The organism is Microcoleus sp. B13-B6, assembly GCF_036705405.1.
GTDB lineage: Bacteria > Cyanobacteriota > Cyanobacteriia > Cyanobacteriales > Microcoleaceae > Microcoleus.
Genome location: NZ_JAUBUJ010000005.1, coordinates 1 through 57,671, shown reverse-complemented (window position 1 = coordinate 57,671; position 57,671 = coordinate 1). Strand labels below are relative to the sequence as shown.

At 46.2% G+C, this 57,671-nt stretch carries 55 protein-coding genes, 1 tRNA gene and 2 pseudogenes; 24 read left to right on the top strand and 34 right to left on the bottom strand.

Annotated features, from left to right (window positions below; genetic code table 11):
- Positions 1-41: 41 nt before the first annotated feature.
- Together QUB35_RS03655 and QUB35_RS03650 are read right to left on the bottom strand one after the other, a co-directional pair.
- Positions 42-704, bottom strand: coding sequence for a DUF2834 domain-containing protein (locus QUB35_RS03655; RefSeq protein WP_333139469.1), 663 nt, complete (start codon positions 702-704; stop codon positions 42-44).
- Between the two features lie 126 nt (positions 705-830).
- The gene (locus tag QUB35_RS03650) at positions 831-2,099 is read right to left on the bottom strand and encodes an FAD-dependent oxidoreductase (RefSeq protein WP_445252108.1); all 1,269 of its coding nucleotides are present in this window, start codon (positions 2,097-2,099) and stop codon (positions 831-833) included.
- Between the two features lie 283 nt (positions 2,100-2,382).
- Here QUB35_RS03650 and QUB35_RS03645 point away from each other — a divergent pair, with 283 nt between their 5' ends.
- Together QUB35_RS03645 and QUB35_RS03640 are read left to right on the top strand one after the other, a co-directional pair.
- Positions 2,383-3,774 (top strand): glycoside hydrolase family 10 protein, encoded by a 1,392-nt coding sequence (locus tag QUB35_RS03645; RefSeq protein WP_333139466.1) that lies wholly within the window; start codon positions 2,383-2,385, stop codon positions 3,772-3,774.
- A 347-nt stretch (positions 3,775-4,121) separates the two neighbouring features.
- Positions 4,122-5,102, top strand: coding sequence for an aldo/keto reductase (locus QUB35_RS03640; protein WP_333139464.1), 981 nt, complete (start codon positions 4,122-4,124; stop codon positions 5,100-5,102).
- Positions 5,103-5,310: 208 nt separating this feature from the next.
- Here the strand turns inward: QUB35_RS03640 and QUB35_RS03635 are convergent, their stop codons facing one another.
- From QUB35_RS03635 to QUB35_RS03615, 5 genes are all read right to left on the bottom strand, one after another.
- A complete protein-coding gene (locus QUB35_RS03635; protein ID WP_333139462.1) occupies positions 5,311-6,528 on the bottom strand; it encodes a M20 family metallopeptidase in 1,218 nt (405 codons plus the stop codon).
- 169 nt (positions 6,529-6,697) lie between these two features.
- A complete protein-coding gene (bioD, locus tag QUB35_RS03630; RefSeq protein ID WP_333139460.1) occupies positions 6,698-7,405 on the bottom strand; it encodes a dethiobiotin synthase in 708 nt (235 codons plus the stop codon).
- 60 nt (positions 7,406-7,465) lie between these two features.
- Positions 7,466-9,151: a serine/threonine-protein kinase gene (locus tag QUB35_RS03625; RefSeq protein WP_333139458.1), complete on the bottom strand. Its 1,686-nt coding sequence runs from the start codon at positions 9,149-9,151 to the stop codon at positions 7,466-7,468.
- A gap of 423 nt (positions 9,152-9,574) precedes the next feature.
- Positions 9,575-10,033 carry a GatB/YqeY domain-containing protein gene (locus tag QUB35_RS03620; RefSeq protein WP_333139456.1) on the bottom strand — a complete coding sequence of 153 codons (459 nt, stop codon included), beginning with the start codon at positions 10,031-10,033 and terminating at the stop codon, positions 9,575-9,577.
- Positions 10,034-10,114: 81 nt separating this feature from the next.
- A complete protein-coding gene (locus QUB35_RS03615) occupies positions 10,115-10,336 on the bottom strand; it encodes a hypothetical protein (RefSeq protein ID WP_333139454.1) in 222 nt (73 codons plus the stop codon).
- A gap of 434 nt (positions 10,337-10,770) precedes the next feature.
- On the opposite strand from QUB35_RS03615, the gene QUB35_RS03610 reads away from it, so the two are divergent.
- The 3 genes from QUB35_RS03610 to QUB35_RS03600 all read left to right on the top strand — a co-directional run bounded on the left by QUB35_RS03610 (position 10,771) and on the right by QUB35_RS03600 (position 13,513).
- Complete coding sequence (locus tag QUB35_RS03610) at positions 10,771-11,763, top strand: ribose-phosphate pyrophosphokinase (protein WP_333139452.1); 993 nt, start codon at positions 10,771-10,773, stop codon at positions 11,761-11,763.
- Positions 11,764-12,196: 433 nt separating this feature from the next.
- Positions 12,197-12,946, top strand: a complete 750-nt coding sequence (locus QUB35_RS03605; RefSeq protein WP_333139450.1) for a DUF3747 domain-containing protein — start codon at positions 12,197-12,199, stop codon at positions 12,944-12,946.
- A gap of 219 nt (positions 12,947-13,165) precedes the next feature.
- Positions 13,166-13,513, top strand: coding sequence for an S-layer homology domain-containing protein (locus QUB35_RS03600; RefSeq protein WP_333139448.1), 348 nt, complete (start codon positions 13,166-13,168; stop codon positions 13,511-13,513).
- A gap of 176 nt (positions 13,514-13,689) precedes the next feature.
- Here QUB35_RS03600 and QUB35_RS03595 read toward each other — a convergent pair whose 3' ends face one another.
- The 5 genes from QUB35_RS03595 to QUB35_RS03575 form a co-directional block, all read right to left on the bottom strand.
- The gene (locus QUB35_RS03595) at positions 13,690-14,025 is read right to left on the bottom strand and encodes a XisI protein (RefSeq protein WP_333139447.1); all 336 of its coding nucleotides are present in this window, start codon (positions 14,023-14,025) and stop codon (positions 13,690-13,692) included.
- Positions 14,013-14,429 (bottom strand): XisH family protein, encoded by a 417-nt coding sequence (locus QUB35_RS03590; protein WP_333139445.1) that lies wholly within the window; start codon positions 14,427-14,429, stop codon positions 14,013-14,015. The genes QUB35_RS03595 and QUB35_RS03590 overlap by 13 nt, the downstream gene beginning before the upstream one ends.
- Before the next feature lie 129 nt (positions 14,430-14,558).
- Positions 14,559-15,461, bottom strand: coding sequence for a hypothetical protein (locus tag QUB35_RS03585; protein WP_333139443.1), 903 nt, complete (start codon positions 15,459-15,461; stop codon positions 14,559-14,561).
- Positions 15,439-19,743 carry an AAA domain-containing protein gene (locus tag QUB35_RS03580; protein WP_333139441.1) on the bottom strand — a complete coding sequence of 1,435 codons (4,305 nt, stop codon included), beginning with the start codon at positions 19,741-19,743 and terminating at the stop codon, positions 15,439-15,441. Before QUB35_RS03580 ends, QUB35_RS03585 begins: the two co-directional genes overlap by 23 nt.
- Before the next feature lie 368 nt (positions 19,744-20,111).
- A tRNA-His gene (locus QUB35_RS03575) sits at positions 20,112-20,184 on the bottom strand.
- 617 nt (positions 20,185-20,801) lie between these two features.
- Here QUB35_RS03575 and QUB35_RS03570 point away from each other — a divergent pair.
- The 4 genes from QUB35_RS03570 to cobA all read left to right on the top strand — a co-directional run bounded on the left by QUB35_RS03570 (position 20,802) and on the right by cobA (position 25,050).
- The gene (locus QUB35_RS03570) at positions 20,802-22,328 is read left to right on the top strand and encodes a serine/threonine-protein kinase (protein WP_333139439.1); all 1,527 of its coding nucleotides are present in this window, start codon (positions 20,802-20,804) and stop codon (positions 22,326-22,328) included.
- 193 nt (positions 22,329-22,521) lie between these two features.
- A complete protein-coding gene (locus QUB35_RS03565) occupies positions 22,522-23,205 on the top strand; it encodes a manganese catalase family protein (RefSeq protein WP_333107647.1) in 684 nt (227 codons plus the stop codon).
- Between the two features lie 304 nt (positions 23,206-23,509).
- The gene (locus QUB35_RS03560) at positions 23,510-24,244 is read left to right on the top strand and encodes a sirohydrochlorin chelatase (RefSeq protein ID WP_333139437.1); all 735 of its coding nucleotides are present in this window, start codon (positions 23,510-23,512) and stop codon (positions 24,242-24,244) included.
- Positions 24,241-25,050: a uroporphyrinogen-III C-methyltransferase gene (gene cobA / locus QUB35_RS03555; protein ID WP_333139435.1), complete on the top strand. Its 810-nt coding sequence runs from the start codon at positions 24,241-24,243 to the stop codon at positions 25,048-25,050. Before QUB35_RS03560 ends, cobA begins: the two co-directional genes overlap by 4 nt.
- 161 nt (positions 25,051-25,211) lie before the next feature.
- Here cobA and QUB35_RS03550 read toward each other — a convergent pair whose 3' ends face one another.
- The 7 genes from QUB35_RS03550 to QUB35_RS03520 all read right to left on the bottom strand — a co-directional run bounded on the left by QUB35_RS03550 (position 25,212) and on the right by QUB35_RS03520 (position 30,355).
- Positions 25,212-27,464, bottom strand: a complete 2,253-nt coding sequence (locus QUB35_RS03550; RefSeq protein WP_333139619.1) for a PBP1A family penicillin-binding protein — start codon at positions 27,462-27,464, stop codon at positions 25,212-25,214.
- Positions 27,465-28,229: 765 nt separating this feature from the next.
- A complete protein-coding gene (locus tag QUB35_RS03545; protein WP_006635506.1) occupies positions 28,230-28,352 on the bottom strand; it encodes a photosystem II reaction center protein J in 123 nt (40 codons plus the stop codon).
- Between the two features lie 69 nt (positions 28,353-28,421).
- Positions 28,422-28,544: a photosystem II reaction center protein L gene (locus QUB35_RS03540; protein WP_015176850.1), complete on the bottom strand. Its 123-nt coding sequence runs from the start codon at positions 28,542-28,544 to the stop codon at positions 28,422-28,424.
- A gap of 9 nt (positions 28,545-28,553) precedes the next feature.
- Positions 28,554-28,691 (bottom strand): cytochrome b559 subunit beta, encoded by a 138-nt coding sequence (gene psbF / locus QUB35_RS03535; protein ID WP_006635504.1) that lies wholly within the window; start codon positions 28,689-28,691, stop codon positions 28,554-28,556.
- A 20-nt stretch (positions 28,692-28,711) separates the two neighbouring features.
- Positions 28,712-28,963 carry a cytochrome b559 subunit alpha gene (psbE, locus tag QUB35_RS03530; protein ID WP_333139432.1) on the bottom strand — a complete coding sequence of 84 codons (252 nt, stop codon included), beginning with the start codon at positions 28,961-28,963 and terminating at the stop codon, positions 28,712-28,714.
- 56 nt (positions 28,964-29,019) lie between these two features.
- Positions 29,020-30,033, bottom strand: coding sequence for a photosynthesis system II assembly factor Ycf48 (locus tag QUB35_RS03525; RefSeq protein ID WP_333139430.1), 1,014 nt, complete (start codon positions 30,031-30,033; stop codon positions 29,020-29,022).
- Positions 30,020-30,355, bottom strand: a complete 336-nt coding sequence (locus QUB35_RS03520; RefSeq protein ID WP_333052113.1) for a rubredoxin — start codon at positions 30,353-30,355, stop codon at positions 30,020-30,022. Before QUB35_RS03520 ends, QUB35_RS03525 begins: the two co-directional genes overlap by 14 nt.
- 543 nt (positions 30,356-30,898) lie before the next feature.
- Between QUB35_RS03520 and ndhC the strand changes: the two genes are divergently transcribed.
- The 7 genes from ndhC to QUB35_RS03485 all read left to right on the top strand — a co-directional run bounded on the left by ndhC (position 30,899) and on the right by QUB35_RS03485 (position 36,236).
- Entirely contained in the window at positions 30,899-31,261 is a 363-nt protein-coding gene (ndhC, locus tag QUB35_RS03515) for a photosynthetic/respiratory NAD(P)H-quinone oxidoreductase subunit C (RefSeq protein WP_006635500.1), read from the top strand.
- The gene (gene ndhK / locus QUB35_RS03510; RefSeq protein ID WP_333139428.1) at positions 31,252-31,977 is read left to right on the top strand and encodes a photosynthetic/respiratory NAD(P)H-quinone oxidoreductase subunit K; all 726 of its coding nucleotides are present in this window, start codon (positions 31,252-31,254) and stop codon (positions 31,975-31,977) included. The genes ndhC and ndhK overlap by 10 nt, the downstream gene beginning before the upstream one ends.
- A complete protein-coding gene (locus QUB35_RS03505) occupies positions 31,970-32,473 on the top strand; it encodes an NAD(P)H-quinone oxidoreductase subunit J (protein WP_333084555.1) in 504 nt (167 codons plus the stop codon). The genes ndhK and QUB35_RS03505 overlap by 8 nt, the downstream gene beginning before the upstream one ends.
- Before the next feature lie 206 nt (positions 32,474-32,679).
- Complete coding sequence (locus QUB35_RS03500) at positions 32,680-33,330, top strand: DUF4760 domain-containing protein (RefSeq protein WP_333139426.1); 651 nt, start codon at positions 32,680-32,682, stop codon at positions 33,328-33,330.
- A gap of 1,570 nt (positions 33,331-34,900) precedes the next feature.
- Positions 34,901-35,233 carry a DUF6883 domain-containing protein gene (locus QUB35_RS03495; RefSeq protein ID WP_333139424.1) on the top strand — a complete coding sequence of 111 codons (333 nt, stop codon included), beginning with the start codon at positions 34,901-34,903 and terminating at the stop codon, positions 35,231-35,233.
- 18 nt (positions 35,234-35,251) lie between these two features.
- Entirely contained in the window at positions 35,252-35,500 is a 249-nt protein-coding gene (locus QUB35_RS03490; protein ID WP_333052104.1) for a DUF4926 domain-containing protein, read from the top strand.
- Between the two features lie 115 nt (positions 35,501-35,615).
- Positions 35,616-36,236, top strand: coding sequence for a Uma2 family endonuclease (locus tag QUB35_RS03485; protein WP_333139422.1), 621 nt, complete (start codon positions 35,616-35,618; stop codon positions 36,234-36,236).
- Between the two features lie 273 nt (positions 36,237-36,509).
- On the opposite strand, the gene QUB35_RS03480 is transcribed toward QUB35_RS03485, so the two are convergent.
- The 12 genes and pseudogenes from QUB35_RS03480 to QUB35_RS03425 form a co-directional block, all read right to left on the bottom strand.
- Positions 36,510-37,175, bottom strand: a complete 666-nt coding sequence (locus QUB35_RS03480) for a Na(+)/H(+) antiporter subunit B (protein WP_333139420.1) — start codon at positions 37,173-37,175, stop codon at positions 36,510-36,512.
- Positions 37,175-37,762 carry a DUF4040 domain-containing protein gene (locus QUB35_RS03475; protein WP_333139418.1) on the bottom strand — a complete coding sequence of 196 codons (588 nt, stop codon included), beginning with the start codon at positions 37,760-37,762 and terminating at the stop codon, positions 37,175-37,177. Before QUB35_RS03475 ends, QUB35_RS03480 begins: the two co-directional genes overlap by 1 nt.
- Positions 37,752-38,039 carry a monovalent cation/H(+) antiporter subunit G gene (locus QUB35_RS03470; protein ID WP_333139416.1) on the bottom strand — a complete coding sequence of 96 codons (288 nt, stop codon included), beginning with the start codon at positions 38,037-38,039 and terminating at the stop codon, positions 37,752-37,754. Before QUB35_RS03470 ends, QUB35_RS03475 begins: the two co-directional genes overlap by 11 nt.
- Positions 38,036-38,266: a hypothetical protein gene (locus QUB35_RS03465; RefSeq protein WP_333052300.1), complete on the bottom strand. Its 231-nt coding sequence runs from the start codon at positions 38,264-38,266 to the stop codon at positions 38,036-38,038. Before QUB35_RS03465 ends, QUB35_RS03470 begins: the two co-directional genes overlap by 4 nt.
- 459 nt (positions 38,267-38,725) lie before the next feature.
- Positions 38,726-39,109: a Na+/H+ antiporter subunit E gene (locus tag QUB35_RS03460; protein ID WP_333139414.1), complete on the bottom strand. Its 384-nt coding sequence runs from the start codon at positions 39,107-39,109 to the stop codon at positions 38,726-38,728.
- Complete coding sequence (locus QUB35_RS03455; protein ID WP_333139412.1) at positions 39,106-40,536, bottom strand: cation:proton antiporter; 1,431 nt, start codon at positions 40,534-40,536, stop codon at positions 39,106-39,108. Before QUB35_RS03455 ends, QUB35_RS03460 begins: the two co-directional genes overlap by 4 nt.
- Positions 40,533-40,871, bottom strand: a complete 339-nt coding sequence (locus QUB35_RS03450) for an NADH-quinone oxidoreductase subunit K (protein WP_333052085.1) — start codon at positions 40,869-40,871, stop codon at positions 40,533-40,535. The genes QUB35_RS03455 and QUB35_RS03450 overlap by 4 nt, the downstream gene beginning before the upstream one ends.
- Positions 40,872-41,225: 354 nt before the next feature.
- Positions 41,226-42,491, bottom strand: coding sequence for an ABC transporter permease (locus tag QUB35_RS03445; protein WP_333139410.1), 1,266 nt, complete (start codon positions 42,489-42,491; stop codon positions 41,226-41,228).
- A gap of 34 nt (positions 42,492-42,525) precedes the next feature.
- Positions 42,526-42,651 (bottom strand): annotated as a pseudogene (locus QUB35_RS03440) (IS5/IS1182 family transposase); the annotation flags it as partial.
- A gap of 147 nt (positions 42,652-42,798) precedes the next feature.
- A complete protein-coding gene (locus QUB35_RS03435) occupies positions 42,799-43,131 on the bottom strand; it encodes a P-II family nitrogen regulator (RefSeq protein ID WP_333139408.1) in 333 nt (110 codons plus the stop codon).
- A 98-nt stretch (positions 43,132-43,229) separates the two neighbouring features.
- Entirely contained in the window at positions 43,230-44,360 is a 1,131-nt protein-coding gene (locus QUB35_RS03430; protein WP_333139406.1) for a sodium-dependent bicarbonate transport family permease, read from the bottom strand.
- 407 nt (positions 44,361-44,767) lie between these two features.
- Positions 44,768-46,585 (bottom strand): efflux RND transporter periplasmic adaptor subunit, encoded by a 1,818-nt coding sequence (locus tag QUB35_RS03425; protein ID WP_333139403.1) that lies wholly within the window; start codon positions 46,583-46,585, stop codon positions 44,768-44,770.
- Positions 46,586-47,139: 554 nt separating this feature from the next.
- Between QUB35_RS03425 and QUB35_RS03420 the strand changes: the two genes are divergently transcribed.
- The 7 genes and pseudogenes from QUB35_RS03420 (at position 47,140) to QUB35_RS03395 (ending at position 53,008) form a co-directional block, all read left to right on the top strand.
- Positions 47,140-47,709 (top strand): IS607 family transposase, encoded by a 570-nt coding sequence (locus tag QUB35_RS03420; protein ID WP_333139401.1) that lies wholly within the window; start codon positions 47,140-47,142, stop codon positions 47,707-47,709.
- Positions 47,687-47,734, top strand: a pseudogene (locus QUB35_RS39065) (hypothetical protein); the annotation flags it as partial. The gene QUB35_RS03420 and the pseudogene QUB35_RS39065, both read left to right, overlap by 23 nt.
- A gap of 6 nt (positions 47,735-47,740) precedes the next feature.
- Entirely contained in the window at positions 47,741-48,790 is a 1,050-nt protein-coding gene (locus tag QUB35_RS03415; protein ID WP_333139399.1) for a transposase, read from the top strand.
- Positions 48,791-49,252: 462 nt separating this feature from the next.
- Positions 49,253-49,651 (top strand): IS200/IS605 family transposase, encoded by a 399-nt coding sequence (gene tnpA, locus QUB35_RS03410; RefSeq protein ID WP_333104972.1) that lies wholly within the window; start codon positions 49,253-49,255, stop codon positions 49,649-49,651.
- On the top strand, positions 49,644-50,693 hold the full coding sequence (locus QUB35_RS03405; RefSeq protein ID WP_333139397.1) for a transposase: 1,050 nt from the start codon (positions 49,644-49,646) through the stop codon (positions 50,691-50,693). Before tnpA ends, QUB35_RS03405 begins: the two co-directional genes overlap by 8 nt.
- 352 nt (positions 50,694-51,045) lie before the next feature.
- The gene (locus QUB35_RS03400; RefSeq protein ID WP_333139395.1) at positions 51,046-51,912 is read left to right on the top strand and encodes an alpha-1,2-fucosyltransferase; all 867 of its coding nucleotides are present in this window, start codon (positions 51,046-51,048) and stop codon (positions 51,910-51,912) included.
- 769 nt (positions 51,913-52,681) lie between these two features.
- A complete protein-coding gene (locus QUB35_RS03395; RefSeq protein WP_333139393.1) occupies positions 52,682-53,008 on the top strand; it encodes a DUF1330 domain-containing protein in 327 nt (108 codons plus the stop codon).
- A 169-nt stretch (positions 53,009-53,177) separates the two neighbouring features.
- Here the strand turns inward: QUB35_RS03395 and QUB35_RS03390 are convergent, their stop codons facing one another.
- Positions 53,178-54,446, bottom strand: a complete 1,269-nt coding sequence (locus QUB35_RS03390) for a pitrilysin family protein (protein WP_333139391.1) — start codon at positions 54,444-54,446, stop codon at positions 53,178-53,180.
- Positions 54,447-54,655: 209 nt separating this feature from the next.
- On the bottom strand, positions 54,656-55,918 hold the full coding sequence (locus QUB35_RS03385; RefSeq protein WP_333139389.1) for an RNA-guided endonuclease TnpB family protein: 1,263 nt from the start codon (positions 55,916-55,918) through the stop codon (positions 54,656-54,658).
- 61 nt (positions 55,919-55,979) lie between these two features.
- Here QUB35_RS03385 and QUB35_RS03380 point away from each other — a divergent pair, with 61 nt between their 5' ends.
- The gene (locus QUB35_RS03380) at positions 55,980-56,150 is read left to right on the top strand and encodes a hypothetical protein (protein WP_333139387.1); all 171 of its coding nucleotides are present in this window, start codon (positions 55,980-55,982) and stop codon (positions 56,148-56,150) included.
- Positions 56,151-56,242: 92 nt separating this feature from the next.
- On the opposite strand, the gene QUB35_RS03375 is transcribed toward QUB35_RS03380, so the two are convergent.
- On the bottom strand, positions 56,243-57,508 hold the full coding sequence (locus tag QUB35_RS03375) for a pitrilysin family protein (protein WP_333139385.1): 1,266 nt from the start codon (positions 57,506-57,508) through the stop codon (positions 56,243-56,245).
- Between the last annotated feature and the right edge of the window lie 163 nt (positions 57,509-57,671).

The window sequence follows — 57,671 nt, the reverse complement described above, 5'->3', positions numbered from 1 at the left end:
ATGGATTTCTAGATTAAACTGAAAATTCCCTGCACTGCTGTCTAATTTGTAACAGTTTCAGTATTAATTTCCGGTAGGGGTTTGCGCGTACACAGATAAGCCAGCGGCCCGAACAGCGGTACTAATGTTACTGCCCAAAATGCTGTAGAGTTCTGCATTCCTCGGCGCGCCATATCGTCTCCTAATAAGGCAGGAAATAGTAGGCAAAGCATACAAAAATCTAAACTCATTACATGGATAAAGCGGCTAGTCTGCCACTGCTGAATAAAATCAGACCAATCGCCGTTTGTCAAGCCAAAGGCAACTAAACCAACCGCAGCTAATGTTAAGAAAATTCCAGTAAAACGGGAGTCTAATATCTTTAAAAAGATATTTTTATGACCGGGAAATTCTGGATTCGGTTCGCGCAGGGCTAAATAAGGCAGCAAGGAAAAAGCGCCGACGCCAAAGGATAAAGTGGCAAATAACCATGCAGGTATTTTCTGGCCCCTGCCGTCAGCAAATAAGACGCAACTGTAGATGAGCGGCCAGACTCCCATGAGGTTGAATAACGCTACAATTAAAGGGTTGATGTCTGCTATTTTGCCTGTGGAAATATTGGTAATTAGTGTGATGGTTTTTTCTGGGCTGTCGGGTGGTGCAAATACAAAGGCGTAGGTGATAAATGCAATCCAAAGCAGCCCAAATCCAATTTTTCTGAACATAGTTAGTTTTTCTTACTTCTGATATTACTATAGCAAGCTTAAAGGGTTTTTCAATAAGACTTTTTTTATTTACCGCAGAGGACGCTCTTGACACAGAGGAAGAGAGGAGAATATCTGAATGTCTTGCTATTTGGTATTGCGGGTTTTGGGCAGATTGCTAAATTTTTGCATAAATTGGCGATCGATCCAATCTTTCCAGTACCACAGCAGCGCCGATTCCCACATCAAAGATCCGCGAGATGCGATCGCCCTTTTATTCCCAGTACCAATTAAGCCTAAGTATTGTTCTTGCGGTACAAAGGGTTTCAGCGGTTTTCCCAATAAAAACTGCTGCAAATTTTCAAACAGCGGTTTGCCCTGACGCACGGCAAACACGCCTGCTTTGGGACGAGGATAATTAACCATCGCAGCTATATCGCCCGCCGCAAATACGTTGGGGTGAGAGACTGATTGCAAGCAATCGTTGACTTGCATAAAGCCGTTTGAGTCTGCTGCTAAACCGGATTCTCTTATCCAATTGGCTGCCGATGCTTGTGTCACCCAAAAAATGATATTGCACTCTAATTCTAAACCTGATTGACAGGAAATTTTGGCATTGGGCATTGGGCATTGGGCATTGGGCATCGGGCATTCTTGATTATCTTCTATGTCAATCGTTTCTGGCTTTTCTATAGCACTAACTTTTTCCATTAAATGCAGTTTAATCCCACGACTAATCAGAATTTCTTTCAGGCGGCGACGCACCCGTTTGTTATGTCCCGGCATTAATTCAGCACCGCTGTGAAATAAATGAATTTCTGATGATAAATTTTCTAAAGTTTCTTCCCTCTTCCTTCTTCCCTCTTCCTTCTTTCCTCTTCCTTCTTCCCTCTTCCTTCTTTCCTCTTCCTTCTTCCCTCTTCCTTCTTCCCTCTTCCTTTTTCCCTCTTCCTTCCCCAATCGAGATTGCATATTTAATGCTAATTCTACCCCGCCTGCACCGCCGCCTACAATCGCTATCCGCAGCGGTTTTGGGGGATAGTTTGGCCTTTCGGAAATTAACTGATTCCAGCTAGCTAAAAACTCCGGTACGGGTTTAGCTGCAATTGCATATTCTGCGGCACCCGGTACAGATAAAGTCGCAGGAGTGCTGCCGATATCCACAGAAAGCACATCAAAATTAACCGGAGGGCGAGTTTGACAAATAACTAAATTTTTGTTAAGGTCGATCGCGATCGCCCGATCGATTAATATTTGACACCTGGCAAATTCAGCGAGCGATCGCAAATCGATGTGACATTCATCATAATCGTAAAACCCGGCAACGTGTCCCGGCAGCATCCCCGAATAAGGCGCGTGCAGCACATCGCTAATCAGAGTCAAACGCACTCCCGGCAGCGGGTTGATACCGAACATTTTTAATACTATAGCATGACTGTGACCGCCGCCAATTAACACTAAATGTTTCACAATTACAGATGTTCGATCGAGATATTCCAGCACCGATATTGTACAGCACTTGCACTCCTTGGGCCGCAGAGTCCGGTAAGGATAGCTGGCAGTGCGTAATTAATGATTTCCCAGCAGTTAGACAGAATGCTGTCACTTACCCTCTGTCTCAGAGATTATACTGAGCTCAGTTGCGATCGCATAACATCACTTCACCCATTTCAGTTAACCGATTCCACATTCAGCGCAAATGGCTGTAGACTGTAGAGCGAGCAAATTTTATCACCAAATTATGCCAGGGTGTGTTTCAATAGCTAACTCACCATTCAAAACTATGACATTACGCATCATTCCGCGCAGTTGGCAGCGATCGATTAAAACTCTTTTCCCGCTTCTGTTTGCCCTCTCATTCATTATAGTATTGCTGGCGAACAACTTCATTCCGGCGATCGCCCAGCAACCCCGCCAGGAAATTCGCGGCGTTTGGATGACGACAAACGACAAAGACATCCTCAGAGATCGTCGCAAACTAGGAGATGCTGTCAGCAAACTAAAACGGTTAAATTTCAACACAATCTATCCCGTTGTCTGGAATTCTGGCTATGCAATGTATCCCAGCGATGTAGCGCAGCAAAAAGACATTCAACCCTTTGTTTACAGAGGGTTAGAGGGACAAGATATGATCGGAGATTTGATAGCTCAATCTCACCGCCAAGGCCTGCTAGTAATTCCTTGGTTTGAGTTTGGTTTCATGGCTCCTCCCACATCAGAATTAGCCTTAAATCATCCCGATTGGCTGACACAAAAACAGGACGGCAGCCAAACATCAATCGGTGCAGGTGGCGAAGTAGTTTGGCTCAATCCATTTCATCCAGAAGTGCAGCAATTCATTACCCAACTCGTACTAGAAATCACCACTAAATATAACGCCGACGGTATTCAATTTGACGATCACATGAGTTTGCCGTCGGAATTTGGATACGATGAGTACACAGTTGCTTTGTATACCAAAGAAACCAAAAAAGCTCCGCCCAAAGATTTTCAAAACCCAGCATGGGTGCAATGGCGAGCCAATAAAATCACCGCTTTTATGTCGCAGCTAAATCAAGCCGTCAAAGCAGTCAAACCCAATGCAATTTTCTCAATTTCTCCCAATTACTACGAGTTTGCTTACAAACATCACCTACAAGATTGGCTGACTTGGGTGCGTTTGGATATTGCCGACGAGCTAATCGTGCAAGTGTACCGTCCCAATTTAGAATCATTTGTGGGCAAGATTAACCGTCCAGAAATGCAAGAAGCACAGCAAAAAATTCCCACCGGAGTTGGGATTATGACAGGTTTGAGAAATAACCCCGTACCGATTGAGCAAATTAAATTTCAGGTGCAAGCAGTCCAAGGATACGGCTTAGGTGTCGCTTTCTTCTACTACGAAAGCTTGTGGGAATATGCGCCAGAACCCACCGCCGATCGACTTTCTCAATTTAGTGCTTTCTTCCCGTCTTCTGCATTCCGAACAGCGCTACAAATACCCAGACGCGCGGCGACTTTCCCTCCGCCTGCACCACCAAAACCAGACCCGAAAGCTAAGCCAGAGCAACCTACCAAAAACAGCCCACCTTCGCCCTCGCCAACCACGTAAAAGAATTAAAGAGTCATCAGTCATTAGTAATTTTGTAGGGTGTGCCATTAGTCCGACATTCCGACAGGGGTTTAAACCCCTGTCTCATAGCTGAAGTCGTCTAAAGACGACTGTAGCAATTCTATCAAAGCTGTTTTTGTATAGAGTTAGCGCAGAATATATGTGTAACTCTAATTTTCAAAATTGAAATTACTATTTGAGTCGGTTTTAACCGACTTATGCTATTAGACAGGGACTTGAGTCCCTGGCGGCCCGTGGCAGAATGAAACAGCTATACTGGGGGCTAGGCGATACCGAGTTATGTTCCTATAAAATATCCGTATTACCAACAACTACCATCAATAAAAATGCCAACTAACCAAAAACTTTTACTTCCAAAAATGGGCTGCGGCACTTGGGCTTGGGGCAACAGATTGCTCTGGGGCTACAATGAAAGTATGGACGAGGAATTGCAAGCCGTTTTCAATCTTTGTGTTAGTAACGCCGTCACTTTATTCGATACCGGGGACTCTTACGGAACAGGGAAATTAAATGGCCGCAGCGAGCAGCTTTTGGGGCAGTTTTCTCAACAATATCAAGGTGCAAATAAAGACAGTATTTGTATTGCGACAAAACTAGCTGCTTATCCTTGGAGACTGACGCGACAATCAATGATATCGGCTTGCAAAGCCTCGGCTGCGCGCCTCGGAAAAAATGTAGATTTGGTGCAAATGCACTGGTCTACAGCTAATTACGCTCCTTGGCAAGAGGGGGCTCTTTTAGATGGTTTGGCTGACCTTTACGAGCAAGGATTAGTTAAGGGAGTGGGCTTGTCTAATTACGGGCCGAAACGGCTGAAATGGGTGCATCAAAGATTTAGCGATCGCCAAATTCCTATTGTTACTTTACAAGTGCAATATTCGCTACTTTCCACCTATCCGGTGACAGAACTCGGGTTGAAAGATGTTTGCGATGAATTGGGGATAAAATTGATTGCTTACAGTCCTCTAGCCTTGGGGTTGCTGACGGGTAAATATTCCGAAAACGGCTCTCTTCCTAAAGGTATCCGAGGTTTGGCGTGCAAGCAGCTACTTCCGGGAATGCGATCGCTTTTGGAGTGTTTGCGAGAAATAGCGGCATTCAGAAACAAAACTGTTTCGCAGGTAGCAATCAACTGGTGCATCTGCAAAGAAACTATTCCGATTCCGGGGGCCAAATCTGCGACACAGGCGAGGGATAATATTGGTGCTTTGGGCTGGGAGTTAGACTCCGGGGAGATTGCAGAATTGGATAAGGCGGCGGCGAGTGTAGATAAAAAAATGGTGCAGAATATTTTTCAAACTCGGTAAAAAGACTCTCGCGTGGGGTGGGGGCGGGTTTATTTAAGCTGTCTGCATTCTTTAAATCTTTTGGTGAACCCGCCCCTACAGTTTTTTGACTGCGGGTGCAAGAGATCGGGTTAAATAGATATGATTGCTGTAGGGGCGGGTTTTACAAACTATCATTGCCTAAAATCAATAATCTCATAAACCCGCCCCCACCGGATGACACAATCTTTCATTGATTCACACAAAAATTTTCCACGCAGCGCACAAACATTTCTACACCCATCCCCAGCGCAGTTTCATCAAAATCAAAACGCGGGTGATGGTGCGGGTAAGCCAAGTTTTTATCGGGATTTGCTGAACCCAAAAAGAAATAGCAACCGGGAACTTCTTGCAAAAAGAACGACATATCCTCGCCGCCCATTGTTTGACATTCTGGAACGATTCCTGCAGGAGTTTCGACAACCGATTCTGCCACGCCGCGCACCAATTCAGCTATTCTCGAATCATTAATAACTGGCGGATAAAGCGCACAATAATCTAATTGGTAATTGGCCCCGTGACTCTGACAAATTCCGGCAATTACTTGCTCGATTCGCTGTGCAAAATAACCTTGATATGCAGGATTGAAATAGCGCACCGTGCCACCGATTTGAGCGGTATCGGCAATGACGTTGTGGGTGTGGCCTGCGTGGAATTTGCCGACAGTTACTACCGCTGAGTCGATCGGGTCAATGTTCCGCGCGACAATTGCCTGCAAAGCGCTGACAATTTGGGCTGTAACTACGATCGAGTCCACAGTCTGATGTGGCATTGCGCCGTGTCCACCTTTGCCAAAAATCGTGCAGTCAAAAACTTCGACAGCCGCCATCAGCGCACCGCTACGGACGCCTACAGTACCTAAAGGTAGATTGTTCCACAAATGCAAGCCGACGATCGCATCAACATCAGGATTCTTCAAAACTCCCGCTTCAATCATCGGTTTTGCGCCTCCTGGCCCTTCTTCGGCGGGCTGAAAGATAAATTTTACCTTACCCGAAAAGCTGTGTTTGTGCTTTGCGAGATAACAAACAGTACCGAGGGCGATCGCAGTGTGGCCGTCGTGACCGCAAGCGTGCATAATTCCATCATGCTGCGATCGATAATCCACCTCATTTTCTTCTTGAATAGGCAAAGCATCCATATCCGCCCGAATTGCCAAAACCCGCCCCGGTTTGCCGCTGTCTATAGTGGCGACAATACCAGTTTTAGCAATATTAGTTTCATGCTCAATTCCCCATTCCTGCAACTTTTGCGAGACAAACTGCGCCGTTAAATTTTCATCAAAACTCAACTCCGGCCTTTGATGCAAAAGGCGACGCCATTCGACTAGCTGAGGCTGCAAATTTCTAATCTCCAGTCGCAATTGAGATAAATCTACAGAGGTTAAATTCGGTAAAGTAGAAACCATGTTTTATTCTCCTTATAGCAATTCTGAATAATTTGTGAAACTCTCTCTTCTCTTTCTCTGTGCTCTCTGCGCTCTCTGCGGTTTAAATAAAATCTTAGTTTTTAACCGCAGAGGACGCAGAGTACGCAGAGGAAGAGAAGAATGAGAAAGAGAGGTGTTGAGAATAGGGTTATTTAGAAGTCTGAGGAACTAAATTAACCCCTGGCAGTAACTGTTCTAAATCTAAATCTGAAGCAATTTTAGCTAATTTAGCAAGGTCAGTCGGGTCATCTAAATGCGGCAAAATACCCAACACAGGTATTTGAGTCAGCGACTGGATCAAATCAACGGGCGCTAGATCGGCAATTTCTTGTTCAGAATAAGCTTTAACGCAATTGAGCACAATTCCTCTGAGCTTAAAACCAGTGTGTCTGGCGAGAGCAACATTTGCCACAGCTTGCCCGATCGCCCCCAACCTCACAGGTACTACCAAAACCCCCCTCAGCCGCCAATCCCTGGCAATATCTGCCACAGTCAGTTCCCGCGTTACAGGCGATCCCAGCCCTCCCAAAGCTTCCACCAACACAAAATCCTTGCGCTCAGAGAGGCTTTGCCACGCCGTCCAGACCTTTTCGAGCTCGATACGTCTCCCCTCCCGTTCCGCAGCAATCGGCGGTGCTAAAGGCGCATCAAAGTGCAGCGGATTGAGTTCTTCGGGGGATTGGTCGAGGGAAAACAAACGGGTGTAGAGTTCGCGATCGCCCGTTCCTGTTTGCATGAGTTTCATAATTCCCAAACTGCGATCGGGAAAATACATTTGCCAATAAGCAGCCAGAGCGCTGGTCAAAACAGTTTTGCCCGCGTCGGTATCAGTTCCAGCAATTAGCAGGGAGTTCATTGGCAAATAGCTAACAATTAATTGGCATCAACCTCAGTCTAGGGGAATTTTGCCAGAAGTTTAGAGTTCTGGCGATGGTGCGGGTGTTGGTGCTGGTTCCGGTGACGGCGCGGGTTCCGGTTCCGGTTGCGGCGACGGTGCCGGAGTTGGGGCCGGTTCCGGCGATGGTGCCGGAGTTGGCGCCGGTTCCGGCGACGGTGCGGGAGTCGGTGACGGTGCCGGAGTTGGTGCGGGAGTCGGTGACGGTGCCGAAGTTGGCGCGGGCGTCGGTTTGGGTGCCGGAGTTGGTGCAGGAGTTGGTGCCGGCGTCGGTTTGGGCGCGGGCGTCGGCGCGGGCGTCGGTTTGGGTGCGGGAGTTGGCGCTGGGCTGGGTTCTGGGCTTGGTTCCGGCAAAGGTTCTGGGCTTGGTTCCGGCAAAGGTTCTGGGCTCGGTTCCGGCAAAGGTTCTGGGCTCGGTTCCGGCACAGGTTCTGGGCTGGGTTCTGGCACAGGTTCTGGGCTTGGTTCTGGCAAAGGTTCCGGGGTTGGGGTTGGCAAAGGTTGGGGGGTTGGGGTTGGCAAAGGTAGCGGGTTTGGTATCGGAGTTAGTGTCGGCGTGGGATTTATGAGTGCTGGCGCAGTCGGAGTGGGTTTGGGGCGCGAATTGTTGAGAAATGAGCCGACTAAAGCCCAGGAACCGAAGCCCGTCAAGATTACTAAGCCCGCCAGCAGACCGATCGCAGCAATGGGATTGTCCCAAAAAGTGTCGCCAGCAGGCTCAATTAACGGGTCTGGCTGGTTTTTTTGCGGGTGGGAACTCTGGGCGACGGGCTCTGGCGGCCTGCCCACGGCCACCGTTGCTATTAGCGAAGGGTTTGTCGGTACCACTGCTGGCGCGGGCGGTACAGTTGGCTGGCTAGGTTTAGGATTAGTTTGGGCGTCGAGTGCTTGGGCGACTTCGCTGACAGATTGATATCGATCGCCCGGAGACCGGCTCAACATCCGATTGAGCACCAAAGCCAAACCCGTGCTCACCTGCGCTTGCTGCTGCCAATTCCACTGCAGCGTTGTTTGATCGAGCAATTCCTGCGGTTCTTTGCCTGTCAGCAGGACGATCGCCGTTACAGCTAAAGCGTAGAGGTCGCTGCTGGCTGTTGCCCGCCCGCTTTGCAACTGTTCCATCGGCGCGTAGCCGATTTTACCGACAGTTGTTGCGTGGGCTGTTCCTTCGGGAGACTGGACTTTGGTGGCGAGTTCCTTCACCACTCCAAAGTCAATCAGCACCGGCATTTGGTCGTTTTCGCGCCGAATTATATTTTCTGGGGAGATGTCGCGGTGGATGATGCCGCGGGCGTGGATGTGAGCGAGTACCGGCAGCATTTGCCGGATAAATACCAAGACTTCGGCTTCGGTGAAGGTGCGACCATTTGAAGTTCGATCGAGCATTAGTTCGCGGTAAGTCATCCCTTCCACGTAATCCTGCACTAAAAACAAACGCTGGTTCTCTTCAAATATTGCCCGAAACTGGGGAATTTGTGGGTGCCCAATTTGGTAAAGTATTGCCGCCTCTCTTTGAAACAATTCCTTCGATTTTTCCAAAACGTATGGCCCGCTTTGCACCGGAATCAATTCCTTCAGGGCGCAGCGTTCTTGAAACCGTCCCAAATCTTCTACTAAATAAGTCCTGCCAAATCCTCCTTGACCTAAAATATTCACCAAACGGTAGCGGTTTTGTAGGAGAGTTCCAATAGCAATAGGTGGCTGCATAAGTTTAAGTAGAAACTGTTAAAAAATAGACGATCGCTCACAGACTTAGTAATGCTAGGTCTTTAATGCTCTTGAGCAGACTTCACTCTCTGTAGTCCCCAGTCCCGACCAAAGTTAGTATTTTACATTTTTTTGACATTCTTGGACGCCATGATGGTCAGAAACCGGGTTTTTTCACGAAAATACAGAGGTTGCCACCTGCATATCCGATCGAAAACCCGGTTTCTGCGTCAATATCTCAAGGGAGAAATGCACGATTTTTCGTAGAAACCGGGTTTTTTGGCCTTAGCCCTAATAAATTGTCGCCCCCCGGCCTAAGCCATACATCTCTATAAAACTTGAGATTATTTATGGGAGATGTCTACTGACTACTGTCAACTGCCAACTGCCAACTGCCAACTGTCAACTGTCAACTGTCAACTGTCAACTGTTAAGCTTTGCTTTCACCATGTCTTGAATTCTGTTACCGTCTGCTTTGCCCTTAAGCTGCTGCATTGCCTTACCCATCACCTTGCCCATATCTTTTGCAGAAGTAGCGCCAACCGAGGCAATCACTTCGTCAACGACTTGACTCACCTCTTCGTCTGACATTTGCGCCGGCAAATACTCTTCAACAATTGCCAACTCCGCCTCCTCTTGTGCCACTAAATCTTCGCGGCCACCTTTGCGGTATTGTTCGATCGAATCCCGGCGCTGTTTGGCTATTTGCATCAAAATTTCCATTTCTTGAGCTTCTGTCAGCGTTTCTTGCCCGGAGGGACGAAGGCTGACTTCTTTTTCGAGAATAAATTTCTTGATGCCGCGAACTGTTTCCAAGCGAACTTTGTCCTTGGACTTCATGGCTGCTTTGATTTCTGCGTCAATGCGTTCTCTTAAGCTCATCGATTTCTACCTTGCTTTGCCCGATATCAAAAATCTGGAGTATGCTCCGATTCTTAACTTTTTTTACAGTATTTTTCCAGTTTATTGCCTGTTGGTGGCATTTTTATCGCCTTGAACCCGGATGCCTTCGGCTTTCGCCTGAATTTGGGGTGGCTGCACTTGCAGCCTCAGCCCCAAATTGACTCTCGCTAGAATTTTTAGACGCAGGGGCACAAGTGCGATCGTACTTCTGCCAGTACAGAGTTCGCTAGAACTCACATCTTGCACCATTCTCAAGAACAGGCTTTTCGGCCTGTTCCACAAAGAGTAGATTTTCTTGTGGAACAGGCATCTTGCCTGTTCCTAAAAAGCTTATTGACAATGGTGCAACATTTCAGCTAGAACCCACATTCCACACCCTGGGGGTGTCACACAGCATAATTACGCAGAATGCTCTATCTTTACAGTAATAAATTATGCGCTTAAAAAGTAATTTATCCGTTAATGTACGGTATTCTAGTATAACTTATAGTTTTATTGCTGGATAAAAATAAGTAAAAACCGATTGTGACCGTTGAGGGTGCCGAAAGTGGGCTAGAAACCCGGTTTCTCGGAGATATTTCTGCAAGTCCTATTCAATTCGGCTAAGTTAACACTTGTGGTCGCCCCGAAAGTTAAATCTATTAAAAAATTGGCTAATATTTCTAGTTTCAGATGGTAAGATAGCGATGGAATAAACGTCCTGCAAGAGGCCTGCTGTGATCCGTTCTGCTACTTTACCGCTTCCGCTTCCCGAGCCGCCGGTTTCCGCTCATGACCGTCTGCGGCTGTTCTCCGGTTCTGCTAATATTCCCCTCGCCCAAGAGGTGGCTCGCTATCTGGGGATTGATTTGGGGCCGATGGTTCGCAAGCGGTTTGCTGATGGGGAACTCTACGTTCAAATTCAAGAATCGATTCGGGGTTGCGATGTTTACTTGATTCAGCCAACTTGCTGTCCGGTAAACGATCGCCTCATGGAATTGTTAATTATGATCGATGCTTGTCGCCGCGCTTCGGCTAGACAAATTACTGCTGTCATTCCCTATTACGGATATGCTAGGGCTGACCGCAAAACGGCCGGAAGAGAGTCGATTACGGCAAAATTAGTGGCTAATTTGATTACGGAAGCTGGGGCAGGTCGCATTTTGGCGATGGATTTGCACTCGGCTCAGATTCAAGGTTATTTTGACATTCCTTTCGATCACGTTTACGGTTCGCCGGTGCTTTTGGATTATCTGGCGAGCAAGAAATTGACGGATATTGTTGTGGTTTCGCCGGATGTTGGCGGAGTCGCTAGGGCGAGAGCTTTTGCCAAAAAGCTTGGTGATGCTCCCCTGGCAATTATTGACAAGCGCCGCCAAGCTCACAACGTGGCAGAAGTGATGAACCTCATCGGTGATGTCAGGGGCAAAACTGCTGTGTTGGTGGACGACATGATCGATACTGCCGGCACGATTTCTGAAGGTGCGAGATTGTTGCGCCGCGAGGGTGCGAGGCAGGTTTATGCTTGTGCTACTCATGCGGTGTTTTCGCCTCCGGCGATCGAGCGTTTGTCTAGCGGGATTTTGGAAGAGGTAATTGTTACAAATACAATTCCTGTGCCGGAAGAGAACCGTTTTGAGCAGTTGACGGTGCTTTCGGTAGCGAATTTGCTCGGAGAAACTATTTGGCGGATTCACGAAGATAGTTCTGTAAGTAGTATGTTCCGCTAGACAGGAAAGGCGCTTTTTGAATGTTTGTTTTAGGGTGCGTTAACAAGAGTATAACGCACCGTTTTTTTGCCCAATAGTGCGATCGTTTCCCGCAAGTAATCAGCCCCGGCGCATCTAAATTTTACTGTCAACTCCCATCAAATTCTTGTGGCGTGGGCGTCCCGCCCGCCCGGAAAATACAATTTAGATGCCCAACAGCTTATCCAGTTCCTCGGTAAAATAACGGTTATAACTTTGTTGTAAGGACTCAAGTCCTCATAAAATTCGCTCGGACTTTAGTTCTCACTACGAACCAATGTGACGAGCGCCGATCGATCGCACTTGGTACCACCGGAACAAGAGATGGTAAAATTCTATCTTGTTGTTGGAAGAGGGCGACTTTTTTATATTCTAGATAAGTCTCATCACCATAAGGAGCCAATAGGGAAAAATCATGAAACATTCACTTCTACGAACAGTGGCAGCACTGGCAGGTTCAGCAATTTTAACACTTGGCGCGATCGGTTCGGCTAAAGCATTTACTTTTGACGAAACCGAAATTAACCAAGAGCGAGTAATTGTCATCGCCCAACCCCGCCCTTACGGCGGCCACCAATTGCTAATTGTAGAACAAGTATCTGACAAGCGAAAATGCTGGAGCGAAAGCGGATCTAATCCCGTGAAAGTCGATCCGTTATTAGTTACTTTTGATTTTACCGGTATTTGTGGTCGCGCAACAGACAGCAACGGCTTTTCAATTCGCATGGCCGGCACCGATTTAGCATTAAAATACACCCTAAGTTTGGAAAGTGTTGATGGTAATGTTCTTCTAATGGGAACTCCGGTAGATTACCAAGGTAAATCGGTGATTATCGGTCGCACAAACGGCGATGTTAACGACTTCATGAAAATCACTCTCGATCCTGCTTGGCGCTTGAGTAAAAGAGCTTACCAAGGCCGCACATTAGGTCACTTTTATTTCACTACCAATCAATCCGCACCGGGAGAAATTGGCAATGCCGGAGGCAATACCGAAGCAATACCGGAGCCAATACCAATACCAATACCAATACCAATACCGCAGCCAATACCGCAGCCAATACCGCAGCCAATACCGCAGCCAATACCGCAGCCAATACCGCAGCCATTACCGCAGGAAATACCAATACCGCAGCCAATACCGCAGGAAATACCAATACCGTAGGCAATACTGGCTTTTCTACCATTCGGAGATAGCTACCGATGATATCTACTATTCAATAGCTTTCGACCGCAACTTGCTGTTACCACAGAGCAATTGGTATCTTTAGTTTGGGAATCTTTGAAATGAATACAAGGCGCTAATATCACATTTCCTAGCCATATTTCTATCCGTCCATTTAGCGAAGTTGATATTTCCCGCTGGAGTGCGGGAAAAGTTCTATTGGCGCGGGACAACAAGATAGTTAGTGGCTATCAAGATGCAACTTTTAAACCTACGCAGCCCGTCACTCGCGCTGAATTGAGTGCGGTGCGCCGTCGAGCGGCGGAATTTGGTTTGTCGGCGGGAATGCAGCCGAATTTAGTTGCTAAAGAGCCGTCTAAAACTTTTTCAGACATTCAGAATTATTGGGCTGCTTCTATTATTACTCAAATGTCTTCTTATTGTTCTGTTGCTGCTGCTATTAACGAAATGGGCTCGGTTTGTTTTCGAGAATTCTGCAAAGCGCAATTACGCGGCGGCTACTTTACGGATGCTGAAATGCGTCAAGGCTTAGTAGGATTATTGTAGGGTGCGTCACGGAAGCGAATGCAAAATAATTGGGATTTTCCCAAGTGACTCACCCTACATGATAATAGTACGTCACAGGAGGAAGTACAAAATAATTGGTGTTTTCTAAAGAGACTGACCCTATATTAAGTGGACATTTGTCAACTGTCAACTGTCAACTGTCAACTGTCAACTGTTTACGCTACACCGTAATCAGTATACGGTCGTTTATATGGGGGTTGCAATCCCAAAACAATATCCTCTCTCGGTACTCCCATTGCAACTAATTCCTCCGCAGGATTTTGCTCTGTCAAATTTTGCTGAAGCCAGATTTTTCCATCTTTGATGTCAATGTGAATGAAGGTTTGATAAATCCGGGTTAAGTGTTCCCAGCCGACATTCATCCACTGATAATGATCTCGTTCTGTGTCGCAGATAAGTTGCACTTCGACTTCATCATCAGAAACATCTTCTTCGGCATAACGGCTCATTAATGTCTGAACATATTGACGATATTGAGCTAGCTTGTCCATTGCACAATCACCTCATTTTTTTGATCGTATACGATTAGCAACACCTGATACTCTTGTACCGCAGTTTGAGTAAACTGAGACTGAAAAAATGTTTGATACACGTCAATGGGTACTGCCAAATACAATTTCCGATTAGGTTCAACCGATGCCAGGCCCAGCCGATAACTGAGAAATTGTCCCAATGCAGCATAAAAGTCTGTAATTGCAGAGGGATTTAGGAAGCTTTTGATTTCGACTGCAATTTTCTCCCCACCTCGCTCCGCTGCGACTAACCTTTCAGCTCCCAAATCGACCTGAAATTTAATATTGCCAAACTTAAACTTTAGTGGATCGGCAGTAATCACCCACTGTTCTTTTTCAAGTGCCCGTTTTACGGATTCGTGGAAAGTATCTTTGGCAGACACAAACAAATTCTCAGCGCGATTGCAAATAACTATTAATTATACCGAAATCGCGGTATATTGTCAATCGGTACAATACTAATTGTATAAATAGTTTCAATTTTTAAGTTAATTAGGACTAAAGTCCTCATATTACTTGTTTCCTGACTCTGTTTCCTTGCGTTTCTTCTTAGAGGCTGGTTTCCGATTTTTCGGAACGGGGATTGTCTCTGATTCTTGCTGTGCGCTGTCTGGGGTTACTTTACACAAGTCATTTAAGGAAAGTTTTTGCTGGGATTCAAGTTCGTTTAGCAAGTTTGATGCGGTTTCTAATATTTGCTTTCCCTGTCGAACTTGAATAGTAGTTTTATTTTCGATCGCATCTAACAACACAAAAATCGAGACTGTTTGCCAAATATCTAAATCGTCGCCGACGACATCGCAAGCAGAGACAATTTTGCCGTTTTGTGGGGCGTGAATTCCTAAGCCGGAATCTTGAATTAACGGCTGGATTTCTGCTAGACTTAAATTCGCAAGGTCGCTAATTTTATGTTCGAGGGACACTAAATCTGCTAAATCGGGTAAGTTGACCGATTCTGCGGCTAAAGCATCGAATTTAAAGGTAAGAGTTTGATTCAGCGGATCGGAAATGGCATAAATTGATTGAATTTGCGATCGACTAACCGCACCTTTATCGAAAAAATCTCTACCTTGCGGGGCGATCGCAATTTGGCCATTTTCAGCCACCTCCAAGCTTTCCAAACTAACCAGAGTCGCCGCCGTAGTCTTCACAAAAATCTCGTCTAACCCCAGCAAATCCGCCAATTCCTTCAAAGTTGGCGCAGGTTCAAACTCAACACCCGCCCGCAAAATGAACTCTTCCAACACGTTAAACTCGCGCGGTTCGCTAACCGCCACCTCCAGCGGAGTTTGGCGGATTGCGAAGCGGAATTGACGCGCCGCCAACACTGACAAACCCGGATTTTGTTGCTCAATTTGTTCGGCTAGCGAACTTAAATTCGAGTCAATTGGTTTAGTTGAGGACGCTAGAAACATCTACAAAACCTCCGCAGTGACGCACCGTTTTTGAAACTTCCTGATACATTTTTCCCACTGTACCTGTTTGTTGGGTAAATAAATCGTGACAGCCGACAACAATCAGCAATTCTTGAGCGCGGGAAAATGCCACATTCACCCGTTCCGGTTCCTTAGCAAATCCAATATCGCCCCTAACATTATTGCACACTGTGCTGACAATAATTACAGGTCTTTCCATGCCTTGAAATATGTCAACCGTACCAGTACGGATGCTCAAAGCCGGGAATCTTTCCCCTTCGATTCTGTCTTTAATTGCATTTAATTGAGCAGCATAAAAAGTGATAATTCCGATTTCTTTCGGTGGTTCACCGTCGGCAACTTTGGGCTGCCAAGCTGTCTCCATTTGTTCGCACAAACGCTCGATCGCATCAATCTCCTTGACATTCAACCGCGAAGTACCCTGTTTTTCCTCTTCAAACCCTTGTGCCACGGGCGTTTTCACCCAGAGAATGTGATTATTTTCTTGAATGATTCTACCTGCGAGGTTGTGGGCGCGTTTGGTGTCTGCTTCCTGAATGCCACAGTTGAGTTTTTGCTGGTAAAACTGATTGATTGCGCCCATAATTTGCGGGTGCATTCGGTATTGAGTTGTCAGCATTTTTTTGATGCTTTCGCTGGCAGTTTCAAACAATACTTTGAACAAAGATTCTTTGATAAAACTTAATTCGTCTCCGGTACAACCGATGTCTTCGGCAATATCGTCGATCGTACTTTGATTAAACATCGGCGGCAATTGCCGATGATCGCCCACTAATACTAACTTTCTACCTTTCAAAGCGGGGATTAACAACTCTGGGGGAGTGCATTTGCTAACTTCGTCAATGATGACTGCATCAAAGCTGGGAAAGTTTTTAGTAAAATCGAAACTGGCAGCTTGCACGCAAGTAATGCCGATAACGTTGGCATTGTCAATATAAATTTGCTTTAAATCGTTGCGGTCTTTTTCTGATGGATTGCGGAGTTTTTGAATCCAATCTGTCACAAAGGTTTGAGAACGATTTAGCGCTGTTTCTTCTTGTTCTAATTTCCTCTGCCAAGTTTTGAATAAACGCTTAATTTTGTTCAAAAAAGCTACGGTGAATAATCCTGTATTCGGAACTTCTGGCTGATATTGAGTCGGGATAGTTTGCCATGCTGACTCCCACCAATTTCTTTCGACAAGTAATGCTGCTGTCGGTTGCTGCTGTTGCAGTTGAGCGTTAATTTCGCTCAACTCTGCTTGAAGTTCGGCGAGTTGCTGCTGCGAAGTTGCAGCCGCAGTTTGCAGCGGGGATAAATGCTCGTCAAGACTATTTTTGATAGTCTCCAAAACCCCAAAAGGATCTAAGTCAGCAATTGATTTTTCAAGCTGAATCAGGCTGGCTTTCCAAGCCTCAACTTGCTTGACAAACTGCTGCGGTTGCTCCCAAATATTCGATTTTTGGGCGAGATATTGTTCGGCTAAAATTCGCAATTTTTCAGGGACGTTTGGCTGTTGGACAATTGCTTGCAATAAATTAGTAACTTCGCTAATTTTTAAGTTTGCCTCTTGCTGCGCTGTTTCTACCTGAAGTTTAGCGGCGGCTATTTGCTGCTGGCTTAATGTTTGACCGATTTTATCTAATAATTGTTGCTGTTTGATAAGCTGCTGTTCGGTTTCGGTTTTCAGGGGAACCACGCACTGACGCGCATTGGCGAGGATACTGTGCAGCAATTCTTTGACTAGGCGATCGAAGGTAGCCTGGATCTGATTTGGCTGCAAGGATTGACTGTAAAATTGTTGAATGCTACCTAAGAAAGTGCGAGCTTTTTCGATGATAAATTTGCGCTGACTTTGGCTGACTTGGGAGTAGCTGGCGAAGTCTTTGGCTAGTTGCTGCCACTGTGTTCGATCGCCCGCAGAGAGCACGATCGGCGTTTGACTCAAATTTAGGTGCAGAAACTCGCTAAACCGGAACTGTTGCCCTTGTAGATCCTTAAAACCTGCGGTTTCTTCGTGGGATATCGCCTTTTGCAACCGATCCAAATCGGGCAAATTGATTTTGCATTTGGGCGGCACGATCGGCAATTTGAGCGATCGGGCAATTTTCAGCAATCCTGCGGGCAATTCTACCATATCATCCGTCAGCATTGCGCCCGTTTCCCAGCAAGTTTTCACAACTTCATAGAGCCCCGTATCAGCCGTCTCAATCCACTGTGCAACAGCGACGACAACGGCTGCAATTTCCGCTTTTCGCAGTTCCAAATTCTTGATTTTCTGTTCGAGATTTTGGCGGTGTATCTGATTTTGCCGATCGCCCAATTCGAGTTGATTCACAGCCTCAGACATCTGCCGCGACACCCGCAACGACTCTGCAACCGTTGACATAGCGTGACAAATATCATCAGCGCGATCGAATGCCGTCTTAAATTCCGATATTTGCGCCGCTACAGTTTCCTGCAGCCAAACAGCAATCCCAAACGCGCCGCAAGCAGGGCGATCGAAGCCTATTTGAATAGCATGGCTAGCGGCAATCCGCACATTTGCCATAAAGTTTTCTACTAAAACATTGCCTTCTGAATAGGGTTTTAGTCGGGGCATAAACTCGGCAACTTCGGGAGATTCCCAGTTGACATTAGGCGCATCCAGCAGATTTTCTAACCCACTAACTAGAGATTCAAGCTCGCTTTTGTCGGTTAAATTCCGTTCATAATCTGCTGCTTGCTGGTTGCACTTTTCCTCAATATTTGCTTTACTGTCGTGCAGGTGTTTTAATTCATTAAAAAAATCTCTCTCTGCGGCACAGTAGGCGGTAAATCGCTCTGAGTCTGCCACCAACTGCCGCAAAGATTTGACATTAGTCAGGCGCTGCGAGAGCTTTTCTTCGCAGTCAGTCGCCGTATTTTGCAGCCAAGTGCCGATCGCATTTTCCTCCAAAAACGGCTGCCCTTCTTCCTGCACCTTATGAGCTTTTCCCTTCCGCAAAGCCCGAATCGCCGGATTGTGAACTAACCGACTCAAAGCATTGTCTACAGCCAAATTTGCTTGGGAAGCAATGAGCGTTTTGCCACCCTGACGGGCAATTTGATAGCAAATCTCCGCAATCACAGTCGTTTTGCCCGTTCCCGGCGGGCCTTGAATCAAAATTAAATCCCGCGCCGAAAGCACCGTTTCTACGGCGGCCAGTTGATCGTCATTAGCATTGCGATTTAATAAGTTTTCCCGATCCAATTTAATCATTTTTTCGGGCATTCTCGCCTGAGAAGAGTCGAATAAAAACTCACTCAAATAGGGATTTTGAGCGCGGCCATCTGTCAGCATTTTTAAAGCTTTTTTCTTACGTTCAATCTGACTGATATCGCCCGCCGCCTCAAAATACAAGAATCCTTGTTTGGGCATTTGATATCTGCCGCCCGCCATGCGAGATCCTAAATCAACATCTAACTTAATCCGTAATTTACCATGTTCAAAGTCAATTTCAGCGATGCTACCCAATGTCTCTCCATCTCGGCTGCTTCTGCTTCCGGGCGGCGAATCAAACAGGATAATTTCTTCATTTCTGGCTTTTTTCAGCCTTTCGCGAAAGTCGCCCAATTCTAAGGGATTTTCATCATAGCCATCAAGAGTTGCGGAATTACGCTCAATTTCAAACGTGACGATTTTGAAGCCTGAACCGTAATTGTGCGCTCGGAAAGGTACACAAAATTGACGCGCTTCGGCGATGCGTTTTTCTACATTTAAAAAAGTATGCCAAACTTTTAGTTGTTCCGTAGTTGGTATGTGTCTGTCGTCCCAAAATGGCATTTGTTGGACGCGGGCGATCGACTTTGCAGGAATTGGCGATCGACTGTTAGCCAAAAGTCGCAACTGAACCGGCAAAGAATACCCATCTTTCCTCCCTCTAGGAACCGCCACCAAACCAGCATCCAGCAGTTTTAAACCGCCAATTCCGTCTTCACAGCGTACAGTTGCTAACAACCGCAAAGTGCGATCGGCTTTTTGCAACAATTGGGGTAATTCAAAATCATCTCCATCCGTAGCAAGGAGCAATTCCCAGATTTCTTCTTCCGAAAATCTGTCATTTACCTTTTGGCGGCGCACGTAGAAAAGACTGTGGGATTTGCCAGCTATCTCCGACATCAGAATTTCCGCACGTTCTCTGCATTCCCAATCGCAATATTTCCCTAAAGCCGCTTCTCCTTCTATATCCCGAATAAACTTATTAATTGTGCGATCGCCACTAAATTTATATCCCCAATCTTCTGTTACTAAAGATGGCATATTTAGATTTTAGATTTTAGATTTTAGATTTTAGATTGGATTTAAGATTAGCACATCGGAACTTGTACCGACACATTGGTGTCAATAACCAGCCTGAAACCCCTGAGAAATCTCGCTTTTCGCTGAGTCTAGATCCCCCTAAATCCCCCTTAATAAGGGGAGTAGGGGTTGACTTTGAGTACGCTCTTGTCCCCCCCTTATTAAGGGGGGTTAGGGGGGATCGCTCCCTAACTGTCAAACAGCAGACCCATACTACTTTTAACGTTAAGTTGACACAAATGATGCCGACAGAACCGCTAAATCCCAAAGATTAAGGTGTGCCGAAGCCCACCCGGAGGCGATCGAATTAAACAGTTGAGAATCAAAAGGGCGAACGATGGGACTTGAACCCACGAATGGTGGTACCACAAACCACTGCCTTAACCACTTGGCTACGCTCGCCGTATCTGTTTTAACTATAGCATCATATCTCAGCACAAGTCTAGGGGTAAGGCAAAAATATTTTGAAATATTTCTGAGCGTCCCTGAACCGGACAGATCGATGGTGCCTCAAGTTCCCAGCACAGTGAGACTATAGCACAATTTTCGCTCTGCGCGATCGGCCTGTGCGATCGGCAATTATTTCGCCCCCAGCACTTATGCGGCGTGGGTTCGGCAGCTCTGGCAGCGTCCCGATTCGATCCAGCGCATTAAAATAGCCTTATCAGCCCAGGTGCATCTAAATTTTACACTCCAGTTTGATCAAACTCACCTCTGGCACCATTTTTAAGAACAGGCAAGATGCCTGTTCCACAAAGAATGAATTTCTTTTAGGGTGGAATCTTCTAGCCCGCCCCTAAAAGCCTGATTGAGAATGGTGCAACATCTCAGAGGAAATGCTTGTGGGGTGTCCCGCCCGCCCGAAAAATACAACGCCAGAAGCGGGACAGTTATCAACCCTCTCTCTTCTGTCTCTTCTCTCTTCCCTATTCCTTCGCGCCCCTTCGCGTCTTCGCGGTTCGTTTAAAAAAAAGTCTTGTCCGCAATCCAAAATCTAAAATCTAAAATCTAAAATCGATATGAGCTACTGTATCAAACCAGAATGTCAAAATCCTCAAAACTCCCACACCGCCAAATTTTGCTTAAACTGCGGCTTTAACCTGTTGCTGAGACAGCGATATCGCCCGATTGAACTTTTAGGTAGAGGCGGATTTGGTAAAACTTTCCTAGCAATTGATCAAGACATCCCATCTGTACCGCGCTGTGCAGTCAAGCAATTTTATTTTTACGACCGTGACCCCGAAATTTTCAACAAAGCCGTTGAATTATTTCGCCAAGAAGCCGTCCGTTTAGACGAACTAGGAAAACACCCGCAAATCCCCACATTATTAGCCTGCTTTGAACAAGAAGGTCATATTTATTTAGTTCAAGAGTTTATAGAGGGAGCGACTCTTAAACAAGAATTAGACAAGAGTGTATACGATGAAGAGCAAATTTGGCAAGTGCTGCAAGACTTATTGCCCGTGCTGCAATTTATCCACGACAAGCGCGTAATTCACCGCGACATCAAACCCGAAAATATTATCCGCCGACAGTCAGACAACAAACTCGTATTGATCGATTTCGGCATAGCCAAACTGCTGACTGATTCAGCGATACTCCGTTCAGCAACGCTCATCGGCAGTCAAGATTATGTAGCTCCCGAACAAATGCGCGGCAAAGTATTTCCTGCTAGCGACCTTTACAGTTTAGGGGTTACTTGCATTCGCCTAATGACGCAAGTTCCTCCCTTGGATATGTACGACTGCAACAACGAGCGCTGGTGGTGGCGCGAGTTTCTTCCCAAAGCCACGAGTATTAGCGATGAGTTAGGTGAAATTTTAGATAAATTGCTGCAAACTCGTCTCACTCAGCGGTACAGTTTTGCTACGGAGGTTTTGCAAGATATCACAGCAGCTTTAGATATTCGCCATCAACATTTGCTTTCGCCCAAAAAGCCGATCGCTCCTGCTCTTAATCATAGCGACAACTCAACCGATATCAGCGCGCTACAAAGTCCTGATTCTCGGATTTTACCCACAAATGCCGTAGCCAATTCCGCAGAAACTTTTCCCTTATCTGTTACTTCAAATCTCGATCAAACCATGATTTCTGCACGGGGAATTAATTATACCAAACTACGAGATTTTTTGTCAAACAAAAAGTGGAAAGAAGCCGATCGCGAAACTTGGGGCTTGATGTGTCAATCTCTTTCCCAGCAACCGGGAACTCAGCTAGAAATTAGCCAAATTTACCAGATCCCCTGCGAAGATTTGCACACAGTCGATCGCCTTTGGCTGCACTACAGTCAAGGTCGGTTTGGCTTCAGCGTCCAAAAACAAATTTATGAAAGCGTTAAGGGAGACTATATCAGATTTTGCGATCGGGTCAACTGGCAAACCTACAATTCTGCTACTACTTTAGGGCAGATTAAATTTAGTCAGCAAGCACCAATCGGACACCTCCCCTCTCGCAGTTGGGTTGGCGGCATTCAGTGGCTGCGACACCTCGATGCCCTGTCAGCAAAATTAACCGAGTGCGACAATAATCCTGCTTGTAAATTGTAATTTGGTCTACCGACTCACTAAGTAAAATTTCATATTTAAACTCTACCTGAAAGCAGAGAAATTTGTCGAGCTAGATGTATCCATCGACCGAGGCTCGGTGCGATCGCTTGTCGCACAATGGATTAAGGCGAACACAGATAAAGTCTGCCATCCTTGAGACTTTAACAACAGAACTAAAAAGAGGTACCGATCCATGTTTTTTCATAAAAAAGAATTAATGGCTGCAGTCACAGTAGACGAAGCCAACCCCCGTTTTGCCCAATTGCTGCTAGAACAGTTTGGCGGAGCAACAGGAGAACTGACAGCAGCTTTGCAATACTGGGTGCAGTCATTCCACTGTGAAAATCCAGGGATTAAGGATATGCTCCAAGATATTGCGATCGAAGAATTCAGCCACTTAGAAATGGTGGGCCAACTCATAGAAATGCACACCAAAAACGTTGACCAAACAGAAGCTTACAAAAGCACTTTGTTTGCCGTGCGTGGCATAGGCCCACACTTGTTGGACAGCCAAGGTCAAGCTTGGACAGCAGCTTATATCAACGAAGGCGGGGATGTGGTGCGCGATTTGCGCGCTGATATCGGCGCGGAAGCAGGAGCCCGCCAAACCTACGAAGAGTTGATTAAACTAGCACCGGATATGGGAACGAAAAAGACGTTGCAGTTTTTGCTGACTCGCGAAATTTCTCACACTCAAATGTTCATGAAAGCTCTGGAATCTCTCGGTAAACTCACCGATCCGATGTTCGGCAACATTCCGCCAGATAACACCGTAGATCTCTACTTTAACTTGTCCACAAATGGCAAGGATGAACGCGGCCCTTGGAACTCGGAACCCACTTTCAAATACATTGCCGATCCCGCTCCCAAAGGTTAATTTGTGAGTTGTGTAGCGTGTGTGGCTTAGAAGATTTAAGCCCAGTGTTAAGTAATTTTTAAGCCGCACACCTTCTTTTTGAGGGTGTGCGGCTTAGAAGATTTAAGCCCAGTGCGTAGGTTGGGTTGAGGAACGAAACCCAACATTTTCTCTACAATTTTCCTTAACTGAACCTTATTGATTTTTAAGCCACGCACCCTAGGATATCGAACTTTTGTGTTGAGTATTTTTCAAGTCACGCGCCCAACGGTGTTATAATTATTTGAAATCCGGCTCGAACATTAACATCAAATCTATATTGAAATTGCGATCGACCTATTTATTAGTCTCTCACGGCAGCCGTGACCCCAGACCCCAACTAGCTTTGGAAAACCTAGGTCAACTGCTGTCTCAAACATTGGCTGACTCATTCCCCGCAGTCGCAACCGCCACCTTAGAACTCGGCCCCGCACCGCTGCACGAACAAATTTGCAGTTTTGGCGAACGTACACTGTCCCTGGGACTGACAGAATTGCAAATACTGCCTGTATTTTTATTGCCGGGAGTTCACGTCGCCGAAGACATACCGGCAGAGGTGGAAATTGCCCAACAAACTTTTGGTGACAAGCTAAAAATTGAATTGCGCCCGCATTTAGGTTCTCAGGAAGCAGGCTTAACAAAATTGGTGAAAAGTCAGATGGAAGAGGTGGCTTTTCTCCCCAATCTGCTATTGCCAAAATGGATTTTATTATCTCACGGCAGCCGTCGGCCCGGAGGTAACTCGACTGTTGAGAAAATCGCCAGCAAACTCGGTGCACAGACCGCTTATTGGTCGGTAAAGCCGAGTTTGTCAGAACAAATTGACAGTTTGGTTCGTGGTGGACAGCAGCAAATAGGAATTGTGCCATACTTCTTATTTAATGGAGGAATTACAGATGCGATCGCCAAAAATGTCGCACAGCTAAAGCAGCAATTTCCTGCGGCGGAACTTCATCTCGCAAATCCTCTAGGCCCAAGTGTACAATTAGCAGACTTAATTGGGAATTTAATTCAAAAATGAACCGCAGAGGCACAGAAGAGGTAAAGGAAGCAAGAAAAATGTCTTTAGGAAAAGTGTATTTAGTAGGTGCGGGGCCCGGAGATCCGGGTTTGATGACCTTGAAGGGAAAAGCTTTGTTAGAGTGCGCGGATGTGGTGATTTACGACGCTTTAGTCAGCCCTCAAATTTTGGCAGCAATCAACCCCCAAGCAGAACGAATTGATGCCGGAAAACGCAAAGGGCGTCACTCGTTAATGCAGGACGAAACAACTCAGTTAATGATAGAAAAAGCTGGAGATAATGCGATCGTAGTTCGTCTCAAAGGCGGCGATCCGTTTATCTTCGGTCGCGGTGGCGAAGAAATGGAAGAGTTGGTAAAAGCTGGAGTGTCAGTAGAAGTCGTGCCCGGTGTAACTTCTGGGATTGCGGCCCCTGCTTATGCGGGCATTCCTTTAACACATCGATCGTACAGTTCTTCTGTCACCTTTGTCACCGGCCACGAATCAGCGGGAAAATATCGACCGGAGGTAAATTGGCAGGCGATCGCCCGCGGCTCCGAAACCATTGTAGTATACATGGGAATCCACAATTTGCCTTACATTATCGGCCAGTTAACAGCAGCCGAATTGAGTGCAGAAACGCCCATAGCATTAGTGCGCTGGGGAACGCGGCCGGAACAAGAAGAATTGATCGGAACTTTGGGTAGTATTGTAGAGCAAGTTGAGGCGGTCGGATTTGCAGCACCTGCGATCGCGGTAATCGGAAATGTCGTCAATTTGCACTCGATCTTGTCGGGCTGTCGGCCTGTTTCTCAGACTGTAGGATAAGCGCAGAAATTGCCCCTAAATCCTCGTAGGGTGCGCCGCGCCGCGCACCTTACTGCTAAATCTTTTTTTGCGATTAGTTATGCTCGCCAACAACTAACAACCAACCACTAACTAATGACTAATGACTAATGACTAATGATTAATGACTAATGACTAATGACTTAACGCGCCACCTGCCGCATATATTCCCCCCACAACTGAGCGGCATTTGAACTACCTCCCCCAGTCGGAGAATTATCATCATTTCCCAACCAAACTCCAGTCACCAGTTGCTGACTCGGAATATAACCGACAAACCACAAATCTCTATTATCATTAGTCGTGCCTGTTTTTCCAGCTTCTCCCAACCCCAAAGCAGCACTGCTACCCGTACCTCCCCGCACAACACCTTGCAGCATATCAGTCATAGTATCCGCTACGGCTTCCGAAACTAACTGCCGATTGGCAACGCCATCTTTTTGATACTCATAAATCACCCGGCAACTGTTAAAATCATTTCTATCTTTGCAATCGCTGCTGTCAATAATTCGCTTGATTACGTGGGGACGATTTCCCAAACCCCGATTTGCAAAAACCCCGAATGCACCCGTTAATTGCAACACATTAACTTCACTTTCCCCTAATACTAAACCAGGGTTAGAACGCAGTTCCGAAGTAATTCCCAAACGTCTGGCCATTCCCACTACATTGTCTAAACCGACATCCTGTGCTATTCTCAAAGCAACTGCATTTTCCGACTGTGCTAAACCCCGATACATATCCGCACTGCCGCTGGTTCTTTCGCAGCCGCTGTAACTTTGTCCGCCCCAAGAAAGGGGGGCGCAAGAATAAGTTTTATCGGGTGAGATTCCCTGTTCCAGGGCGGCTGCATAGCTGAAAATCTTAAATGTAGAACCGGGCTGTCTCAAAGCTTGGGTAGCCCGATTAAACTGACTTTTTAAGTAATCTACGCCCCCAACTAAAGCTAAGACTTCCCCGGTTGTACTATTGAGAGTTACCACGGCTCCTTGAGAAAAACCTGCACTGGCTCCGGCATTTTCAACAGCATTTCTGAGGGAAGCTTCAGCCACTTTTTGCAGGCCGGGATTCAAACCTGTTTCTACAATAAAATTGCCTTCTCTGGCTAGCTGCTCCCCCAGCAAAAACTCTAATTCGTCAAATACATAACTGTAGAAATAAGGAGCGATCGTACTTTGCAGATATTGGCGGGCTTTAGGATTGATCTCAATTCGCGATCGCCTCGCGCGATCGGCTTCTTCCTGAGAAATCGTCCCCAGGGCCCGCATCCGTTCGATCACTCGATCGCGATACTGTACCGCCAACTGATAATTTTGAATCGGATTAAAACTGTTTGGGGCAGGCAAAATGCCCGCCAAAGTTGCCGCCTCTGACAAAGTTAAATCCTTCGCAGACTTGCCAAAATAAAACCGAGCCGCATCCTCAAAACCGTAAAGGTCAATTCCCAAAAAGACGCGATTCAAATAAGTCAGCAACAGTTCATCTTTGCTGTAATAATTCTCCAGTTTCAAGGCAACTACAGCTTCCCGTAACTTGCGCCCTGCCGAATCTTGAGTTCCCACATAATCTCGAAACAAACTCCTCGCTAACTGCTGCGTCACAGTGCTCCCGCCTTCGCGAATTCCTCCCCCGCGAACATTGGTCAAAAGCGCGCGCAAAACTCCGATCGGATCTACCCCCAAATGCCAATTGTAGCGGCTGTCTTCCGAAGCAAGTACCGCCTTGGATAAATAAGGCGAAAAATCCTGCAATTGCTTTAATTCTAAGTGAGCGTTATTCTGAGGAGGACGCAGCGGAGTTTGCCCGTCGCGGGCGTAAACAATCACGGGGCCATTGATACTTCTCGGCAGAGGCCGCACTTGAAACTTTGTCGATTCCATGCCTACCAACACGGCAATCAAAGCGGTGATTCCGCTGACGCCATAAAAGCTGTAACGCACAAGTTCCAAATACCAAGGCGGCGGATATACGAATTGAATTCTAACAGCGGCGGCTAGTTCCGGCGGCCCTAAAGTGAACACGTCTCCGTGACGCAGGGACATACTTTTAACTCGCCTTTTGCCATTGTAAATGCCGTTGGTGGAGTCTTCATCTTTGATCACAAAAGGAGTCCGCCGCCGACTATCCCGCGACAGGGATAAGTGCACGTGACTGACAACGGGATTGCGAACTACTATATCTGAAGATTTGGACGATCGACCTAACAAATATCGATCGCCCAACAGCGGATAAACCTCAGCTTTAGCTGCACCCGCATCCTGCACCCACAGTTCGGGTACTTTGGCATTAGGTTTCAGCGCTAGCTGGTTAAAATTAACCTTAGCAATAGTCTGGACTGCTTGGGTAATCGCACCCAAGACGGTTTGAGGTTTGCGGGGCGGCGGCGGTGGGGTCATATTTCGCTGTGCACTACGATCGAGCGATCGGCTCTTGCACCATTCTACTCGCAACTTTTGGCTAATTTCACGATCTGCCCACACTCGATCGGCTATCGTCGGCTAGTGGCGATCGATTTTGGGGTTATTGGTGAACCCGCAAGGCCAGCAGTTGATTGAGCAAATCTCCATCCAGCCACAACAAATCCCGATCTCACCAGGAAATTAAATTATCATAAATTGCCCAAAAATTAATACTTTCGATAACATTTATAGCGGTTCTCAAGCGTGGTGAGGTATGGGGTGAGTCCTATGCCTATGCCCTATGCCCACGGAGGCCTATGCCCGCCAGAGCACCTCATGTTACTGAGAAAGGTTGATTAACAGTAAGACTTTTTCTGACATTTGCTAATAAGCACTTACATTTGCCTTCTTGTCTTCATGTCATATAGAATGAATTTAGCCACTCAGATGTAGGTGAAAAACCTTGGTAGTACGCAACCGCTATATAAATAAGTTGCCTCTACATTATCAAAGCAAATAATCAGATTGGCGTGGGGCTGTAAGCGATAACCAAGCTGAAGGCAAGAATATAAGTGCTTGTAGAAAATTCTACGGGCATCGGTTGATACGCCTTGGTTGAGCTCATATCTCAACTTATGTATTTGTTAGCAAATGTTAGCAAAAAAGTATCGGCTATACCAGATTTACCAACACAATTCGCCTAATAATTAAAACCCCCCTTTTTCAAGGGGGGTTAAAAGCCGAAAATCAGCTTGATTCTCCTTACATCGAAGAACCCAAACCGGCATAAGCACCGTAGAAGAAAAGACTCACAATGCTCAGAACACCGAGGCCTGCAACAGTAGCTACCAGCCACAAAGGAATTCTGCCACTTTCACTAAACATAGCCATCACCTCACTAATTTACAGGTAAACAAATTCGATCGAACTATCGAAAGCCAACTCAGACACCAGTTAATTAAAGAAATAACTGGAGAACAAAATACCCAAAACAAAAATCAGCAACAAACCCAAATACAAAGAAGTCCGGTTTAACTCAACAGGCTGCTCGTTGGGATTAGGAACGCGCTCAGGCATTGTAAACTCCTATCGTTGAATAAATTGCATTGCTGCGATCGCGCCCAAAAAGAAAATTGTTGGGACACCTAAAGTATGAACTGCCAACCAGCGCACCGTAAAAATAGGATACGAAATTGGCTCATTATTTGGGGTTCTGCTCGTCATTTTTCCAAATCCTTGTTAAATTACTTGGCGTTAATGAACTGATCTACTTGTTTCTTAGCTTCAAAGCGATCCGAGATAATCGGCACTTCTTCCCGCTGCTGTGTGAAATACTGGTTAGGGCGAGGAGTTCCGAAAGCATCGTAAGCCAAACCCGTTTGCACAAACAGCCATCCAGCAATAAACAAAGCCGGAATGGTGATGCTGTGAATTACCCAATAACGGATACTTGTAATAATGTCCCCAAACGGACGTTCTCCAGTTGTACCAGCCATTTAGAATCCTCCTTTCAACAACAAATTGACAGACAATCTCTCTTACTATTCTACTATCAAGCAGCTTGCGCTGAACCTTGATATTTAAGTAGAGTACCGCTCGCGCCGATCACAAATCCGCGATCGGGGCCCATAAAGACAATCCTGTAAAAATTAGCGGGAACATCTTCAACTTCGCGGTCTTTTAGCCAAGTTTTCCCGCCGTCCAAACTGCACAGCAAATTGCCGCCGCCGCCGGCTACCCAAACTTCATTATCAGTCCGGTAAGCCATGTCCAGCAAACCCCAACTCGCCTTGCGATCGGGAAAAAACGGTTTTCCCCAACCTTCAGGATTGGACGGGTCGCTAAACTGAATCTGACCGCCGCGGGCGAGCATCCACAAACGCCCGTCCTTGGTAAAGCCCATATTTTGCAGGCGGCGAGAACTATTGCGGTTGTGAGGTTCCCAAGCTTCTTGTCCTGGTTTCCACACCGAGTAGAAATTGCCCTTCGAGGAAACCGCAACATACTGCCCGTTTTCAGAACGGTTGATATTGCGAACTACCCCAAAAGAATCCTGCACGACAGCTTTCCAATTTTTGCCGCCGTCAGAAGTCCGGTAAATCGCCCCGACATCGGTCGTCATCTCGGCGGAATTCGGGCCCAAAGCCGCGATCGTACTCGGAGAACCGGGCAACTGAGAGCTCAAAGCAATCCGCGTCCAAGACTTGCCCTCATCGTTCGTGTGGAGCAAAACAGAAGGCTGGCCGACAATCCAGCCTTCGGAACCAGAAAAACTCACCGACGCAAAACGCGACCTCGGATCGTCGATATCCAGTGCTATGGACTTCCAGCTAGTACCGCCGTCGAGCGTTTCGAGCAGAGTCGCCTCAGAACCCACAACCCAGCCGTGCTGAGGATTGCCCGTAAAGGCAATATCCTGCAAATTAGCTTCCGTCGGCAAGGAAATCACTTGCCAGGGGTTGTAACTCACAGAACCGATGGTGCTGCAACTCGTACAGATGAGCGCAGCGGCCAATAACATTACAATTCGTTGCCAAAATCTCACAATCGTTTTACTGCAAACCATACATACTAAGTAACAACAAGAAACCAACGACCAAGCCGCCAAAAATCAGCAAACTTTTCTGACCTTCGGTCATGCCGTTGACACCGACACCGTAGCGCTGATTTGCCTTAAATCCCGATACCCCTTCCATCTGACCGAGATTTTGAAACATCGATTTGCGCGCCCCGCAAACGGGACACACCCAAGTCGGGGTCACATCTGTAAAAGCAGTGCCAGGGGCAATTGCATTTTTAGGATCGCCTTTTTTAGGATTGTAGACGTAGCCGCAGGCTCGGCACTCGTGCCGATCGAGGGTATTAGTCTCCGTGGCTCGATCGCTCATAAAATCTCTAGGAGTGTGGAAACCGCGTACCTTGATGGTCACGTATGAAACAGGACGCTGAATAAATTCAGAGTCCCCGAAAGGGGTTGGATAAGTAGAGGAGTAGTGCTTATCCATTTCCCTGTATGCCGGGAAGCGCCTTGCTACTCCAGTAATGTGAGCTTCGCCAATGTTATCGGTCGGTAATTTCCCAGAGACACTTCCTTAACCCCTTACAGATGTTTAATCCCTAGGTTACAGAGCAAGGAACTAGCTACGGATTCCTTGGTGTGAACTTGAACTCTTGCCGATAACGTAGCCCCGAAAGGGGACTGAGGCTGATCAACTTGGGGCTTCAGTTTTTATGCCCGAAGCCCGCGACTTGCCGTCGGGGGTAGTTGACAGCTCAAAAAGAGTAGGTAAGCTAATCTTAAAATATACATTAAAAATTATTGCAGAAGATGGAGGATTAATCTCAACTAACTCGTAATTTTAGCTACCCACAATCTATATAATGTAAAGACAAGTTACAGAACCCTTTCACCTAGGCAGTAATTATTCACCGTGTTTGCACTCAGCGGCTACGAGTATTTCTTAGGCTTCCTGTTAATTTCCAGCCTAGTCCCTATCCTCGCCCTCACGGCGTCTAAGGTACTGCGGCCCAAAAGTCGTCCCTACGACCGCCGCACTACCTACGAATCCGGCGTCGAGCCGATCGGCGGAGCCTGGATTCAGTTCAACATCCGATATTATATGTTCGCCCTGGTCTTCGTCATCTTCGACGTAGAGACCGTCTTCCTCTATCCTTGGGCGGTTGCTTTCAACCAGCTAGGACTGTTGGCTTTCATCGAAGCCTTGTTTTTTATCACGATCCTCGTTATTGCTCTTGTCTATGCATGGCGCAAAGGAGCCTTGGAATGGTCTTAAGTTCTGACAAATCACAAAAACCTCTAATTGTCAACCCCGCTATTCGCCCGGAAGTCACATCCCAACTCTCAGAGAACGTCATCCTGACAACAGTGGATGACCTCTACAATTGGGCGAGACTTTCGAGCCTGTGGCCGCTGCTTTTCGGCACAGCCTGCTGCTTCATCGAATTTGCAGCTTTGATCGGATCGCGCTTTGACTTCGACAGATTCGGCTTAGTACCGCGATCGAGCCCCCGGCAAGCCGACTTGATCATCACCGCCGGTACAATTACCATGAAGTACGCCCCCATCTTAGTGCGGCTGTACGAACAAATGCCGGAACCCAAATACGTCATCGCAATGGGCGCTTGCACCATCACCGGCGGAATGTTCAGCGTAGACTCCCCCACAGCAGTCAGAGGCGTTGACAAACTGATTCCCGTAGACGTGTACATCCCCGGCTGTCCCCCCCGCCCAGAAGCGATTATTGACGCAATTATCAAACTGCGGAAAAAAATCGCCAACGATTCTATGCAAGAACGGGCCAATTTGCTGCCAACCCACCGCTACTACACCAGACCCCACAAAATGAAAGTAGTAGACGACATCTTGGATGGCAAATATTTGTCAATTCCCGGCCGGATGGCGCCGCCGAAAGAATTGACGGAAGCGATGGGAATGCCAGTACCGCCGGCCCTGCTTGCAGGACAAAAACAGGAGGTAAACCGTGGCTGAGACAGAAACCTCAATTGTTGAAGCCGGGAAGGTTTCCCAGTGGTTGACTCAGAATGGCTTTGAACACGAAGCTTTAGCGGCCGATAATTTGGGCGTGGAGATATTAAAGGTCGATCGAGACTTCTTAATTCCAATGTCAACAGCACTGTATGCCTACGGGTTTAATTATATGCAGTGCCAGTGCGCCTACGACCAAGGGCCGGGAGAAGATTTAGTCAGCGTTTACCACTTGGCTAAGCTGACAGACAATGCTTCCCATCCCGAAGAAGTCCGCGTCAAAGTATTCATTCCCCGCGAAGATCCCAGAGTGCCATCAGTCTACTGGATTTGGAAAGCAGCCGACTTTCAAGAGCGGGAATCCTATGATATGTACGGCATAGTCTATGAAGGACATCCGAATCTGAAACGGATTTTGATGAACGAAGATTGGGTAGGCTGGCCGTTGCGGAAAGATTACATTTCCCCTGATTTTTACGAATTGCAAGACGCTTATTAAGGGAGTTTTGAGTTTTTAGCTCAAAATACAGTTGGTCGTTTTGCACCCACTTCTTTGAGGAGTGGGTGCATTTTTTTTACTCCTTTCTGGAAAACCCTCGATTGCACGGTATTTCTAAAAAGGCACTCGCCCAAGACAAAACTATTTTAAATTGATGCCGGAAAACCCTGAGTAGATTTGTAAAAATGATTAATATTTGAGATTCATTGAACACTAAAGAGTTAAAAATGCTAACCAAACCGACAACTCCACTCAGTAAAAGAGAACCCGACGGATTCCTCAAAATCAGTCTAAATCTCACAATGGGAATTGGAATTACTACCTTTATTGCAGCCTTAACTTTAATCGCTGTTCATTTTTATGACTCAAAATCACAATACCGAGACACTTTAAATTTTGCGGTAACTACATTAGCTACTGCCGCAGGAATATCTAGTGCCGTATATGCTTTGCGGGGAATCGAAATCAATTTAGAGGACAAAAAAATCGATCGAACCTTACGTTACATACAAATATGGAACGATCCTAGCTATTTTAGTGTTCGACAAATTGCCGCAAAAATTCATAAAGATCTCAAACCGCTAGATGAGACCAAAAGTAATGAGTACATGAATCAGATATATGCAGATGCAGAGAAAAAGCAGGAAATAGTCAATATTCTTAATTTTTTAGAAGAAATGTCTATGTGTGTCCATTTCGGTCTCGTTGACGAAAAATGTTTGAAAGAGTTTTATCGATATATAGTTTGTACTTATTGCGATACCTTCACGCTCTTTGTTCACCGATCGCGAAGAGACAAACAGAGCCCGAGGCTTTACATCCACTTAACAGATCTATGTGAGCAATGGAGACATTAATTACCCGACTTTTTATTGTTTGTAAAAGGTTTTACCGAGCGGATTCAGGATCGAACTGAGTCAAATGAAGAAAACAATCTGGAAATATTTCCGGATTGTTTCTAGAGAAATGGAAGAGTCAATTAAAGGAAGTGTAAACTGAGCCATAAAAGGTGCATCAGTCTCCTTGAAGGTCTTTACTACTCTGGAGACAAGGACGTAGTTGTGCTTTTTGTGTAATAAAAGGAGAAATGATGAAACGATTTACTTGTTACTCAATCGACTTACTTTTTGAAGGTGATACAGGCTTCTAAAACCTGTTGGCTTTTGTCTGTCATTAATGATTATTAGTGTAGCAGATGCGAGAGAAAGTCACCTATCTTTAAAATTGCATCCAACCGTGACAATTGTCACGAAAGCTAACATTTTCATACTCGACAGAACCGCTAATTTTTGCAGAGAGTGAGGGGCAACTCACTTTCTGCACTTGACTTTTACCTAATTCCCTAGAACTCATCAACCTAATTTCCATCTAGAGAGTTAGGTTGATGAGTATCTCCATATTTCTCCACCCTCACACATCCAAGTTTATAGATCTCCCTCAAAATATGAAGGCGATCCCATTTGTTGATTCTCAGCATTACTTAACAGCGTAATCGACAAGCCCGATGCCACTCGATCGTTATCTTTTTTGTTAAAGTCCTTCATTTTCTGCTTTCTCCAAAATGTAGATGGATCGGAAAACCTAGCTTGAGAACGGGGCAAAATGCTTCGATCGCAGTACCTTTTGCTTGGAAAACCATAGAAGCCTCTCAATAATCTGAGATTGAGCCACATCCTGAACCTTTCCAAGTCAAATAAATCTGCAAAACACCAAACTTACATTGCAACACGCTAAAAATTATCGTTTGGCCCGACTTCAGCTAAGTTATGATGTAAGTTATGATGCGTCATCGACTAGCTTCAACATGGAGAAATCCCGATCGAGTTGGCGACCAATCATAGACTTAACTCCGTTTTAAGGGTTTAGGCAATCATACGCAATTAAAAAAATGATAGTCCAAAAAACCTCTCTATGTCAACTTTTTTTGTTAACGAGTTTTAGAGAAGTCTTTGGATTATACAAGACTGAGCTCATTGAGCTATCAGCCTCTGATTTGTCGCATTTACCAATATAAAACAAATCGCAATAAACGTCAAGCTTGTCGATGATATACGGCATCAACTTTAACGAGCCTCATCTCCGCTCGTTAGTGATATCGATCGCTTGAAGAGCAGATTGAAATCCTTTCCGGTATCCAGAATAAACTGTGTACCGATAATTAACATCAGTTATTTTACTGAAAAAAGCAAACTCGATATTTCAGAACCTAGTTAACTCTACTATTTAACTTCCAAGCACAGCCTGGGAACCCATGTTCAGAGGCTCTGCCTCGCTTGCTTTAGAAAACAGGAGGCTCTCGGATCTACTCTGTTTCAGTCTCCTCGCGGGGAAAAGGTAGTATGTCGCGAAACTTTAATTTCCAGAAAGTCAGCCTGCATCACAAATTTCAAGATAAACTGAGGGCTGCTTATTCGTATCAGCTTTTCTATGCTCATTCCAAATGCAAAGAATGCAGTTGTTGATATTCGTAAACTTCGTGACTACTGCCTCAATCCAGAACACGACGATGGCAAACACAAAGCGCGGCTTTTTTCGTCAATTCTTGGCATGACACCTGACAATTCTGAGGAATTGCGCCAAAATTTGGTTGAAGTTATTCAAACTCACGAAGTTCAGTTAGGGAGGCGGGATGGGTTCGGGCAACGCTACATCCTAGATTTCACGATTGAATGGCAAAATAGAAGTGCAACCCTTCCGAGTGGCTGGATTATTGAGCATGATTCCGAGATTCCGAGATTAACAACCTGCTATCCTCTGTAATGTCTGGAGGTAATAAAAGTGGCAAAGAATACAATTAAATTACTCGATGTCGTTGCCTTGACAGTTGATGTTCCTGAATACAATCTCTGGCGCGGACAAGTAGGGACAGTGGTGGAACTGTTGGCTGATGGTGCAGCGTTTGAGGTTGAATTTAGCGATCGCAACGGACGCACTTATGAATCTGTTGGGCTGTATCCAGAGCAAATCATGGTGTTGTATTTTGAGCCAGCATCACCTGATATCAAACCAGAAATGGTTACAACATAAGTCGCACAATAACTTGTGGACTTTATAAAAAATGGAAATTTGTAACCGCTGATGCACGCAGATAAACGCAGATAGATAGAGATATAATTTATATTATCGGTATTTCTGAAAACCTATGACTCAAGCTTTACCCAAACTCGTAAACTTCGAGGAATTTGTGGAGTGGCTGCCTGAAAATTCGGCGGTACGCTACGAACTGCATAATGGAGATATTGTTGAGATGGCACAACCAGTAGGCGAACATGAGGAAGTTAAAGGCTTTCTTACAATCAAAGTTTCCGTTGCAATCGATCGTCTGGGGTTGCCATACAGTATCCCCAACCAAGCGATAGTTAGACCTCCTGAAAAAGATTCTGGGTATTTCCCCGATGTGTTGGTGCTAAATCGTGCAAATCTGGTAAATGAGACATTGTGGCAAAAACAATCTATCCTCAGTTGGGGTGCATCGATACCGTTGGTAATTGAGGTTGTGTCAAGTAATTGGCGCGATGATTACTATTTGAAATATGCTGATTATGAGGAGATGGGTATCCCTGAATATTGGATTGTGGATTATGCTGCGTTGGGTGGACGCAATTTTATTGGCAATCCCAAACAACCGACAATTTCTGTCTGTAACTTGGTTGATGGTGAATATCAAGTCCTCAAGTTTCGAGAGAACGATCGCATTGTGTCGCAAACTTTTCCCGATTTGAACCTCACAGCAAATCAGATTTTTCAAGCTGGTTTAGTGTAAGCGGATCTCTCGTAAATTTGGATTTTTTAACCGCTGATGCACGCAGATAAACGCAGATGAGTACACAGGAATTACTTATAAAAAGCAAAGAAACCGGGTTTTTGACCTCGCAAAAAAACCCGGTTTCTGACTACTCGTGCGTCAGCCTTATAAACGTAAAATATCGTTTATAAGGCTGAATGATTAAACCACAGAGAACACAGAGGACACAGAGTCAGAGATTGAGAGAGATGAATAATTTCGATGCCAATGGATTTGAGATCGGAACATTTGTCATAGCAATCCGCGATAGCGAATAAACACCAACAGCACCGCCCACGATCCTAATGCGACTTTGACTGCAACCAGGATATTGAGCAAGGGGAGAATGCCACCGCTGAAAAGTGTGCCTAACTCTCCGTGCGGTAACTCATATCCTGACAGAGTGATAACGGACAATACAATGAAAACAAGTACCGAAACTTTCTCCAAAGTCGCGGCGTGCCAGCGCTGGTAGATTTCTTGCATCCACTGCGGTGATGAGGTAATCGCCACCAAGCCGATCGCAGTTCCCCCCGCTACACCCGCTGCAAAACCACCGCCTGGACTTAAATGCCCGCGAATTGCTAGTTCGACACCCACCAACGCGGCAATCGTCGCTCCCAATCGCGCCAAAATAATCGATGGTTGATCGGTAAACTGATATATGGCGCAGGACGGCTGTTCATTGGCTAGCATAAAACTTGCACCCAAGATGGCGATCGTAAATACTACGACTTCAAAGATCGTGTCGTACAGCCGATTTCGCAAAATGATACCGGAAACCGCATTGGATACTCCACTATCTTGAACAACCAATTCGACGATCGAACTTTGCTGCGATAAGTCCATTGTGGGATTGGCGATTAGCAGCATTTTGATAAACAGCGCTATCCCTGATAAAAAGTAAACCCACTTCATCAATGTTTGTCCTCTGCGTCAGGTGTATTTACATAGGTTAGGGTTGTCCCCGGTGATGAAAGTTCGGTTTGCATGATGTCGTAGACACGCCGAACTCTGATTGCTGTGTTATAAAGTTGCGCTTCGCCACTGTGTTCTAGTGGGTCTTCTGGGGAACAAGCTGCATGAACTTCTTTTTCCATCAGCGCCCGCTGCAATGCCTGTGCACTCGCATAGGGAACGAGTTCCAGGCGCATATGGCGTTTCTCAAAAACTGTGCGGATGTCATCTATCAGTTGCTTAAAATGACCTGCGGTTTTGTCGTTTGGTATAGCATCGCCCTCTGTCCCCTCTTCGATTACACCCAGACGCAGCACGAAGGATGAACGCACCGTCACTGCATAAAGTGTAATCGCGAGTAGAGTACCCATCAAGGCTTCGGTCAAGCCCACATCCCCCGCGCCTAAAATTGTATACACCAAGGCGGCGATCGCTCCCAATACCCCCCGCAGCAGCAATGCGTGGTATGGATTGACCTGAAATACCACCATACCAGCAGCTAAGGGTAGCAGAGCGACGAGGACATAAATGTAGCTATTATCGTTCATAGTCAGTCCCTGTTTTGGAACAATAGGCCAACACATATCCCAGCATTGTGTTCCAGGTTGCTAAGCAAATGAGCGCCAGAATCAGCAGGGGCCATTTACTGGGTATTTGCAGCAGCAATCCGACGACTATCGCGATCGAACCCAGCGTATCTGCTACCGAAAGACTGTGCAGTTTATATAAAACCGATCGCTTCCCAAGTAGGTAAGAAGTACCCCAAAACCAGAAAAAAATCCCTATACCGATGCAGGTATAGCTCAATACATCTATTACGATCATGCTTCACTGATACGTTTGATTATTTGTGCCAACAACATCAATCCAGCATTACCCACACTGAGGATAATCGCCGCCACCACACCGATCATCCAATCATCGCGCCAGACGGATATGACGAGAGCGATGATTGCCGCCTTGGTCGAAATACTGGCAAACGCCAACATTGTCTGCCAGATATCATGATCTTTCCATACCTCGTACATGGGTATGAGCAGAGCCAAAATCATGGCTATTAAAATCACGTTGTTCAAGTTGTTCAATTGTGTGTACTCCTGCTTTTTTCTTACTTAATATCGGGGCGGGCTCGCGTGCCCAACCCCCTACACCCCACAAGAAACTCTTGAGAATAGTGCAACTTAATAGACCTCTGCCATCATTGTGGAACAGGCATCCTGCCTGTTCTTGACGGGCTGTTTCGCGGGTGGGGGCGGGTTTATTTAACCTGTCTGCAATCTTTAAAGCTATTGGTGAACCCGCCCCTACAGATTCTTGAGAATGATCCAATATCGAGCGTGTAAATAAACTCGGGTATGTCACAAAATGTAAAGTATCGTAACCCCTGCGATAGAGCACTTTTACTAACTGCGGACATACTTACGTATTTTATCGCCTATCTACTTATTTATTTCTCCCTTCTCTGCGTTCTCTGCGTTCTCTGCGGTTAAATAATTCCGAAAAAACTTCAGCTAATTACTCGAAGTCCGTCGCACTCGGTGTACTTCGTAAAAACCCTCTTCGTGATATTTCACGACAATCGTCTTAGGAGTAAAAGTGATCAGGAATACATCTAAGAATATCAGCAAGGGCGATCGATGGTTTGGCACTTTTTCCATGATCACATCTTCGTGTCTATGGGGGCGGAAGATGAGTTCAAAAGCTTCCAGATAAGCTATCGGAATCGCCATCAAGATTTTACCGAACACCCCCAACCATTCTCTCAAAGGTTCCGGGGGTGAGTAGCTGCGCGGCAACAGGAAAGCAATGATGAAGCCGATCGCAATATTTGCCAAACTAAAATCGGCAGTGAGTAGAAACCAGATCGTCAGTCTTAATATTAGCTGTCCAATCATGTTGAGAATGCCATCCAGAATAGTAGGAGCGAAATCAAGCTCATAACACCGACCAAATGATCGAATTGTTCAAGCATACGTGGCAGTTTGATTGCCGTGCGTTGAAAAATTAGAAAATAGGCTAACCAACCAACGCCGATGATGGCGATCGCCTTAAGCATATTGTCCAGCGTATAGGCCTCAACATAAAAGGCATTGGCTGCAATCAGCCCACCTAGCAACAGCAACACCGCAGGCCAAAAACCGGGTTTTGATTTTGCTGCTCCACCACGGGGCAGAAAGATGAATTTAGCAAATAGGATAGCCGTTCCTACGGCTGCCACATTCATGGCGATCGCATAAGGGGGTGTCAAATTCTTCAAAGTCAACATCTTTGCCCCAAAGCCAACCAAAAAGGGAAAGCCTGAGATCGAAAGGCTAGCCACCACTAACGCAATCCAGAGCGTAGTATTAATCTGCTTTTGTCGCAATTCCTTAAAGTCGCGGCTGGGTAAAGAACCCGCAATCAGGAATAGCGCCGATTTGACCACGCCGTGGGCGAGGGCATAAAAGCCTGCCACTTCCGGGGCTACGAGAATCCAACCTAACTGCGAAACCGTGCTGAACGCCAGCATCCGCTTGGTATCCTTTTCAAAGATGCCATAGAACACGCCCATCAACGCCGCCCCGACTCCGAAAATCTGGACGATGGGTGCCACCTCCTCCACCATCAGCGCACAGCGCACGAGGGGATATACCCCGGCTTTAACCACAATTCCTGACAGCAAAGCCGACACAGGCGTTTCTGATTCCGAGTGAGTTAACGGTAGCCATAACCCCGATACAAACACACCTCCCTTAACCAAGAGAGCCATAAAGATCAGAGCTGTCGCCTCTGGGGGCGCTGCACCCAAGCCGGCAAAACTAAACGAATTACTTGCCTTATAAACCAGCACAGCACCGACTAGATAAAACAGCATGGCCGTGTTGCTAATAAATAGATAGCGCAAAGCCACCCAAATCGATCGATCGGTGCGAGGATAGGCAATCAACAGAAACGCCGCAATCCCGCTGACTTCTAACCCCACATATAAACTGATAAAGTCACTAGAGGCAAAGGCCGCATTCAGGCTGCCGTGTACCATCAGAATCTGTGCATAAAAAAATGCCGTCTTCTCTGTGGGCCAACAGTAGATAATCACCGCTGCTGTGACTAAGGCATTGGTTAAGATGAAATACCCGCTCAAGCGATCGACTAACAACGTGACACTGAAATTATCCAGTAACTCCAGCGTCACCGCTGACGGCATAACAAAAAGCTGGAACGCATAGGCAGCGGACGCGAGCGCTCCGAATATTGCGAGATACTTGTCAAACTTCGGAATCAAATAAATAGTAAACCCGACAAAAAACGGGAGTCCAATCCAGGCTAGCGTCAGGGTATTCATGGGGTATTATTCATCTCGATTTCGTTACTTTCTAATGTCGGATTATCTCGTGCCAGCTTCATCACACTTACCAGCATTAAAGCCTGAATCGAAAAGCCGATCACGATCGCCGTTAAGATCACCGCTTGGGGAACCGGATCGGCGTAAGCGACAACATTTTTCCCCTTTGAAATAATTGGTGTCAGCAAGCCTTCTCGCGATGCCACCACCACGTAATAGGCGATAACCCCTGTACTCATGACATCCATACAGACGATTTTCATGAGCAGGTTCTTTTTAAAGATGATACCAAAAAATCCGCAAAATACTGTTGCCAATACCAATGCTTCTAACATGGAAATTGCGTGTTGGATAAGGGGTTTTTGTTATTATATTTGAATTAGCGTATATTATTTCTAATTGGACTTAGACATTTTCTAGCCCCTAAAAGGTCTGAAAAGCTGTCTAGGTAAGGGAAAGAGTTTTATGCCCCGTCAGAGCTGAAACCCTTGTCAGTGCTGGAGCTATCCCAATTCAAGCTCAAACCGTTTACCTGTCTTGGTTTGCAGCCATTTCTGACCGGATTTTTGTCTAAGTCCCGTTAGCGAATCTGTGGCCGACAACGAAGTCCGATCGTCCATCTTTCCCCGGTTTCTGACCACTCGTTCCTCCAGGAGTGTTCAATTTAACTGGGGCGAACTTCAGTAACTTCAATCATTCCGCAAGGCGGCGATCGGATCTAAGCGAGCGGCATTCCGAGCCGGTAGCACTCCAGCTAATAAGCCTACAGTAAAAGATAGCCCAAAACCTGCCGCGATCGACCATACAGAAACCACAAACGGAAATTTGAACGCTGTCGAGGCCCCAAAGGCGATCGCAACTCCCAACCCAATACCCGCCGTTCCCCCCACCGTGGAAACTAAAATAGATTCCGCCATAAATTGAATGAGAATTGCTGCATTAGTAGCGCCTACCGCTTTGCGAATCCCAATTTCCTTAGTGCGTTCCACAACAGACACCAACATAATATTAGCAATACCGATGCCGCCAACCACCAAAGAAATTCCGGCGATCGAACCCACCATCACCGTAAATAAACCTATCACATTGCTGAAAGTATTAACTATTTCAGCTTGATTTACAACTCGAAAATCATCCGGTTGTGGCGGATAAATATTGTGGCGCAAGCGCATGATATTTTCAACTTGAAATTGAGCATCCGCTAAATCCGCTTCGCCCGCAGTTTCCAACCAAAAACCCGATATTGCAATCCCCGCTAAAGAATTTCTCCCCACAATTCGCGAAGACATATTTTTGAGGGGAATATACACTCGATCGTCCTGATCGGTTCCCCCTACAGACCCCTTAGTTTCCATCACCCCAATGACCTTGTAGCGGTTTCCCTGAATGCGAATATCAGAGGATAGCGCATTAACTCCGGCTCCAAAAAGTTCGTCCCGCACCTTAGAACCGAGGACAACTACAGGCTCAGCAGCATTCAATTCATCCTCGTTAAAAAACCGTCCTTCTTGGGGTTGAATGTTCTTCACATCGGGATAATTTAAATCCGTTCCCAAAATCGAAGTAAATGAATTTTGTCCGCCGTAAACCACTTGCACTTGGCGCTGCAAATAAGCCGAAATCGCCTTAACTGCGGGAGCTTGTTTGCCGATCGCCCTAGCGTCATCCCAAGTAAGAGTAGTAGCAGAACCGCTTCCCTGACTGACACCACCCGATCGCGAAGCGCCGGATAAAACCAACAGCACATTTGTACCCAAAGCCTTTAACTGTTCTTCAGTTGATTTTTGTACACCCTGTCCCACCGAAGTAATCGCAATTACCGAAGATATCCCAATAATTACGCCCAGCATAGTTAAACTGGTACGCAACTTATTATTCCACAGCGCCTCTGTTGCCATGAACGCGATTTGAACGTTAGTGATTTTGTTGGTACCGGGGCGAGTCTGTAATTTCATATTAGACCTCTTGCAAAAAAAATCTATGTTAGAATTAAAGCTTTTGAATTTTAGACCTGAGAGCTAACTCATAATTGTAAAGTGCTGACAACAAATTACAACGGAGACCATAACGGCGGCGACGATTTCGATAACGACTGGACAAAATTTTGAAAACTTTTGGCTACCGAGGGCGGCAATGACCATACCACCAATCAGAAAGCCGAGCGTTGGGGACTGCAACTGAGACGCAAGTCCCGCAGGCAAGAAATACGGCTACTAAAAAGCCGGGTTATGCCCCGGCTTTTTAGGTCTGTGTCGTCTCGATTCAACAGCCGTCTGGTCCACAGAAACTGTGCCCGTACAGTACCTCCGCGTCACAGAGATAGATCATGCCCGCAAAATCGAGGAAAAACTTGACTGCGACCTGATCCGCAATATTCTCGGCCATATCCCGATCCTGGGTGAGTACCTCGAATTTTATATTCGCCGTGGTGTCAGAAACGCTGGGTTGTCCCGACGAGCGCACGTTGCGACTGCCTTTACCGCCGGTTTCCACAACCGTATAACCAGTTGCCCCGGCTTCTTCGATGATATGGGCGATCTTTTTCAGCAGAATCTTTTCCGTGACGATGACAAGCTTTTTGGCTGGCTTGGGCATATTGGTTACCTCCTTACCTACGTATGTTGATCTTAATATATTGAGTTGCTTGGTCTGCCGGGTCAAGGGAGCGCCGACAGACAGCGACCCGTCTGGGATTAGCGGCCGCCTATCGCCTGGGCCAGCCCGAGGAAGAGCGGTATACACAAGCCGATCGCAATGGGTGTACCGATGGCTGTGGATGCGCCGATGTAGGCGGAGGGATTGGCCGACGGGATACCGGCTCGCAACGTGGGCGGACCTGAGATGTCTGAACTGGAGGCGGCAATAACAGCCAGGATCACAACACCGCCCAGGCTGAATCCTGTGGTGTAGTGGGCAATCATGCCGAGACCGAAGGCGATGAACCCATGCACCACCGGTGCCACTACGCTATACACGACGTACCACTGGGCAACCTTACGTAGTTCGCCAAGTCTTGACCAAGCCTCCATACCCATGACCAGCATCAAGATCGAAAGCAAGCCGCGGAAGAGGGGGTCGTAGAAGCTTTTATAGACACTTTCCGGCTGGGTGAACAGGCCAAGAGCAATGCCGAGCAACATTGCCGATAGGGCAGGACCCTGGAGGCTTTCCTGCACGATCGGCCATATCTTGACCCGATTATCCGCAGGCTTCTGCTGCTTGCTGAGATACTCTTGCCGGCCGCGGGGATAATCTTGCTGATCGGGATAATCGCCTGCTGCAACGGGCTGCTTGCTGAAAGACTCCTGCACGGTAGAGTGGGCTGCTGCACTACCCTTCTTCTGGTTGAGATAAATGTTGGCCACCACAATCGCCGTTACGAGCGCTGGGATATCCATGAAGGGATAGAGTGCGGCAGCCCATGCCTCGTATGGCATTTTTTGTTCTTCCAGTAGTGTCAGGGCTGCAGCCATGGTAGAGCCACTCACAGCACCAAACAATCCCCCGGTCGCAATCGCATCTATGGTGTTGACCTTCGGCAGCTTGGCCAACGTATAGCGCGCGATGAATACAACAAGAACCCCTACTGCTACAGCAGACGCTGCGGGTATCACCATCTCCGTCAGGTTGGAATTGCGGATCGCCTGACCACCGGTCAGACCGATTTTCATGAGCAGCATGAAGACGATGATCTGATTAATCGCCTCTGGAATTACCAATTCGCTACCAAGGGCGGCAATGACCATACCACCAATCAAAAACCCGAGTGTTGGGGACTGCAACTGCTTAACGAAGTCCATTAAGAACAAGGACAAAAAATCCACGAATACCTCCTTCCGCCTCCTCTAACGAAGAGTGATTATTGTGAGCAGTGAGCTTTAAGAAGTAAGGGTGCAGCGCTTCAACCCTGCCGACAGGTGTTACGGGAACACCTGTCGGCAGGGGATTCAGAGATAGCCGATCTCCGAATGGGGCTCGAAGGTGTCGCTGTCCTGCAGTAACTTCTATAGATCAATATCTATTAAGTAGGTAGGCGGTGTAAAGCCCAACTATGTCAACGATGGTAAAGTATCCTTAGCCCTAAGCGTGGCTGACTGAGCAATGTTTACATACAGTTACATTGTTCAGTTTAATCCCGCCTACTTACTTAAGACCCCAAATTCTATGTACTTAAGTCTATCCTTAAATTCGCAGTAACGCGCCTTCGCGGTTCAATAAAAAAATCAAAACCCTAACGCAAGCGCCTTCCGCCACCCGGTTGCAAACCCGGAATTCCACCCGATGGATTTTGGGATCTAGGCCGCAATCCGGGGGGGAAACTCATCAGCACTTTTTCATTTCCTTTCAAACCCGATCGCACTTCCGTCTTATCATCCACCGTCATACCAGTCTTAATCGGCATAAAAGCAGGTTTACCATCTTCTCCACCCGCAACATAAACCCCCGTTTCCCTTTGTTGGCGGACAATTGCCGCAGTCGGAACTACCAAAACATTTTTGAGTTCACCAGCCTTAAACTCAACATTCACATTCATGCCCGATCGCAGCATTTGTTTATCATCATTAATAATTGCCGCTTTTACCTCAAAACTTGTCACATTTTGCTGGACGATCGACTGAGGCGAAATTTGAGTGATTTTACCTGCAAAAGTCTTTCCCGCAAAAGCATCGGCTTGAATAGACGCAGCCTGGCCCATCTGAATCTGAGAAATATTAGTTTCTGCTACGTTTGCTACTAATTGATTTTTTGAAGCTAAGGACAAAATCGAAGAAGAAGTCGCCGAAGAAACCGCACTACCTGCCGTAGTGGGAGTCACAAAAGCGCCCGGATCGGCGTACTTGCGGGTAACAGTGCCGGTGAAAGGAGCCCGTAACACAGTGTCGTCGATCAGCGCTTGAACGCTTTGCAGGCTGCCTCTAGCGGCGAGAACTTGGGCGCGGGCTTGGGCGATGTCTTCGGGGCGAGAACCAGCTTCTAGCAGCGCCAAAGCTTGCTGTTTTTGCTCCACTGCAGCCCGCCCCGCAGCGATGTCTTCCGGGCGTGCGCCCGATCGCGCCAGGGCCAAAGCTTGCCGTTTTTGCTCCACAGCAGCCCGCCCCGCAGCGATGTCTTCCGGCCGTGCGCCCGATCGCGCCAGGGTCAAAGCTTGCCGTTTTTGCTCCACTGCAGCCCGCGCCGCAGCGATTTCTTCGGGGCGAGTACCCGATCGCAGCAAAGCTACAGCTTGTTCGGCTTGCCTGACTTGCGTTTGAGCTCGATCGCGCTCGGTGCGGGAGTTGTTGACAATTTGCAAAGCAATGGCTCCGGCATTATAGAGTTCCTGATTTCTCTGAAAGTCTTCCTCAGCTTGGTTTTTGGCGTATTCGGCATCTCTGAGTTTGGCGATCGCTTGGGCGATGTCTTCAGCCCGATTGCCCTTTAGCAATTTTTGTAAATTAGCCTGTTGTTCAGCTAGTTGTGCCTCGGCTACGGCAATATCCTGCCTTCGATTGCCGTTGAGCAATTTTTGCAAAGTTGCCTGTTGTTCTGCTAGTTGTGCCTCAGCTACCGCAATGTCTTGGGTTCGATTGCCGTTGAGCAATTTTTCCAGACTTGCCTGTTGTTCTGCTAACACTGCCTTAGCCACAGCAATGTCCTGCGATCGAGTGCCGTTGAGCAATTTTTGCAGGTTTGCTTCCGCGGCTGCGAGTTGTCCGCGAGTTTGGGTAAGTTGCCCTTGGAGGTTGGAGTCGTCCATGTAGGCGAGAATCTGCCCTTTTTCAACTTTATCTCCTTCCTTGACAAGCAAACTTTTGAGCATTCCTGAAGTTTTGGGGCTGACGTTAACGGAACGTTCGGGCACAATTGTGCCGTTTGCCGAAATTGTAATCGGCAGGTTCACCCTTTCTACAGCAACGGTTTTTTCCTTGCGCCTGGTTTCGCGGCTGGATTTGACTGTGAGTTGGCTGTAAGCTGTGTAGCCTACTCCTGCCAGCAGGGAAGCGGCGAGGAGTCCGCTAACCCACGGAGTCAGCTCTTTTTTAATCTGAAAGTGCTTTACGAAGTACATATCAATTAGACCTGATGGGTCTGTCTTGAATTTAGACCGATCGGGAACACAAAAGGTTCAATTGAAGTCTGATTATGTTTTTTCGGTTGTAGCGCAGGTATCTTCGGATAATTTTGAAGAATTAAGTACATCAGCTACCATTAATGAGGCTGCACTACTGGTTCAAGAAGGTTGATTAACAGTAAGACTTTTTCTGACATTTGCTAACAATCACTTACATTTGCCTTCTGGTCTTCATGTCATATAGAATGAATTTAGCCACTCAGATGTAGGTGAAAAACCTTGGTAGTACGCAACCGCTATATAAATAAGTTGCCTCTACATTATCAAAGCAAATAATCAGATTGGCGTGGGGCTGTAAGCGATAACCAAGCTGAAGGCAAGAATATAAGTGCTTGTAGAAAATTCTACGGGCATCGGTTGATACGCCTTGGTTGATATCTGATCTCAACTTATGTATTTGTTAGCAAATGTTAGCAAAAAAGTATCGGTTGAGGCACAGTAAAGTATTTGGTTACTTTTGCTAATGTATGCTACTATTGGCTACAGGGCTTATGTACCACTCAGACTCATCAGTCGAATTTCTGGGCTTGCATCCACACACCCTAAGAAGATATGCAGACTCCGGGAAAATCAAAAGCATCAAAAATGAAGCAGGGCAAAGACTCTACGATGTCGAGTCCTACCAGCGCGGTGCAGCTAGAACTACCGTTGTTTGCGAATGTCGCGTCAGTTCACCCAAGCAGCGAGACGACCTCGCTCGACAAGTTGACGACCTGCGACAGCAATACCCCGACGCCGAAATCATCCAAGATATCGGGTCGGGACTCAACTTTAAGCGAAAAGGACTGCAAGCCTTACTGGTCAGATTTATGCGCGGCGAACAGCTCACGATTGTTGTTGCCTGTCACGACAGATTGTGCAGGTTCGGATTTGAACTATTCGAGTTCATGGCCGGGCAAAACGGTGGACAAATCGTGGTTCTTGACCGAACTGTTCACTGCCCGGAAACCGAACTCACAAGCGATATTCTCGCCATCCTTCACGTCTTCAGTTGCAGAATGCACTCCCGGCGAAGTTACAGCAAGAAGATCAAGGAAGATCCGTCTATTCCTAAATCCTGAACAAAAAGCTTTAATCAAGCAGTGGTTTGGAGTGAGTCGTTTTGTCTACAACACGACCATCAAATACCTCCAAGAACCAGGCACAAAAGCTAACTGGATGACGCTCAAAACTGGAATACTTAACAGTTTGCCAGAATGGGCAAAACCTGTACCTTTCCAGATCAAATCGATTGCCATCAAAGATGCTTGCTCAGCAGTTAAGGCGGCTAAGCAGGGTTTCAAAAAAGATGGCCAACTCCGCAAATGCAAATTTCGCAGTAGAAAAGACACAAAACAGTCTATCTATGTGCCAAAAGCATCTATAAAAGACTGCGGTGTCTACCATTCCATTTTAGGTAAGTGTCAGTTAACAGAATCTTTGCCTGAAAATTTTAGTGATGGAAGGTTGACTCTCGCTTACGGGGAATACTACCTAGTTGTTTCTGAAGAAGTGCAACAAACCAAGACCGATAAACAAGGTCGGCTAGTTGCCTTAGACCCCGGTGTCCGCACGTTCATGACGTTTTTCTCTGAAGATTCCTATGGCTGGCTCGGCAATGATTCTAATTTGTACATCCAGAAATTGTGTTTTCGGTTAGACAAGTTGGTATCGAAAATATCTAAAGCCCCCAGTCGGCAAAAAAGAAGATTCAAAAAAGCAGCCAGCAGGCTTCGTTGCAAAATTAAGAATTTGGTCAGAGAGTTGCATCACAAAGTAGCTAAGTTTTTAGTTGATCATTTTGATGTAATCTTGCTGCCTAGGTTCGAGACTTCTCAAATGGTGTCCAAGTCGCGCCGTAAGTTGAGAAACAAAACGGTGAGACAAATGTTGACTCTCAGCCATTACGAATTTAAAAATTTTCTCAAGTGGAAAGCTTGGGAAAATTCAAAACTCGTGATTGACTGCAACGAAGCTTACACTTCTAAAACGGTGTCGTGGACGGGTGAAATTGTCAAGAATTTAGGTGGAGCTAGAACTATTAAGTCCGGAGCCACCGGATTGAAGATGGATAGGGATCTAAATGGTGCTCGCGGGATTTTTCTGCGGGCATTGGTTGACACGCCTTTTTTGAGAGATTCTCTCAACTTATATGTTTGTTAGCATTTGTTAGCAAAAAAGTGTCGGTGTGAAATATCGTACTTTCCCGGCCGTCAATATCGGATTACTTGCCATAGGTTGACGCTGCAGTGTAGAATCATCCGTAGCAGCCATCCAGCTAACACGGTCAGGACTAAGACCCCAAAAAACTGCTCTGTTAAAGTCTCATGACCGAAAGCATCCAGGATACCCGCCACGTGATTCATCCGTCCAGAAATAAAAAACCTGTATCCGATGAAACTTGCCGAACGTATTAATCTCGCGCAAGTCAATGCTTCAATTCTTTAATCTAAAATCTAAAATCATCTAAAATCATCTAAAATCGCTTGACCGAAGAACGAGCCCGCCGGGCCCCTGGCTTTAGACACGGGGATAAGTCGGCAGCGGTTTCAACCGCCTCCAGCATTTAACAAATCTTAATGCAAAATTAGTGTAGTATGCAGGTTCGTGCTGTATAACTATAATATGAGCGTTAATTACAAATCCAACAAAAATGTTGTTTACTCGTGTAAATACCATATTGTGTGGTGTCCGAAATATCGCCGAAAGGTTTTAATTGAGGGTGTCGATACCCGATTAAAGGAAATACTGTTAGAGGTGGCGACCGAGTTTAACAGTGAATTAATCGAGATGGAAGTAATGCCAGATCACGTTCACCTTTTGATCGAGTGCGATCCTCAGTTTGGGATTGCCAAGCTGATTCGGTACATGAAGGGGCGTTCTTCTCGATATCTTCGCCAAGAATTTCCTTGGCTAAAAAGTCGATTGCCAACTCTATGGACGAATAGCTACTTTATTGCAACTGTTGGCGGTGCGCCAATTTCAGTAATTAAGCAGTACATTGAGAATCAGAAAAATGTCTAGTTATGGATGCCAGCAAAATCTAATCAGTCCAAGTCGAGAGCTAAGAAGCGTACTGGAATTTGTATGCGAAGAGTCGAACAAGTTAGCTAACTGCGGGACTTACTATTCTCTGGAGTTATATTTTAAAACCGGGAGAATTCCTAGCAAGTATGACTTACACAAGTTGTTCAAGGATAATCTTCACTTTAAAGCACTATATTCCCATGTTGCTCAACAAACGTTGACCAGCGTTGCGGAATCTTTTAAGTCGTACATTGGGCTGTTAAAAGGAATCAAGGGTGGTACGGTAACGCAACATCCTAAACTACCAAAATACCGCAAAAACAGCTTAAAACTTGTAACCTTCCCAAAGGCAGACGTAAAGCTAAAGAATGGACAATTGAGATTCCCGTTGGGAAGTAAGGTCAAACTCTGGTTTGGAATTGGTGAATTTTATTTGCCAATGCCATCTAACCTAGACTACAAGGCAATTAGAGAGATTCGCATTTTACCAAGAAATAAACAATTTTATGTCGAGTTTGTCTACCAACTTCAGTCAACAGCAGTTGAGCTGGATGTTAGTAAGGCTCTGGGTATCGATCCAGGATTGAATAATTGGTTAACTTGCGTTTCCAATGTAGGAACAAGTTTTATCGTAGATGGACGGCATCTAAAATCATTAAACCAATGGTATAACAAGCGGGTTGCGTCGATCAAAGAGCATAGATATCAAGGCTTTTGGTCTAAGCGATTGGCAAAAATCACGGAAAAACGAAACAGACAAACGAGAGATGCTGTTAACACTTCTGCTAGATTAGTATTGAATCATTGCCTAGAAAACCAAATAGGTACAATTGTTTTTGGCTGGAACAAGGGAATGCGCCAAGAAATAAGTCTTGGTAACAAAACCAATCAAAATTTTGTGCAAATTCCTACCGCTCGATTGAAGGACAGGATTTCCCAGCTTTGTGAACAATATGGTATCCAGTTCATTGAAACTGAAGAGAGCTATACAAGTAAGGCGAGTTTTTTAGATTCGGATGAACTACCTAAGTGGGCGTGAAAAAACTGAAGGGTGGAAAGAATCAGGAAAGCGCATAAATCGCGGACTGTATCGCTCAAAAGACGGAAGCAAAATTAACTCAGATTGTAATGCTGCTGGAAATATTTTGCGAAAAGTAGCGACAACTTTAGGGTTATGCCTTAAAAGAGTCAGTAGAGGCGCTTTGATTTCGCCTTTGAAAGTTCGTATTTGGACTCTTCAAGAATCCCCGTCCCTGAGCGGGCTGGGGAGTATCAACGTTAACTGTAACTTTGTTTGGCATGGATATAACACGCTCTTTGCTTCCTTTCCCGGATCAAACAATGATTTAGGTCTGTTGGAAGCTGTCTTAAACCATAGGAGTTAAATTATAATGATTTCTTTCTCTAAGCTCGGGAACTACGGAAGACTCGGTAATCAATTATTTCAATACGCATTCCTTAGAATAACAGCACGGCGTTTGGGAACCCAATTTTTTTGCCCTAAGTGGGATGGAGATGATATCTTCAACCTTAATGACGAAGGTGAGCGTGCTAGCGAACCCTCCGGGATTATTCATTATTTCGACCCCCATCCTCAAGCTGGCTTTACATCCGAAGCACTTTCCATCGGAGACCACACTGAAATTCAAGGGTTCTTTCAATCTGAAAAATATTACTCAGACAAGCGACTTGTACGTGAGTGGTACACGTTCAATAACGAGATTGTCACGGAGGTCGAAAAACTATACGGCGACATTTTGCAAAGGGATTGTGTAAGCTTTTCGCTCCGCCTCGATACCGACTATGGCAATACCCGAGAATATTTCCCGCTTTACCCGCTTTCTTTTTACAAGAAGTCCTTAAGTGCGATCGACCCCCAAGGTCCCATTCTTGTCTTCTCCGATCGTCCCGATTTAGCCAGAGAATTTCTTCGTGATCTTCAAGGGCAGGAATTTATCTTTGTAGATAACCTGAATGGTCCTCAGCAGCTTTATTTAATGACCCGATGTCGAGCTAATGCTATTACTAATTCAACGTTTTCCTGGTGGGGCGCTTGGTTGAACGGACACCCAGAGAAGATAGTAGTAGCCCCGACAGATTGGTGCCGCCCAGGGGTGCCAAACCCGGTTGAAGATATTCTATGCGATGATTGGGTCAAGCTCTCAGGCACTCATCCCATCTTAGATCACTTTCAAGTATGGAGGCTCAGACACCCCGTCGCGACAGTCAACCGGCTCTTGAGTCGTTTCCAAAAATAGATACTTGACCAGGAGAATCATAACAGGTTAAGTCTAATAAGCTGTTCGGCATTTAAAGGACTTGCGTAAGGTGCGTCAGCATCTAAGGTTTTCCGTTTCAGCGTAAGGGTTCGCGAATGACGCACCCTACTAGCCTCGTTACTGGTTTAAATGCTCCACAGCTTAGACATCTCCGAGAAATCCCAAACCATTAACATGATGGGTTTGTAGCGGTTTGAGCGCAGTTGTCAAACCGCTACAAAGCGCGATTTTCAGTTTTTGGATCTCTCGTTATATCATTTCCGGTTACACTCATACATGATGTTGACGGTTGACTGTTGACTGTTCACGGCGTCAACAGTCAACCGTCAACCGTCAACAGTGAACTCGAATTTACTATTCCGATGCTAACGGATTTGATATTAAATCTTGATTTTTCGTTTTTTTAGAGAGAAAAACCTTGAAAACATCCGTAAACATCAGATTGATTTTGCCGATGTTCCCGCGATGTTTGATGGTGAAATGCTGATTGAGCTCTTCCGATCGTTTTGATTATGGCGAATATCGCTGGTTTGGAATCGGTTTTCTCGGTTCTGGAATAGCGGTAGTAGTCTGGACATCACAGTAAGTTTCCGCCTAATCAGAATTTAGCTCCGTAAACCGAAAAAATAGGTGCAACAAAAGTTATTAATAACAAGTGAAATCTATTACTTTTGTTGCTAGAGTTATTGTATTGAAAGAATTCTCAGCAAATATAGTCAACTAATCAATTAGCTACAGGAGAAACCTCATGGCTGTATATTTAATCGCAGACGTTAAAGTTACCGATGATGCCTGGATTCCTGACTACGCAGCAAATGTTCACGATATCGTACATAATCATGGGGGGAAATACCTTTCCCGCAGTGGCAATATTACGACTATTGAAGGCGAGGAACTAGAAACAACGCTGGTTGCCTTGGTGGAATTTCCTTCTATGGAGGCAGTGCAAGGGTTTTGTAACGATCCAGCCTATGCAAAATATCGTCAAGCTCGGCAGGCTGGTAGTATCAGCCGGCTCCATGTAATCGATGATACTGATGTCGCAGGAACCATACCCTATTTACCAAAAGGTTAATATCGTCAATTGTATGGTGTATTGCGAAGACCCATTGGGCAATATTGTCGAGATTTATAGCCACAGCTACGAATTGAAATATTCTGCTGGAGCTTATATGATGTTCGGGCGATCGCATATCAGATCGCATCGATCGAACTTGTGAAAAGTTCGATCGCCCATTGCCTACTTAACAAACAGCCGCCACTCCCAACTCTGTAATCGCCGCCTCCGGGCCCACCAAAGAAATATACGGTTCGATGAAGTATTTCTTAGCAGCATCCCGCGCTTGTGAAGCTGTCACCTGTGCAATTTCTTCTTGAAATTGCTGGTCAAATTTAATTCCCAATCCCAAAATTTCGTACCAGCCTAAAACTTGGGCAATTTGCGAATTAGTTTGTTTTCCTAAAGCATATTGACCGAGCATTTTATTCTTGCAAGCTTGCAATTCTTCCTCGCTTAGTTGGATGCTGGTGAGTCGATCGACTTCTGTACGCAATCCTTCAAAAGCAGTCGTTGTATTTTCCGGCGCCGTACCCATGTACACGACAAACTGAGCCGTGTCCAAGCGCGTCGCGTAGAGCGCGGAAACGTCGTAAGCCAAGCCCCGCTTTTCCCGCAATTCCACAAACAATCGGCTCGACAAACCGTTACCCAAATAAGTATTCAGCAACTTAATCGCTGCATAGTCGGGATTTTTGACAGAGGGTGCGAGGTAGCCCAGCATAATCACTGATTGCTGCGTATCTTGCGCCTTAACGACCGATTGAGGGGAAGGTGATAGGGGGGGTACGGTTAAAGTGGGCAGGGGTGTTAAAGGCGCTTTCCAGTCCCCAAAAGTTCGATCAATCAGGGCGATCGCATCTTCAGTCGAGATTCTGCCGGCTACAGAAATAACTACATTATCGGGACGGAAATAGGTTTTGTGGAACTGTTCGAGCTCGTTTCTGGTGAGCTTTGACATAGTAGCTTCCGTGCCCAAGGGAGAGAAAGCATAGGGATGTTCCTGGTACATCGCGTGCCGCAATTGCTCGAAGGCGATCGCAAATGGCTGTTCTTGTTGGGATCGAATTGCCGATATGGCAATGCGGCGTTCGAGCTCGACTTCAGCTTCCGGGAAATTCGGCGATCGGGTCAATTGCGCCGCCAACTCCAAAATCTCCTCAAAATCTGCAGAAACCGTCTTCAAACTCACTAAAAAATAGTCTGTAGTAGAGTCGGCACTCAACCTCGCTCCCACCGATTCTACACGCTCGGCAATTTCCAGCGAAGACAGCCGATCGGTTCCCTTAGTCATTACCGCCGACAGCAAGTGACACAATCCTGCTTGTTCCGGCTGCACGTAGCGACTGCCGGCCCGCAGGAATATCCTAGCTGCAATAATATCTGCTGCTGGATTTTCTGCTGCTAAGACAACAATACCGTTGTCTAAAACCGTGCGCTGGATTTCATTTTTCATTGAATTCTTTGTTAACTGTTGACTGTTGACTGTTGACTGTTGGCTGTTGACTGTTGGCTGTTAGTCATGATTATTCGTAGGATGGGTAGAGCGTGAGCGTTACCGATCATCCGATTTGAGATTGGCGATTTGAGATTTTAGATTGAGGGACAAATCTCAAATTTCCAATTAATAGACTTGGGTTTCATGTCTCAACCGTTCGGAAAAACTTACCCATAGCTACCCAAATCTAGACTTAGCTGGACATGAGTGATTTTGGTGTTAACTTCCTGTTTCACAGTAGCGATAGCATGGCTGCTATCGGGTTTGTCTACTCCGCAGGCTGACACGGTGGAACTCACCGCCAATTCTGAACGTTCAGGGATAAATATTCCTTCAAACCAACGTTCTATGTTTCTCGCGGCGTTTAAATCACGGTCTTGAATATTTCCACAGTTAGGACATTCAAAGACTCGAACTTTCAATGGCATCTTATGCCGATGATTGCAGCAGCTTGAGCAGATTTGACTGCTAGGAAAGAATCGATCTACAACGGTCAATTTTGAGCTGAACTTTTGGGTTTTATATTCAAGTTGACGCTTAAATTCGTACATTCCACAGTCGGAGATTGCACCAGCTAATTTGTGATTTTTCAAAAATGCTTTAACCTGTAAGTCTTCAATCTTGATCTCGCTGTGGTTTTTGGCGAGATAAGTTGTTAGCTTGTGAATAGCATCTTTTCGGATATGTGATACTTTTAGGTGCAGCTTAGCCAGTTTTGAGACTGCTTTCTTGCGGTTATTGGAACCTTTGACTCGTTTACTGACACGCCGTTGCAGGCGTTTCATTTTACGGCTCATCCGACGATAAGCTTTGGGGTTGGCAAAGGTTTGACCGTTAGAATCAACAGCTAATTCTTTGATGCCGATATCAACACCAACAATGGGACGGTCAGGTGAAGTTGCGGGCTGCTCAATTTCGTACTTAAAAGCAATGAACCATCTGTCGGCTTTTCGACTGATTACGCAGTTGTGGAACGCCGTAATGGGCAATGGTTCGTGCAGCCTAATCCAACCAATCTTAGGTAACTTGATGCGCTTGCCGTCGTTATTGATTCCTGGCTTTGCTTTGGTTCCTTGTTCCAAGTAAAAAGAGTCACCGGACACACCTTTTTTCTTGAATCTAGGCTGTTTAGATACTTTTTTAAAGCATCTATCCCAAGCTGTCCTCAGTTCAGCTAGAGCCTGCTGCGGACTTGCCTTGGAAGATTCGTAATACCAGGGGTGCAGGGGTTTGACCTCGGCTACTAAGCGTTTGTGCAGATCAATCGCAGAAGGAATTTTAACCGTCTTGTCAGTTTCTCTGGCGGTCAAAGTTTCAAGGATGATTGAATTCGCCCAGTTGTAAGCGTGTCTTGCTACTCCGCAATGTTGGCGGAATTTAGTTACCTGCCGATTGTTAGGTTTTAGTTCCGTCTTGAAGCTGAGCAACATTTGCTTTTACCTCATTTTTGCCTTACGGTTATTGTATACGGAATTAATGCGGAATAAGAAAATGCCTAGAAAAAAGATTTACAGCGAGCCTAAGCGTAAGGTCAACCTAAGTCTGACCGAAACTGCTACTAAGTGGCTAGAGGAAAAACGAGTTCAGCTTACCGCAAGCAGTCTTAGTGACGTTATCGAGAGACTCGCTAGAGAGTTACCCAAAAATTCCATCAATGGGTAACTCTGTCCAGGAATTACGTTACAGCTTCAAACCCAACCTAGTTGCTGTTAACAGTGAACAGTCAACAGTGAACAGTGAACAGTCAACTATTATTAGATTGGTTTGAGTACCACGGCTGTATAGCGTCGAGGAGAGAGATATTGTTGAGCTAGGCGCTGGAGGTCTAATGGCCCAAACGCTTTAATCCTGGTGGGATAGCTGAGCGCTAATTCGGCACTGGCGATCGTATTGTAATATCCGTAAAGACCGGCTAGCTGTCCCGGCGTTTCGAGCGAGAAAGCAAAATCGTTGCACAGCAAACGCTTACAGCGCAGCAATTCTACCTCGGAAACAGGCTCAGACTGCAATTGCCAAAGTCGATCGCAAATCCGAGATTCCACCTCTTCGACATCCTTCGCGTCCAAGACTGCACTGATAGTAAATAAACTCGATTCCCGTTGCAGCGAGAAAGTGCTGTCGATCGCCTCTACTAATTGTAATTCTTCCCGCAGTTCCCTGACTAAACGCGAAGTCCGCCCATCTGCGAGCAACACCGACAGCAAATCCAAGCCGCAAGCACTTTGCAAATGTTCAACTCCCGGGCCCGTCCAGGCCATCATCAGGCGCGCTTGTTCCAATCGGGGGAGACAGAGTTCCTGACGGCGAATTTCTATCAGTGGCGGTTCCGCCTCTGCGGTTAATTTGGGACAATCCCACCTGTCCGAAAACTGCTCAAAAGCTTTTCCCGTAATATCTCTGGCCTGTTGTTCATCAATTCCCCCGACTACCACCACAGTCATATTTTCCGGCTGATAGTGGGATCGGTGGAAACAGCGCATTTCGTAGGGAGTTCGCGACATCAGCAGTTCTTCCGTGCCCAATACCGATCGCCTGTAGGGATGTCGCTGGTAAACTGTTTCCATCATGGCTTGGAAACCCAGCCAATCGGGATTGTCTTGAGCTTGACGGATTTCTTCGAGCACCACATCTCGCTCGCGATCGAATTCCCGATCCGGAATCGAAGCCCGCAGCAGCAATTCTGCCAGTGGCTGCGCTGTTTCTGCTAAATAATCCGCCGCAGCGTTGACGAAAAAATGGGCGTAGTCGTGACTTGTAGCTGCGTTGGCGACACCGCCACGATTTTCGATTACTTGGTCAAATTCTCCAGGGGCGATCGAATCCGTCCCTTTAAATATCATGTGTTCTAGAAAATGAGCCATTCCCGACCAAGAATCCGGCTCCAGCGTAGCGCCAGCCCTCACCCACACGTCTAGCGCGACCACCGGTGTGGCCGAAATCCGCTGGTGAATGACCGTTAACCCGTTGTTGAGCTTCCAGACATTTGCTGGGAACTCTAAAGCAGTGAGCAGTTGAGACAAGCTAGTTATTCTTAAACTTTAGTTAACTTCGGCTGCAACTATGGTAGCGCTTTACAGCTCTGCGATCGGGATTAATTGATACAAAAGTCTGTTGACTGTTGACTGTTGACTGTTGACTGTTGACTGTTGACTGTTGACTGTTGACTGTTGACTGTTGACTGTT

What these genes read in the sequence shown, in the direction of transcription:
- QUB35_RS03465 (WP_333052300.1), bottom strand. Translation starts at nt 38,266, where the DNA reads ATGATTTTGGCTCTGCTCATACCCATGTACGAGGTATGGAAAGATCAT.
- QUB35_RS03420 (WP_333139401.1), top strand. Translation starts at nt 47,140, where the DNA reads ATGTACCACTCAGACTCATCAGTCGAATTTCTGGGCTTGCATCCACAC.
- QUB35_RS03545 (WP_006635506.1), bottom strand. Translation starts at nt 28,352, where the DNA reads ATGTTTAGTGAAAGTGGCAGAATTCCTTTGTGGCTGGTAGCTACTGTT.
- QUB35_RS03655 (WP_333139469.1), bottom strand. Translation starts at nt 704, where the DNA reads ATGTTCAGAAAAATTGGATTTGGGCTGCTTTGGATTGCATTTATCACC.
- QUB35_RS03650 (WP_445252108.1), bottom strand. Translation starts at nt 2,099, where the DNA reads ATGTTCGGTATCAACCCGCTGCCGGGAGTGCGTTTGACTCTGATTAGC.
- QUB35_RS03580 (WP_333139441.1), bottom strand. Translation starts at nt 19,743, where the DNA reads ATGCCATCTTTAGTAACAGAAGATTGGGGATATAAATTTAGTGGCGAT.
- QUB35_RS03565 (WP_333107647.1), top strand. Translation starts at nt 22,522, where the DNA reads ATGTTTTTTCATAAAAAAGAATTAATGGCTGCAGTCACAGTAGACGAA.
- QUB35_RS03640 (WP_333139464.1), top strand. Translation starts at nt 4,122, where the DNA reads ATGCCAACTAACCAAAAACTTTTACTTCCAAAAATGGGCTGCGGCACT.
- psbF (WP_006635504.1), bottom strand. Translation starts at nt 28,691, where the DNA reads ATGACGAGCAGAACCCCAAATAATGAGCCAATTTCGTATCCTATTTTT.
- QUB35_RS03380 (WP_333139387.1), top strand. Translation starts at nt 55,980, where the DNA reads ATGCCTAGAAAAAAGATTTACAGCGAGCCTAAGCGTAAGGTCAACCTA.
- QUB35_RS03645 (WP_333139466.1), top strand. Translation starts at nt 2,383, where the DNA reads ATGGCTGTAGACTGTAGAGCGAGCAAATTTTATCACCAAATTATGCCA.
- QUB35_RS03480 (WP_333139420.1), bottom strand. Translation starts at nt 37,175, where the DNA reads ATGAAGTGGGTTTACTTTTTATCAGGGATAGCGCTGTTTATCAAAATG.
- QUB35_RS03525 (WP_333139430.1), bottom strand. Translation starts at nt 30,033, where the DNA reads ATGGTTTGCAGTAAAACGATTGTGAGATTTTGGCAACGAATTGTAATG.
- psbE (WP_333139432.1), bottom strand. Translation starts at nt 28,963, where the DNA reads ATGGCTGGTACAACTGGAGAACGTCCGTTTGGGGACATTATTACAAGT.
- QUB35_RS03635 (WP_333139462.1), bottom strand. Translation starts at nt 6,528, where the DNA reads ATGGTTTCTACTTTACCGAATTTAACCTCTGTAGATTTATCTCAATTG.
- QUB35_RS03450 (WP_333052085.1), bottom strand. Translation starts at nt 40,871, where the DNA reads ATGTTAGAAGCATTGGTATTGGCAACAGTATTTTGCGGATTTTTTGGT.
- QUB35_RS03470 (WP_333139416.1), bottom strand. Translation starts at nt 38,039, where the DNA reads ATGATCGTAATAGATGTATTGAGCTATACCTGCATCGGTATAGGGATT.
- QUB35_RS03475 (WP_333139418.1), bottom strand. Translation starts at nt 37,762, where the DNA reads ATGAACGATAATAGCTACATTTATGTCCTCGTCGCTCTGCTACCCTTA.
- QUB35_RS03385 (WP_333139389.1), bottom strand. Translation starts at nt 55,918, where the DNA reads ATGTTGCTCAGCTTCAAGACGGAACTAAAACCTAACAATCGGCAGGTA.
- QUB35_RS03520 (WP_333052113.1), bottom strand. Translation starts at nt 30,355, where the DNA reads ATGAGCGATCGAGCCACGGAGACTAATACCCTCGATCGGCACGAGTGC.
- QUB35_RS03570 (WP_333139439.1), top strand. Translation starts at nt 20,802, where the DNA reads ATGAGCTACTGTATCAAACCAGAATGTCAAAATCCTCAAAACTCCCAC.
- QUB35_RS03405 (WP_333139397.1), top strand. Translation starts at nt 49,644, where the DNA reads ATGTCTAGTTATGGATGCCAGCAAAATCTAATCAGTCCAAGTCGAGAG.
- bioD (WP_333139460.1), bottom strand. Translation starts at nt 7,405, where the DNA reads ATGAACTCCCTGCTAATTGCTGGAACTGATACCGACGCGGGCAAAACT.
- QUB35_RS03400 (WP_333139395.1), top strand. Translation starts at nt 51,046, where the DNA reads ATGATTTCTTTCTCTAAGCTCGGGAACTACGGAAGACTCGGTAATCAA.
- QUB35_RS03455 (WP_333139412.1), bottom strand. Translation starts at nt 40,536, where the DNA reads ATGAATACCCTGACGCTAGCCTGGATTGGACTCCCGTTTTTTGTCGGG.
- QUB35_RS03550 (WP_333139619.1), bottom strand. Translation starts at nt 27,464, where the DNA reads ATGACCCCACCGCCGCCGCCCCGCAAACCTCAAACCGTCTTGGGTGCG.
- tnpA (WP_333104972.1), top strand. Translation starts at nt 49,253, where the DNA reads ATGAGCGTTAATTACAAATCCAACAAAAATGTTGTTTACTCGTGTAAA.
- QUB35_RS03620 (WP_333139456.1), bottom strand. Translation starts at nt 10,033, where the DNA reads ATGAGCTTAAGAGAACGCATTGACGCAGAAATCAAAGCAGCCATGAAG.
- QUB35_RS03390 (WP_333139391.1), bottom strand. Translation starts at nt 54,446, where the DNA reads ATGAAAAATGAAATCCAGCGCACGGTTTTAGACAACGGTATTGTTGTC.
- QUB35_RS03585 (WP_333139443.1), bottom strand. Translation starts at nt 15,461, where the DNA reads ATGTTTCTAGCGTCCTCAACTAAACCAATTGACTCGAATTTAAGTTCG.
- QUB35_RS03595 (WP_333139447.1), bottom strand. Translation starts at nt 14,025, where the DNA reads ATGGACAAGCTAGCTCAATATCGTCAATATGTTCAGACATTAATGAGC.
- ndhK (WP_333139428.1), top strand. Translation starts at nt 31,252, where the DNA reads ATGGTCTTAAGTTCTGACAAATCACAAAAACCTCTAATTGTCAACCCC.
- cobA (WP_333139435.1), top strand. Translation starts at nt 24,241, where the DNA reads ATGAACCGCAGAGGCACAGAAGAGGTAAAGGAAGCAAGAAAAATGTCT.
- QUB35_RS03395 (WP_333139393.1), top strand. Translation starts at nt 52,682, where the DNA reads ATGGCTGTATATTTAATCGCAGACGTTAAAGTTACCGATGATGCCTGG.
- QUB35_RS03435 (WP_333139408.1), bottom strand. Translation starts at nt 43,131, where the DNA reads ATGCCCAAGCCAGCCAAAAAGCTTGTCATCGTCACGGAAAAGATTCTG.
- QUB35_RS03445 (WP_333139410.1), bottom strand. Translation starts at nt 42,491, where the DNA reads ATGAAATTACAGACTCGCCCCGGTACCAACAAAATCACTAACGTTCAA.
- QUB35_RS03605 (WP_333139450.1), top strand. Translation starts at nt 12,197, where the DNA reads ATGAAACATTCACTTCTACGAACAGTGGCAGCACTGGCAGGTTCAGCA.
- QUB35_RS03540 (WP_015176850.1), bottom strand. Translation starts at nt 28,544, where the DNA reads ATGCCTGAGCGCGTTCCTAATCCCAACGAGCAGCCTGTTGAGTTAAAC.
- QUB35_RS03425 (WP_333139403.1), bottom strand. Translation starts at nt 46,585, where the DNA reads ATGTACTTCGTAAAGCACTTTCAGATTAAAAAAGAGCTGACTCCGTGG.
- QUB35_RS03495 (WP_333139424.1), top strand. Translation starts at nt 34,901, where the DNA reads ATGCTCATTCCAAATGCAAAGAATGCAGTTGTTGATATTCGTAAACTT.
- QUB35_RS03485 (WP_333139422.1), top strand. Translation starts at nt 35,616, where the DNA reads ATGACTCAAGCTTTACCCAAACTCGTAAACTTCGAGGAATTTGTGGAG.
- QUB35_RS03625 (WP_333139458.1), bottom strand. Translation starts at nt 9,151, where the DNA reads ATGCAGCCACCTATTGCTATTGGAACTCTCCTACAAAACCGCTACCGT.
- QUB35_RS03460 (WP_333139414.1), bottom strand. Translation starts at nt 39,109, where the DNA reads ATGATTGGACAGCTAATATTAAGACTGACGATCTGGTTTCTACTCACT.